The sequence below is a fragment of the Rhizobium sp. H4 genome, assembly GCF_003013335.1.
In the GTDB taxonomy this organism is placed as follows: Bacteria; Pseudomonadota; Alphaproteobacteria; order Rhizobiales; family Rhizobiaceae; genus Rhizobium; species Rhizobium sophoriradicis.
Genome location: NZ_PSOW01000022.1, coordinates 1 through 56,493 on the forward strand (window position 1 = coordinate 1; position 56,493 = coordinate 56,493).

A 56,493-nucleotide genomic window follows, 5' to 3' on the forward strand; every position below is an offset into this window, starting at 1 on the left:
CAGGTTGATGTGTATTTGACGGAGAGACCGGCGAACAAAACGTTCCAATCACGACAAACCTGACAAAAGTGGCGGATGCCCGACATTTGCGAGAAATGTCGACGGTTGCGCTGGGGACAAGGGAATTCACGTGGACTTCAAATCGCGCCAAGGATCATGTGCCTGTTCGTGGCTAAGGGGCGTTACCCGGAAAATCAAAACTCGCGGAGCTCTCCGCTATTCCATATCGCGCCGCGATATCTTCGAGCGCTTCCTGAAAGACGGCCGCGTCGAAGTGGACTCCACATGTTGAGCGGGCAATCAAGCCCCAGGCGTTAAGAAAAAATAGCCTGTTTGCTGAAGGTGACGAGGGCGCGACATACTCCTCATCTGATGATGTCTATAAAAGAGGATTTTGAACCGGATCCTGAGATATCGGACGCCGGGATCGCCTGGCATCGGCTTCGCGGCGCACGGTTTCGTGTTGAAGGTCGGAAAGCTGGATGATCCACGGCGCTCCGGTGCATAACTGGCGAGCGGGAAGGACACCGCTGCTGACCATCCGGTAGGCGGTAGCTCGACTCACCTTTAGAATGTCGGCGGCCTCGTCGAGGGTTCTCTCACCGCGTTCGGCCCGTTCACCTTCTCGATAGACGGAGATGCCGTGGATGTTGCGAAGACTGCAGACGTGGCTTCGCGTCCAGCTGGCGCCATGCCCTGTCCGCTTGCCGGATCGATTCAAGATCGCTGCGATCGACAAATCGGGCAACTGCCTCGCCAAGTTGCGAACGAGATCGACAACATCAGCCTTAACTGCCCAGCGGGTCTGGCCGATCTTGTTTTTCTTCACCGTCATCCGGGTGTGATCGCCACCCTGCCAATGAATGACGAGCGCCAATGTGTCGTCAACGGTATCGACAATGATTTCTTTGATCAGCAGCCGAATGATCTTTTGGCGTGTCTCGATAGACGCGTCGGGACCTGTGCCATGCCTTACTATAGATCGCTACCGAGCATCATCAATCTTGTACGGTCGTCGGCCGATAAAGCAGGCGTGTTACGGTCGGTCGAGAGCATCTCGAACTGGACCTCGAGATCACGCAATAGGATCAGCTTCTCATTCCAGCGCCGCTCCAGTTCGCCGGCGACCAACCGATTGCCCGGATCGACAGCATCATACTGGCGGCGCGCCCTGGCAGCCTCGTATTGTGCTTGCTTGATTAAGTTCTCGAGTTGCTGTTGATTGTCGCTATGACGCTGCGTGTGCGCCTCCATTGCCCGCAAGGCCGCCTCGATTCCCGGAGGTTGCAATCGCTCGAGCACCTCCTGCGCCACGGCCCGATCGACCCGCATGCCGCCGAACCCGATACAGTTGCCGACCGCCATGGCGCCGAACGTGCCGCGACAAACATATCGCTGCGCCGCCTTTCCCGGAGTATTGAATGTGCAATCGGCGACCGCAGCGACCGCAACGGAATAGTCAGGCAACAAAGCTTGGCGCGCAGTTCAACGAGTTTGGTTGCCGAAAGGCGCGGCGCAGCTACGATCTCGATCGAACTTGCCGCAGGATCAAACATCCATGCCGGAATTTGAAATGAACCACCGTGTGCCAGAATGAGCAGATAGTGAACGCCTTCGTGCTCATGGCTGCCGGTTACCAAGACGGTTTGGTCAACCAGTGGATGGAAGGGATAGGTGACCCTTGCTTCAAACGTCGGAAATCCGGCATTATGAACCCGGCTCGGAAGGCGGCGGCAGGACTTGGGCGACGATCGCGACGCTGCTTCAAACTGCATTTTGCCGCGCGCGGCAAAAGCACGTTTATACTGACCAGCAAACTATGCCGATTAACCGACTTTGCCAACGTTTCCGGCACCATAGCAGCCGCCTAGTCGGCATAGCTTAGGGTCTCTCCGTCGCGAAGGAGAGGACACATGAACGCAACTCAGGATCGCATCGCCCTATGCAGGAAGCTAGTCTACAGTCCACATCGGGACGACGATGCACGTGGCACTCGCTAAGCCTGTTTCGGGATCTGATCGACTGGCATGTCGGCAATGGAATACTCCGCAGGATTTAAGCGAGGTTCACGTCGACCGCTTCCCTGAGCATCGTTTCAAACACTGGAGACCCGACTCGGGCGATTGATCGGCGCTCCGCCGCTCGCCTTTGGCGTTACGGGAGAATGGCTTAATACCGACCGCGCTTCCTATTCAGCGCAGTGAGCACGAGAAGATCGACGATGCTGGCCGGTCCCAAAAACGGGATGGCAGCTTCTAGAAGTCGATTGAACGGACCGGTCGGGACCGGCGTCCGCACGCGGTGCCCCACGGTCTGTGGGCCTCTGAATTCTGTTCTGCAGGTAAAGTCAGCCGACGCCGTCGCGTATCGCGACTTTGGAGCTCGTTGGGTTCGCTCGCCAGCCCCTTCCTCATGCGATGCGGCTCCGCCCCTTGCAAGAAACGCTCCGGCGTCCCAATACTTTTGGCTTTGCTCGACGGCGCTGTATCCCGCAGCTTCGATAGCCTTGCTCCGAAACGCTTCCTGCGGGGTCGTCAACTCCTGCAGTCAGGCGCCTTCCGCCGCTGCGTTATGATCCGTCGGAGCCAGACTTTCAGCGGCTGTTTCCGCCGCTGACTTTATGGCTGCGGACCCTCACGGTTGAACTCTCCAACCCGGATTAGTGCCGGTCGAGTTCGGCTTCGACCTTCTTGCGACTGTTGCCTACGTTCTTCACGGTCTTCTTCACCGCTTCCTTGGAAATGCCTTCCTTCCGGGCTTCGTACTTCACCTCGTGATCCTGACCACCTGCGACGCGAGCACGATCCTGGCTGCGGGCTTTGGATGTGGTTGCCATGGTGAGATCCTCCTAATGTCGGTCCTTACGAACGGGCGCCGATTCAATAAGTTCCGGCCTCCGTTATGGTGAGGCGCGCTTCGGCGATGTCGCGGACGCGCTGCACATGGCCTCGGGCGAGATGGTTCACTTCGACGATGAGATCGCGCAAGGCATATCTGCGACCGCAGTTAATCAGTAGCGGACAATTCTTCCCAGGCAGTTGGTACGGCTCGTCGTGTGCCTATGAGCAAACCCATGGATTGATTGTCATAGAAAGCAGGACTAGAACAACAGCGCTAATGCAGGAGCGCTCGGCATCCGAACGCAGAACAAGATCGCGGCGGAAGCCACGCAAGAGCGTCGTCTGCGAAGAGAAACCAAGCGGCTCGGCAGGTTGCGGCTAACCTCTGACCGAGTCGGCACCACGAAGGAGCCAACCCATCGGGGACAGATCCCCCTCAGCCGCTACATCAACGTGATTTGGAGTTTGGAATGGATCAATTTGCTACCGCCGACAACACCTCCGCAGCCGCTCGTCGCCGCGAAGCCAGGATTGCGAAGGGCTACAGCCTTGAGGACCTGGCCATCGCCACCGGACTTACGGTCGAGGAAATCGCAGCGGCCGAGGAACCCCTTCAGATCGTGCCTCAGCACCACCTCGAGCGCATTGAGCATGTGATCTCATAGCTTCCGTCGCCACCGGCACGCGGTCCCGGTTTAGGGGCCGCAGTCAACCACGGAGGGCGCGGAACGAAAGATCGATGCTCTATGGGACGTCCTAGGCGCATTGATGCTCCGCTTCACGCCGACAGAATGCGCAAACTACTTCAGGGCTGCTGGATATGAGCCGGATTGAACAGGATTTGCTCTAGTCGATATTGCGTCCAATTGAAGTGTCATCCGCCATTTTAAGATAACTGCAGAATCACTTAAAGAGAACATGGCACCAATGATCGCACAAACAACCGGTCCGCTTCTGCCAACCGACGCAGTTCCGATTGTCGCGATGTTCTTCTACGATATGGCGCAACTATCTGCTCGGTGGCTTAGGTAAGCCACCGCCGTTCGCGGCTTGTGGCTACTCATCCTGCCGGGCTGCGCTGTCCGTCGCGTCACGCGCCGCACCCAATCGATCGCGATGCTGATGCCAATGCGGAAGCGCTTGGACGCCGCCCGGCACCACACCCCTCCTGTATCACCGCTTCTACAACTTCTCGCGGTTATTCGAAACAGGTCTCGCCATCCAGCTCAGCCTCCTGACCGGCCAGAAGGATGAATCTGATTTGCGTCATAGGGAATCCTTCTCACGGGTCTACCTAAAATCATCCCGCTCTAAGCTTACGCGCACAACTCGCGGTTCAGCATGAACTCGCAACATCTGTTTTACGGTGCGAGGGTCATACCTCGATGCGATCGTCAAGCAGCCCGATCTGTCAAAGCCGCGACTATCTCTTCCAATGCAAATCTTAGGCTATCACTCAGCTTTCGATCTTTTTGCCAAACGACGACGTAGTGATATGTTGCCCCTGGCTGAAATTCGCGGAATGCAACGTCGAATTCAGCATATTCGCTCGCAATGATCTCGTTCGTAATCGAAACGCCGATCCCTGCCATGACATAGCCAATGTCATGGCCATTGGCGTCATATTCCACGGCGATGTCAGGAGCGGTTCCCATATATCGAAGGGCATTGACGCTCATTTGGTGAGAGGCAATTTGCGGGTCGATATCGATGATCGCCTCACTAGCAAGATCTTCGGCAGTGACAAGCTGCTGTGCCGCAAATCGATGGTTGGCCGGAAAAAGACATACGTTGGTGGCCGAGCCGACGGGCACCCAATCAAGAATGCGCTCATCAAGAGGCAATCGGGAGATGCCAAGATCCGAGCGGCCGTTTAACACATGATCTGCAATCTGCTCATAAGTTCCTGATTTCACCTGAACGGCGTAAGAGCGGCTTCTCTCCCGAATCCTTTTGACCACTTTCGGCAAGGTCGCGAAGGAGAAAGCGCTTGGCGCCGCGATGCCGATCATTCGCGTATCGTTGTTCCGCAGGAAGTCGATTGACGGTCCGATCCGATCAAGTCCGGCAAACGCCGCGTCGATTGTGCGTAGAAATTCCCATGCCTTGACGGTTGGCACCAGTCTGTTGTTTTCCCGGCGGAAGAGCGCGAAGCCGACAGTCTCCTCTAGCTGCTTGATGTTTTGGCTGACCGCCGGCTGGGTTATTCGCAACATCTGCGCTGCGAGCCTTTCCGAGCCGGCGCGCATAACCTCCCGCAATATTTGAAGGTGGCGGATCTTCACTCCGGAGTCGGTGACGTCCATGGCCGGGAATCTCAATCGTGGTCGAGCGACGCGCCTCATAAGCTGCGCTTATCAAAACTTCCTGAATCTTATAAATTGACGGCGGCAAGTCAAAGTATATTTTTGACATACGCCAAACTTAGAGCGCCGGTTAAGCTAATGAATCCAATCTACCCTCGGTTAAATCTCGGCAAGCCCTTTGTATATGTCGGGAGAATACCTTTCCTATTTCGGTGCGCTCGCAAGAATATTGGAGACTTGCATTGTACGCATTTGTAGATCAATTTTTATCTGGATTGAAGAACACACTTTTAGTGTTTGCCTTGAGCTGCGCTTTCGGGACCCTATTAGGTTTGCTTATTGCCGTTCTCCGCAACTCGACCCGTAAGTCGGTTTCATCGTGCATGCGGGCCTACACGGGCATCATCCGGGGTGTTCCGGAACTTCTGATCATCCTCCTGACGTATTTCGGCGGAACCGCCCTTTTGAGCGCGATTGCCGGTGGCTACATCGAGATTAATGCATTTGCGGCCGGTGTCGCGGCACTGACCGTCGTGTTCAGCGGGTACGCCGCGGAAATATTCCGTGGTGCGATCAACGCGGTTGCACCAGGCCAACGAGAGGCTGCAGCGGCGCTCGGGCTTTCGAACGCGCAGATTTGGTTTCTGATCATCATTCCCCAGATGATCCCGATCGCTCTGCCGGCATTCTGTAACCTTTGCATCTCCTTGATAAAGGATACATCGCTGATTTCCGTCGTCGGGCTGACGGATGTCATGCGCGTCGCCTATATAGGCGCAGGCTCACTGCGCGCTCCACTCCCCTTCTATCTCGCAGCGTCTGCAATCTACCTCGCCCTCACAAGCCTGTCCCTTCTTTCGTTCCGGTTATTGGAGCGCCGCTATTCGCTCCCGGCGATGAAAGGTTGAGGCAATGAGCATGACCATCGCGCTTGAAGCGTTTCTCACCCTTCCCCGCGGCCTTCTTCTCACTCTGGTTCTGACATTCGCATCGCTTGCCGCAGGCTTCGCCGTCTCGGTCCCGCTCGCCTTCCTACGGGCATCATCAAATCCGTGGGCTTCCGCGCCCGTGCTGGCATATACCTATGCGTTCCGCGGCACGCCACTTCTGGTTCAGCTTTTCCTGATTTACTACGGGATTGGCCAGCTTCCCCTCGTCCGCCAAAGCTTTCTATGGGCCGTGATGCGAGAGCCGTTCTGGTGCGCCTTCATTGCTTTCACCCTGAACAGCGCCGCCCATACGACAGAAGTTCTGCGCGGCGGGATCCAGGCGGTCCCGCGTGGGCAGATTGAAGCGGCCAAAGCCTTGGGCCTTTCCCGTTTCCACACTGCCCGTCTTATCGTGTTCCCTTTGACCCTCAGGATCGCTCTTCCCGCCTATGCAAATGAGGTGGTTGGAATGCTGAAGGCAAGCTCCCTTGCAAGCACCATCACGCTGCTTGAGGTGACCGGGCTCGCCCGACAGCTGGTGTCGGAGACATTCGCCCCATACGAGGTCTTCATTGCCGCGGGGGCTTTCTATCTGCTGCTTACCCTCTTGATCACGCAAGGTTTCCAGATGCTGGAGACGCGTTGGACGCCGACGGCAAACCGTCCACCGCCGGCGCAACCTGTACCTCGAAGAGCGAACGGAAAGCCGCCTCTCGCCTCGGCTGAAACTTGACGCCAGCCCACATCCCGGACGCCAACAATCAAACTCAGCAATGAAAGGAACATCGTCGTGAAACGAACACTTCTGCTTGCCCTGTCTCTTGTCGTCTGCGCCAACAACGCGGGAGCAATGGACAGGAAGACACTGACAATCGCCTCTGAAGGTGCTTCGCCGCCCTGGAATGCCATCACCCCCCAAGGGGAGCTCGCCGGCTTTGACATCGACGTCGGCCGCGATCTTTGCCGGAGGATGAAGTTCGAGTGCACTTTCGTGCCTCAGGACTGGGACGGAATCATACCGGCGCTCACCGTTGGAAAGTTCGATGCCATCATGTCGGGGATGGCGATAACTGAGAAGCGGAAGAAATCTATCGCTTTTTCCAAGCCCTACGCCGGAGGTTTCAACCAAGTTGTCATACGCAAAGATCTCAATCTTCCGCCCACGGATACGTTGGCCGAGCTCGACCTCACAACTATCGACCCTGAAAAGCAGGCAAAGATCGAGGAGCTTCGAGCCGCTCTCAACGGCAGAACTTTGGGCGTATTGCGATCATCGAATTCGGAAGCGGTGCTCAATGAACTGTTCGGAAAGGTCGCGACGATCAGGAGCTACGATTCCCAGGACAACATGCATCTCGATCTCGTGGCTGAGCGCATCGATGGCGGTCTTGCCGACTATTTCACCTGGAAAGCCTTCCTCGACAGCACGGATGGCGGGATTGCGACGCTCTACGGCCCGCGGCTCTCCGGTGGCCTGTGGGGCCCGGGTGTCGGCGTCGGGCTCCGGCAAGATGACGGCGAACTGGTTGCGGCATTCGATAGCGCCATCGAGGCCGCCACGAGCGACGGAACCCTGAAGCGGCTGAGCGAGCAATGGTTCAAGATCGATGTTTCGCCGCAGACATCGAACTAGACACTGGCTTTCCGACACGCATTTCCCCCGAAGCCATAGTGCGTGAGCAGTCGGCAGTCCCAAAGATCGAAGGTAGACCATATGTCCGCACCCTTTTCCATTGCTGTCACCGGCCAGTCGCTCATCCGTCATGATCTTCGAACGATCGGCGATCCACGGCTCGCTGAGATCGCCGAGATCCTCAAAGCAAGCGATGTTGCCTTCACCAATCTCGAGACGACTATCTATGGTCGTCATGGTGGATGGCCGCTCAAAGGCAGCTATTTCGGCGCTGCAGCGCCGGATGTCTTGGCGGCGTTGAAGGAGCTCGGTTTCAATAGCCTGGCTCTGGCGAACAACCATGCTTTCGATCTTGGACCGCCGGGGATCCTCTCGACGCTGGAGGAGGTTGCGGCACACAATTTCCTGCATGCCGGCATCGGCCACAACAAGCATCATGCTTCCACGGCACAGAAAATGACGTTCGGATCCCGAAATGTCGCGCTGATTGCCATGGATGCCGGGCCAGGCCCGTCTTTCATGTACGCCGAGGACGCAACTGAGGGCAGGATAGCAAGGCCCGGCATCAATAGTCTGAAAGTCTCCAGGGTATTCGACCTGGAAGCGGGAACATTCAACTTGCTTCGCTCCATTCAGGAGCGTCTTCTAAGTTCGCCCTTGGAGCGCGCGAATTATGCCCAGCCAGAGGATCCGCCTGATCTTCATGGCCAAGACGAAATTGATTTCTATGGAACCGTGTTTCGCAGATCAGATGAGACCGCTCGCCGCATCGTCATGGACCGGCACAGCGCCAGGGCTCACCTTTCGGCGATCGCGGAAGAAGCGGGCCGCGACACGCTCGTCATCGTGTATTTGCATCATCACCATTGGGAGCCGAACTGGCAGCAAGTCCCCGTCTGGGTCCGCGAATTTGCGCACGATTGCGTTAACGCGGGCGCAGGCCTCTTTGTCAGCCATGGCGCTCCGGTCCTTCAAGGGGTTGAGATATATCGGAATACGCCAATTTTCTACGGCCTTGGCAACTTCCTCTTCCATACGGAAAAGGACGAACAGGAATGGAGCCCGCCGGAAGTGTGGAGGAGCGTCATCGCGACCTGCAATTTTGGATCTAGCGGACAGCTGGAAAATGTACGCTTGCGTCCGATTGTGATCGGTGGAACCGAGGCATTATCGAATCCTGCACGCGATCGCCTCCCCTTCCCTGTGCTCGCCGATGGCAGAATGGCGGCAGACATCCTTGACGATCTTGCCGACCGCAGTGCCGGTTTTGGCACTGTGCTTGACCGAGAGAAGAACGTTGGCCAGATCGCTTTTTAGAACCTGCAGTATGCGGCGATAACTCTACGAACCGCTGACCAATTTTTGCGGCCGCGCTCTTGTTGGTCTTTTTATGGGGAAACGTCCTTGTGTTCTTCCATCTCTTCATCGACAATCGAGCTGACGAGGGCAACGACCCGGCTGCGCACACGCGGAGAAAGGAGCAAAACGTCGTCTATCAGACGCCGTCCCTCCGCCGTGGATATGTAGGCAATCTTCCCATCGATCTCTGTTATGAATTGCTGGCCCTGAGTGGTTTCGGGATCTGGAAGGCCTTCGAAAAACCTCGAAACCGGGATCTTGAGGCAATTGGCAAGCTCGTAGAGCATCGAAGCGCTGACGCGGTTCTTACCGCTTTCATATTTTTGTACCTGCTGCAAACTCACCCCGATGCCGGCGCCGAGATCCCCTAGGGAGACATTCGACTGCATTCGGCGGATACGGATTTGCTGTCCGACATGCCGATCGACTGGATGTACCGACTCGCGTGCAACATCCGACTGTTTGGCTTGCGCAGGTCTCGAAGTCCGAACCTGGGCTGCTACATAGCGCTTCATGGTGGTCACCCCGATGGAGAGTTTCACGCGGTGCGCCCCCGCTGAAAACTCGCTCAACCCACTGATCGGGGAGTTAGAGCGCTTCCGTTTTTAGCTGAATCGGAAGGGATTCCGTTTTTGGCTGTTTTGTGATTCAAGATGCTGGCTGGAGTGGAGGCCAGCATCGGATGACTCGACCTCTTTCAAATGATCTTCGCAAGCGTGTTGTTGATGCCATCGAAGCGGGCGAGAGCTGCCGGTCGGTGGCGGTGCGGTTTGGTATTGCAGTGTCTTCAGCGGTGAAGTGGTCTCAGCGCTACCGTTCGAGCGGATCTGTCGCGCCTGGGAAGATGGGCGGTCACCGCAAGCGTGTTCTTGAGCCGTACCGGGCGTTTATCGCCGAGCGAATTAACCAGACGCCGCATCTATCACTGCACGGATTGAAGGCAGAATTGGCAGCACGAGGGGTGAAGGTATCCCACGACACCGTATGGCAATTCCTGCGGCGCGAGGGGCTGCGGTTCAAAAAAAACACTGTTCGCCCTTGAACAGGCACGTGCCGACATCGCGCGGCGACGACAACGCTGGCGGTCCTGGCAGACCGGTCTCGATCCTAGGCGGCTGGTCTTCATCGACGAAACCTGGATCAAGACCAACATGGCGCCACTTCGGGGCTGGGGGCCGAAGGGCAAACGCCTGCGCGGCTTCGCCCCGCATGGCCATTGGCGCACCCTGACTTTCCTGGGCGCGTTGCGCTACGATCGGCTTGCCGCACCTTGTGTCTTCGATGGACCCATCAATGGCGAATGCTTCCGAGCCTATGTCGAACAGCAACTCCTATCGGTGCTCGAACCGGGCGACATCGTCGTGATGGATAATCTCGGCTCCCACAAGTCGGTCGCCATCCGTCAGATGATCCGCAACGCTGGTGCCCGACTCTGGTACCTGCCGCCATACTCTCCCGACCTCAATCCGATCGAACAGGCCTTCGCCAAAATCAAGCACTGGATGCGCCTGGCTCAGAAGCGAACGATCGATGACACTTGGCGCCACATCGGACACCTCGTCACAACCATCGAGCCCAGCGAATGCAGCAACTACTTCGCCAATGCCGGATATGCTTCCGTGAAAACCTGAAACGCTCTAGAACACCGTGCTAGACGGCCCTGTGGCCTTTAGTTCCGAGGAACCTGGACATACGCCACAGGCTCCTCGACCGAAGGTCAAGGAGTGTGGTGCCGAATCGGCCGACACCAACCGCTAACAGGGGGTTCTAATCCCCAAGGCAGCGCGTACTGCCTCGCTGCGAAACCTAGTTGAAATCCGCCCGCCGCGCAACCGAATTCTTTACAAGATTCAATAGCTTCGCTTTACGCGCGGACACTTGTCTCAAAAGCGAGAGGTCACGCTTCGGGCGGTAAAGTGGACAGAAAACCAAAGGAGGTGCGATCAGCGGAACGCCCATTGCGAGGAGTGTCTGCCCACCCTCCGGGAGGAGTATGCCACCGCAAGCTCCGCCCATAGGGGGTCCTGGGTGAAGCTGGAAAAGGGCCCGCAAGCGTCGATAATGCTCATCTTGCCGAACTGCTCGAGAAGCGTTGCAATACCCCCGCGGCTAACTGCATTCAGCAGCGAAAACGGCTCGCACGGCGAGGAGATGATGCGATGGCCCCAAACCCCCGGCCGTTCGTCCTTTGACAGTGCGTTGAGAAGCTGTGTGTCACGATGGTTGTTCCTCAACGCCTCGCAGAATGCCCAGCGCATCAACGGATAATAGATCGTATGCCGACTTCCACCCAGGACACGCACGCCAGGCAGGATCGACGTTACGATGAACATCAGCAGAAGGTTCGGAACGATCCGGCCAGTTCTCAGGGCCTCCACAAGACTTGGCGGCGAGAATTCAACACAGACATCATCTGTCTCCTTCGACCGGAGGACCCTGCCATCCAGCCAAAGTGGAAAAAGCCGCCCTTCAATGCAGCCCCAGAAAAAATGCGTCGAGTTTTTCAGCCAGCCTCGCCAAGCCGTGTCAGCGAGTTGATCGATGCAATGGATGAGGCGCATCGCGAATGCTCGGTCCTCGATCAACGAGGCTCGCAGCCAGGACCGGCCATCGGAAAGGTGGTCCGCGACCAGATCGGCAACGTCGCTATCGTCAAGCTGAAGAAAGTCCACCTGGCTGTCAGAATACCGCTTCCAGAGGCAAAGATTTGCCGCTTTGATCGCCTCTGCCGCCGACTGGAATTCGCCAAGAGGCAAAAGGTCTCGCAAGCAGGAAATTGCCTCCGAGTCATGACCGGGCCTGTCGACGTTTTGAAGATGGAATCTGTAGCAGCCGTTTCTGCCAAGAATGCTGTAGGGGATCATTTTGCTGCGCGACAGGCCGAAGACATTGACTGCATCGCCATCGACGTGGAGCCAGGCCGGACCCTTGCGACCGCGTTCCACGAACTTCACTGTCGAGCAAGCGTAGGAGATATAGGATGTCCTGCCATGCGCGCGAAGTCCCATCAGGGAGAACAGATGGGTGTAAAAGGCGTCAGGCTCGATCAACAGGTGGAGGTGGGGGCCACACTGCAGCACCGGAGCGACTTCGATTTCGGTTTGAAAGCGCGTCACGGCCCCTGCTGAATAACCCTGACGTTGCGCGACGGCCGCCACGCGTGACCGCAATAGAGACATTGCCTGGCTTCGCGCGACGCAGCCCGATTGATCCGATCCAACCGAGAAAGCCGCCTTTGCGTAGTCGTTCAGCGATGCCTGCTCAAACTGACGCAACCAAGGGAATAATTCAAAAATGAGGGTCAACACCTCACCTTTTGAAACCAGGTCGCTATTGGGCGACGTCTCCATCCTCAGACGCACCGGCTTTCCACCGGCGCTCCCCGATCCATGTTAAAGTGAAAGAAGAGCGCGACGGTCACCATCAGCGCCCCGAAGAGGCCGAAAATCCCCGAAGGTGGAATTGCGTCTCCGATCGTCCCGATGATGCCATACGCAAGAAGCCCTATCGAAACACAGATCGTGTGGATCTGGCTTCGCGCCCGCCCCAACATGTCAATCGAAACAGTCGATTGAACCCGTACATCGATCAGGATCCGCGTGACATTGTAGCAGAAGCCAAGCAACACCAGTTGAACGAGCGCGGACAAAAAGCTCTGGAAAACAGGAAAGCCCAACAGAACAATGCCAGCAAGCGCCGCCTGGAAGAGGATGCTTTGTCGTCGCGAACGCGCCCTTCTGAGAAGAAGGGTTGAACAGCCCGCAATCGAACCGAGGGCCCAACCTGCCTCGAGATAACCGAACTCTAGCGCCGACCCCTTGAGTTCGCGAGTGACATATGCGGCGCCCAATACACTCACAAGCATGCCCATCGCATAGGTCAACGCATACATGACGGCGATGGTCTTCAGTGGGTGAACGACGAAGGTCGTCGGCAACAGATCCATCCGACGAATGCTCTTTGCCTGCAAATCCGATCGAGAACGAGAAGGCGGCTGTCGGCCGAGCAGTGCCAGCAGCCCCAACAGTGATAGGCCGAAAAAGGCGCCAGGCAAGATCGACGTCAGATTCATCCCGATGGCGGTTAAGCTGTACCCGGTGACGATAGCGGCGATGAGATTGCCCGCCTGCATCGCAATATAAGACGCCGAATTGAATGAAGTGAGGTTCTTAGGACGCACGATGTCTGGAATGATGGCCTGCAGCGCAGTCGAATAGGTTCTGTCGATGAACGCGAAGATGGTCCACGATAGGCAAAGAACACTAAGTGGGTCACCGAACATGAGACCAATACCCGTTGAAAATATGAGGATCAACCTTGATAAATCGCAAGCGATACAGACGAAGCGACGATCAAATCGATCAACTAGAACGCCGCCAACGTTGCTGGTGAGCAACTCGGCGGCACTGCCGAGCGCCAAAAGGATGGCGAGAGCGCTCGCGCTCTTGCTGACATCTGTCGCAACCCATGCCGCCAGCACGAAGTAGACATTCCGGCCAGTGGCCGACGCCAGAACACAGAAGAGATAGATGCCGCGAGAGGCATAACACCCTATGCCGCTGCTTTTTGTTGCGCCCACTTCATCCACACTCCCTACTGGCAGGTTCATGGGGACATGCTATTCTTCTGAAGAGCTGGCGGCTTTCACGAATTTGATATTATCTCTAGTTCAGAACCAGGCTACTCCTTCCAGAGCGCCCGGTACTCGGCAGGGGAAAATCCCGTCTCTCGGCGAAATCTGGTCGAGAGGTGGCTCCCGCTGGAGTAGCCACAGGCGATGGCGATCTCGGTCACGCTGATCGCAGTCGTGCGGAGAAGGTCGGTCACGCGTTCAAGACGGCGTTGGTTATAGAAGCCATAGGGCGTCGAGCCTTGCGACTGCTTGAAAGCGCGGGAAAAATGCTCGTAGGTCAATCCCGCCTCTTCAGCCAGAGCGCGCACGCTTGGAGGTCGATCGATGTGAGCTTCAATCCGCCCTATCACGCGCTTGAGAACGGTAGGCGACAATCCTCCTCGAGACAATCTGCCAGATGTGCCGGAGCGGCGCTGCAGAAGTCCGAAGATAGCCGCGAGATGCCCTTCCACGATCACACTCCCCATGGAATCGTCGTGTGAAAGTTCTCCGGCAATCTGCCGCGCCAAGCATTGGATCGGCAGATCTCTAAATCCAAGCTCCGGACGCAAGGTGCCGACGCGCGGCAGCTTAGTCGTGAGGTTTGAAAAAAAATCCTGCGTCACGGTTATCATAAGATAACAACCCTCAGCATCCCCTTCATCCCAACCGCTCCAGTGGCAACCGGGCGGAATGTAAACAAGCGAGCCGTCTGGACGCGGACTGAACTCGACTCTTCGTCCGTCCAGAAAGTTTTCGCCGGATGCCGCCGTACCCCTTATGTTGAGGAAGATCAGGTGGTCATCCGCGACAACGTCGATAACCTGTCGCCCGAGACTGCGCCGGCGAACGACATCTGCGCGGGCATGGCTCCAATGGCCTTGCTGGTGAAGGATGATCTCCCCTTGTGACTTCTTCATCCTCTCGGGGTGAATTGATGGAATGATCCCCACTCGACAGCTGCTCCCTTGAAAAACCGGTGTGTTAGCGACCCTACCTCACCCCAAGTTGTCAACAAGCCAGGCTTTAACCTCAGGTCGAATTTCATGTCAATTTCATGAAAACCAATCAAAATCGTGGATGCGAAAACATGACGTTCGCGATCATCTTCTGCCGACATCATCGCTGACGGCACAATCTTTTCGGGATGCGCGATTTCCCTCCTGAATCCCAACAACGCGATGGTGCGAGAGAAAGGCAGGCTTTCGCATGCGTGAATTTGCCGACTTCATTGAGGAGTGCGACTGCGCCCCGCGCCTTAACGAGCTTTCTGAGTTTTTTTCGACCACCGCATCCGGTGAGGCCGGAATGCCTATCCGTCCGCCTGAGCTCGATCGCCGCTTGTTCCCAGTGGACATGACGTTCAGGCGCTTTTCAGCCCTTCATCCGCTGCGCCAAGGTCCATTCGATAAGCACTACTTGAGCAGCATACCCTACCGCCTCGAAGAGGAGTGCCGCATAGGCGGCGCGATCCTCAAATACGCGCGGGCCAGAAAGGGTCAACTGCAACTCTACACGCTAGGTACAGCCGAGGGGACGATGGCTCGTGTGATCGGCGAACTTGGCAAGGGCAGGATAGAAACACTGTCATGCAGTCCCAACGTCGAGAACCTTAGAAGCTTCTATGCCTATGGCGTTCCTCCTCATGCCATGTTTTTTCACGGACCATTTCATCATCTGACATCGCAAAGGGTCCAAGAAGACGTGGAGCTCCGAAAGTTTGGCAGCGGTTTCGATATCATCCTCGAGGACACGACTTTCCAGATGTATTCGCCAAATCGCTTCGATCAGATCCGTTTCGTCTCGCAGCATCTCAAGACCAACGGGCTCTTCATGTTCGTCGAGAAGTTCAGGCATGAAGACGACGAGGAATATCGCCGGCGGGAACGCCAGAAGGACCATAGCTTCAAAGCTCGCTTCTTCAGCGCGTCAGATATTCGCGCGAAGGAAGAGACGGTGCTGACGCGAATGGATCGAAACGAAGTCACCCTTTCGGAGATGAGCGAAACACTACGCCGGTTCTTTGGACACTCATTCGTCACCTGGAACAGCGGCAATTTCTACACGCTTGTCTCCAGCAACAGTCAGCAGAATCTCGACCTGTTCCTATCGAAGCTGTCCCCACCCGCGATTCCGGCAGAATATGTCTATGCGGACCTTCCTTACCGCCTTTACCCGGAATCCGAAGCAAGGCGGCTATCGGGGCGATCCTGGACCCTTTAGCGGCTCCTCATCTTCACCGTCGCGTGAGCGCAACTGCGTCACGTCTTCACGAGCCTCAACTGGAACAACGTTCGCGTCAGCAGAAAGCGCTCCATCACGTTGAGCAGCCCTCAGCGCTTTGCCATCTCGAAAAGCCCTTTTTCTCCAAACAGGCAGGAACAGCATGAAGAAATCGATTGGCGAAGTCCATCACTTCGTTGAGCTGAGCCCGCCGGGCAACGCGCATCTGGTCCTGCCACGAGCGCCATCATTCGCGGATGAGGAAGATGTTCCAAAGTGCGTACACGTCGCCGAAGCGTGTGTCGCTATCTCGCGCACGCAGCACGTTGCCGACAAGATCTGCACGCAAATCGAGGACTTCTACCAATCCCTCGTCTCCGTGGGACCTGACAGGTTTCTAGCTTTCGAAGGTGGAGGCGCGATCATAAGGCCGACAAGTGAAAGCTTGTTCTTCAGGGTCTCAGCGCGAGACCACGTCACCTTCTGTGGCATCCGCGCGCTGCTGGAAGCAGGCTTGTTTCTGGCCACGTCCGTGTCCGAGGGGGCTATAGAGTGGCGTCACGCAGACGACACGCGATCTGGTGAGACCTGCAATCGCCTCCACAACGACCGCTGCGGAAGCGACGAACAATAGCTTCGTCCAACTTCGCCACCCAAAGGAAAATCGATCTCGGGACAATCAGGTCGTAGTGCTTTTCCAATCTACCAACCATTTCGTCACCCCGCTTTTCTTCGAGTCTCAGAGGTTGATGCCGCGAGCGCGGCTAGCAGCCCTTTGGCGCCGCTCCGCTATGATCTGCTCACTGCTCTGCAGACGGACAGTCTGCTGCAGAACCTTCAACCGCTCCTGCATCGCCGCGAAAGCTCGGCGCTGCGGTGGCGGCACGCGGTTGACAAGATCCTTGTCACCTCGGACGAGGGCATTGCGACCAAAGCGCTCGTCGAGCGCCCGGCTGACGGCCGCAAACTCCCGGCCAATGCCCGGATCGAGGAACGCGGCGGAGACGCCGAGCCTTCTGCTGTCCTTCCTCGCCTCGGCCGTCAGGCGCACCAGCGCCTCTTCCGCAGCTTTCGAAAGAGCTGGAATGGCAACCGCCATGCGCCGCCGTTCGTCCGTGATAGCCTGGCGTTCTGAGTTGAGCGCATTGGTGTAGGCCGCACCGAGCGCGCGCAGACGCGCTGCAGCTTCCGGCACGGTCCGCGTCGCCTCTTTCCGCTCTCGGCCAGAGGCCAGCATCCGGTCCATCAGGCGATCCGAACCACGCAAGGCACCATAGGCGGCAGGATTGTTGGTCACCGCGGCTCCAATGCGCTCGGCGGCAAAACCTTTCTGGAGAAGTTCCTCGATCTTGCCGACGACTTCAGCCGGATCGCGCCAGATTGTCGTTGCCGCGTTCGCCAGTGCCACACGCTGCTGACGATAGAGAGGCGAAGCAAGAGCCCGAGATCGCGCCTCGTCGTCAACGGGGATCTTGAACTCGGTGACGGCGGCGAGCATCGGGGGAATGGGAAGGTTCTCCTTCCCCACCCCCTTCTCCGTCTCTGTCCTCAGATCGACACTGGCGCCGGCAACGATCTTTGAGCGATCCCGACGTTCGGCGAGGTGCTGCTCGTCGGCAAAGCGCCGCACGGCTTCGAACAGCCGCATCAGCTTTCCGCGCCGTTCATCCGTGAGATCCTCCGGCACGCGCTCGACTATGTTGCGTTCAGCGATCACATCCGCCTTCGCGCTAAATGCGCTCCAGCCAAAGCGGGCCGTCAAAGCTTCGCTCACCGCCTTGATCTCCTGCACCACCGATCGATCTTTGGCGGTAAGCGCAAAGGCCGTCTTGTAGGCATCGTCCCCGCCCTGGCTGCGCACCGCCTCGATTTCCACAAGACGCGCCATGGCGCGTTCGGAGAGCGTCGGGATCGACAATGACATATGCGCGCGGCGCGTCTGCTCGCGCAGTTCGAACCGTACGGCGTTCCTGCGGAACTCGGTCGCATGGGCACGGGCCATCGGAAGCAGTTCCTTCACGGCCGCGACAGCGAGATTGCGCTCTTCACGCGCCACGCGTCCGTCGACGATCAGCTCGGAGCCACGCAGCCGGCCAAGCCGACCAGGGGCTGCCGCAAGGTCGTCGGCGAGCCTGCTGGGTGCGACTCCGATATCCGACGCCAGTGCATTCAGCGAGACGAGCGCTGCATCCGGATCCCGGTAGATCTTCTCCAGCAGCGGCCGCAGGATCACCTCCCGCTCTGTCCAGGCCGGCGACGCAAGCTGCGCCAACCGCGCATCCTCCTCGACGCTGCTGACAAAGGACGTGGCCGGCGGGATCAGATAGCGTGTTTCAGCAGCACTTGCGCCCGAGACGGAGTGGGATGCAGTTCGCGCGTCACTGGATGTCGCTTCGACCATCGTCTGGCTCCGTTCTTCATTGTAGGCGACCCGCCGTTCCCGCTCGATGGCAAAGCCGAGCGCCACGCTTGCCCTCTCCCAGAGCTTGGCCACCTGCTCCCTCTTCTCGGCAATCCAGGCCCAGCGCCGGGTAAGGCTTTCCTCCATCTCGGCTGCGGCAAGCGAGAGATGATCGAGCCCGCGGCGCCGGGCGAAGTCGTTCGCGTGTGCGCGGTAACTGGCCTCGCTCTCAAAATCGAGCGTCGTCGTCTTGGCACCGGAGCGCGACAAGCGTTCGACGAGCGGATTGAAGAGTTCCGGCCGATGACTTTCCCGCTCGATGCGCTCCTGTCGTGCGCTAGCGGTCTCGACCTGGCTGGCCGTCCAGACGTTGCGATCGACCTCTCTCTCCTCGTAATGCTTGTGACCTGTCTCCTCGTCGACAACGGCAATCTGGACCTTGACCCGCTCGACACCATCCTTTCTGAGCGTCACGGTGTCGCCTTCCTGGATGCCGGCCTCCTCGAGTGCCTTCGGCAGGCTGACGCCCCAGAGCCGATGGGCGGTTCCGTCGTCCGTCCTGACATCGGCATAGGGGCTGTCGTCGGCATCCTCGTCCTCGGGCCGGAATTTGGCTTCGCCGGTTTCGACAAGCTCGCCGGTGACACCGGCGGCATGATCGACACGCGGTTTGCGTCCCCATTCCGGTCTCGGCTCAAAATCCTCTTTCGCCGCATAAAGATCGACGCGGTCGCGATGCCGGGTCATCGACACATAGGTCAGATGCCGGTCCATCATGCCGGTGGCGAGCACGAAGGTGCGGTCGACGGTCGACCCTTGAGATTTGTGGATCGTTGCGGCATAGCCGTGGTCGACATTGTCATAACTGTCCTCGCCGAAGACGACTTTATTGCCATTGTCGAGCAGAACCGACAGCAGCGGATCGCCGCGTTTGTCGCCGGTCGCGGTGACCGTGCCGAGCATGCCGTTCTTGACATATTGCGGCCCGGAGTGCTTGGCCCGCGGCTCGAGGAAGCGGGCGTTCTCCAGGAAGATGATGCGGTCGCCGGCGGCAAATTTTCGCGCCCCGCGCTCGGTCCGGAAGCTGCGGCTTTCGCCGAGGGCATTATCGCCGGCCATCACCTCACGCAGCGCCTCGTTGAGCTTGCGGACATCGTCGTTGGTGTGGGCGAGCACCAGCAGTTCATCACCGCGAAGACGGCCATCCCTGCCCTCAGACGTTGATCGCTCGATTGCCTCTCTGCGCGCAGCAGCCCAGTCGGAGACGATGCGATCGATCGTTTCCTCGCGTGACCCTGCCTCGACCAGATGGCCATGGCGGGCATAGGCGTCTAGGCCCTTCTCGACTTCGCCGCGGGCAAACAGACGCGAGGCATCGCGCGCCCAGGCCTCACGCTGGCGGCGCACGCCGGCAAGCTCAGCAAAGCCGATGCGTTCGGTAATTGCCCGGAAGGCAGCACCGGCCTGGATCGGCTGCAGCTGCATCGCGTCGCCGACCAGCACGACCTTTACCTCAGCCTCCTCGGCAATCTTCAGCACACGGGCCATCTGCTGCGAGGCCACCATGCCGGCCTCGTCGATCACCAGCACATCACCGCGATGGAGCGTATCGCGGCCATTGGCCCAGGCCAGTTCCCAGGAGGCAAGTGTCCGCGACTTGATGCCGGAACTGTCTTGCAGCCCTTCCGCCGCCTTGCCGGCAAGGGCTGCACCGATCACCCGGCGTCCCTCGCCCTCCCAGGCAAGACGTGCGGCAGCAAGCAGCGTCGATTTGCCGGCGCCGGCAAGGCCTACAATAGCGGCAATGCCACCATCACCGGTGACATGACGGACAGCATCGACCTGCTCTGCATCGAGCCGGAACGGAGTTTTGGGATCGCCGCTCTCGATGCTCTCCACGCGTTCGATCGCCACCGTCACATTCCGCTCGGAAACGCCGAAGCCGCGACGCTCCGACAAAACCCGCGCCGACTGCGCCATGTCGTATTCGATGCGCAGCATCTCCCGCGTGGTAAACATCGCGGGCTCCGACACCTTTCCTGTCTCTGCCTCGATCTCCTGCGGCTTCAGTATGACCAATTGGTCCGACGCCATCAGCCTGGCGCGGATGTTGGCAAAATCGGTGGGATCGTCGACATAACGGTGCAGCGCCTTAGCGATTTCCCTCTCGTCGAAGGTAGAGCGTTCATTGCCGAGCTGCTTCAGCAAAAGCTCCGGCTCTGAAAGCAGCCGATCGGCCATCTCCTGGCGGCGGGCGAGATCGGCCGGCGCGAAGTGGAGCTCCCTGCCCTTCCTCGCCAGCGCCGCCTTCTCCGGCCCGAGATGTTTTTGCGCGATGCCGTCGAGGCCCTGTTCGGCATAGGAGCGACCGTCGAGGCGGATGTCATGTCCGGCCAGCGCCAGATGCCGGTTGGCCGTTTCCGCCCAGGCGATCTTCCACGCCTTCATCGTTTCCTTGTCGCCCGCCCAGACTTTGTAGACGATCTTGCCGTTCGGGCGGTCCGGCGTGACGACGCGCAGCGGCTTACCATCCTCACCAAGCACTGGAACCTTCTTTGCCCCGAACCCCTCCTCCGTCAGCGGCCGGAGCGTCGTCATCAGGTGGATGTGCGGGTTGCCGTCCTTGTCGTGATAGACCCAGTCGGCGATCATTCCTTTCGAGGTGAGATTGTCGCGGACGAATTCGCGCACCAGCGTGATATTCTCGGCCCGCGTCAGCTCCTCCGGCAGCGCGATGATCAGTTCGCGGGCGAGCTGCGCATCTGCCCGCGTCTCGAAGGCGTCAACGGCATTCCAAAACACTTCGCTGGCCTTGCTGACGGACTGACCTGATATCGCCGACCGCAGCCAATCCGGGATCTCATCCGGCAGCGCCAGTTCCTCATACATCAGTTCGCCCGCCCCACCGCGATAGCTGAACGACGTTCCCGCCTGCTCGTCCATCATCCGGGCGCGGTGGCGATAGGCGGCAGCCGAGACGATGCTGCGTCCCGATCCCCTACTGATCACCTGCGCTCTGACGAACATGATCGCCACTGGCGTCTCCAGACTGGCCCAAGCACGTCGCGACAGCGACGTATATTGCGCCCTCAAACAGATCGGACCGAAGGGCCGATGCCGCTTTTCTGGTTGCACGGTAGCGCATTTTACTATTTTATTCTAGTTAGTATAATCGCTTCGTTTCGATTACCTGAACCCGAAAAGGAACCAGGGATGGCTGCAAAATCATCGATTTCCGATCTCGACGCCCAGATCGAGAAGCTGCGTGAACGCAAACGCCTGCTGATAGTTAAATCGGCCGAGCGTTTTGCCCGAGCCGCGACCAGAACCGGGCTGGCGGAGATGGAGATTGCCGACGAGGAGGTCGATCGGATCATCGAGGAAATCGCCGCGCGATTTCGAAAGGGGGAAAGGAAAATCGCCGCTGGCCCCGCTCCTCAAGCGCGTCGATCAGGAGATAGCGGCGCTGGAGCGCAGGGGCAGGCTCCAAATGACGGCTGAGCGGAAGCGCGACGCGCGCGAGAAGTTCCTGCTCGGCGGAATCGTCGTCAGAGCAGGGCTGTCGAAAGCCGATCGGGCATTCCTGCTCGGCGGCCTCATAGAACTGGCAAAGCTCGCCCCAGGCTCCATTGAGCATCGGCGGCTGCGCGATATCGGCGAAGAGGCTTTCAAGGCTCCGTCGCTGGCCGACGTTTCATCGCATCTCAAGGAGACGGCGGAATGGGCCTAAGAGGGAAACCGCATCCGAGCCTGCTGCTCGTTTTGGCGCCGATCGCCGTCACCACGATCACAATCTACATTGTTGGCTGGCGGTGGCCAGGGCTCGCCGTCGGCATGTCGGGAAGGATGGAATATTGGTTCCTGCGGGCAGCACCTGTACTGCCTCTAATGTTCGGACCTCTTGCCGGACTTCTGACAGTTTGGGCCCTGCCGCTGCATCGGCGAAGGCCGGTCGCCATGGCAAGTCTTTTGTGTTTTCTCGGCATTGCCGCCTACTATGCGCTACGCGAATTCGGCCGGCTTGCACCGACTGTGCAGGCCCGGGTCGTTCCGTGGGATCGAGCGCTGTCCTATCTTGATATGGTCGCAGTCATTGCTGCCGTCGCCGGCTTCATGGCAGTGGCGGTGTCAGCCCGCATCTCCGTCGTCGTGCCAGATGAAATCAAGCGTGCCCGGCGTGGAATATTTGGAGATGCCGATTGGCTGCCGATGGCGGCAGCAGGAAAGCTGTTCCCGCCGGATGGGGAAATCGTGGTCGGCGAGCGTTATCGGGTCGACAAGGAAATCATCCATGCGCTTCCCTTCGATGTAAACGATCGCAGCACATGGGGACAGGGCGGGAAGGCGCCATTGCTCACCTACAGACAGGACTTCGATTCCACCCATATGCTGTTTTTCGCGGGATCGGGCGGATACAAAACGACCAGCAACGTCGTGCCGACGGCGCTCATATATACCGGACCCATGATCTGCCTCGATCCTTCCACTGAGGTCGCACCCATGGTCGTCGAGCACCGCACCAATGCGCTCGGGCGCGAGGTCATGGTGCTCGATCCGACGAACCCGATCATGGGCTTCAACGTGCTCGACGGGATCGAAGCATCCAAGCAAAAGGAAGAGGACATCGTCGGCATTGCCCATATGCTGCTGTCGGAAAGCCTTCGCTTCGAAAGCTCGACGGGATCCTACTTCCAGAACCAGGCGCACAACCTCCTGACCGGTCTGCTCGCCCATGTGATGCTCTCGCCCGAATATGAGGGCCGGCGAAGCTTGCGCAGTCTCCGCCAGATCGTTTCCGAACCGGAGCCCTCGGTGCTCGCTATGCTGCGCGACATTCAGGAGCATTCCGGTTCGGCCTTCATCCGCGAAACGCTCGGCGTCTTCACCAACATGACCGAGCAGACGTTTTCGGGCGTCTATTCCACAGCATCGAAGGATACCCAGTGGCTGTCGCTCGACAGCTATGCCGCGCTCGTCTGCGGCAATGCCTTCAAATCGAGTGATATCGTTTCGGGCAAGAAGGACGTCTTCCTCAACATCTCCGCATCGATCTTGCGCTCCTATCCGGGCATCGCTCGTGTGATCATCGGCTCGCTCATCAACGCCATGGTGCAGGCCGACGGCGCCTTCCAGCGCCGGGCGCTGTTCATGCTCGATGAGGTCGATCTGCTCGGCTACATGAGGGTGCTCGAGGAGGCGCGCGACCGCGGCCGCAAGTACGGCATCTCGATGATGTTGATGTACCAGTCGGTCGGGCAGTTGGAGCGGCATTTCGGGAAGGATGGCGCGACGTCATGGATCGATGGCTGCGCTTTCGCCTCTTACGCAGCGATCAAGGCGCTCGACACGGCGCGCAACCTCTCTGCGCAATGTGGCGAGATGACGGTGGAGGTGAAGGGCAGTTCCCGCAACATCGGCTGGGACACGAAGAACAATGCATCCAGGAGATCCGAGAACGTCAACTTCCAGCGCCGGCCGCTGATCATGCCGCACGAGATCACCCAGTCGATGAGGAAGGACGAGCAGATCATCATCGTCCAGGGGCATAGTCCGATCCGCTGCGGCCGGGCGATCTACTTCCGGCGAAAGGAGATGGATCAGGCAGCGAAGGTCAATCGTTTCGTCAAACCGGTGCTATGATCGTGGTTTTATGAGCGGCCCACCTCGTCCTCGCCGGCATAGGCGTCGACGGCGTTTTCGAGTTCGGCAAAAAGCTCATCGGGCATCGTTTCGATAGTGCCGACGGTGCGTCGGTCTGCCTGCCTGATCAGTTGCTGATAATCTTCGATATTGAGGAGAACCAGCCGGGGTTTGTTCCGCTGGGTGATCGTCACCGGATGACGCAGCGCCTCGGCGATGATGTCGCCGGATTTACGTGAGAGGTCACTGGTTGAATACGTCCCGCTTGGCTTCGGCATTGGGCTTCCTTGCTATCGCTGGAATTTACAGCATTTACAACATTACTGCGATTGTTGTGAAACTTCGCAGCCGTCCTTCCTCGGCTCACTTGAGGGCCATCGGCAACTGAGAGGCAACCTCGTCTGTCGCCTCTCAGTATGTGAGATGGTGCTGCTACCACCATGACCAAACGACGCGCCCCGCATAGACCGGGATGCGAGTTGCCAACGTGATATCCTTGATGATCGGCGCCAGCGAGCCGAGTTCGTCCGCAATCAGCGCAACGAGCTCAGGATAGTTGATATCGACGCCAGTGTCGTCGGCAGCCCAAGCGCTCATCCAATCGCCGCCGTTGACGCGGAATTCATGCGTGTCGTAATCAATTTCGAGTTCGTCCAGCAGATTGATAGTGAAGCGCCCGAAAATCTCGATCTCGCCCTCCAGCTGATATTCGGCGAATTCATCCTCCCCGATGAGAACACTTCGTTCCAATTCCATGATGACGCTGATCCGATCGATTGCCGCGTCGAGCCCCTCAACCAGGCGATCGTGAAGCTCTCGCGAAAAATCGCTGTCGCAGCCGAAGCGGTTTGCCAGGACGACGAGCCGGAAGCCGGCAAACTTGGTGTAGAGTATGAGGTTCTGATCGGTTGTCATAATGTGATCTCCTTCGTTGATGACGGAGATCGGCCACTCTCTTGCAAAGAGGGGTCAAGGACCGCGGGACGCGGCTCGCAAGCGGGGGAACCGATTTTTCCAGAGCGCAGTGAAACGCAGCAGCGGAAAAATTGGGGGAGACGCGCCGTCCTTGACGCCGGATTTGCTGGAGTAAAATTGGACGTCAGAGAGAGAAGAGACCCGCGGACCCGAAGGGGACGCGACCGTTTCCGGCGTGAGCCGGCAGGAGGTGTCGAGGATAGAACCGCCGCCCTGCGGCTGGGCAATTCGCTCACGTCATTCCGCGAGAGGGGGCGTGACCGGAGGCGGAGACGGTGTTCGGGCTCCGTGAGCGGAGCGAATAGCACCCGGCCGCCGATTGGCCGGCTCGCCCAAATCCATGATCTTCGGCTTCAACGATCATCACAAAAATGAATCGGTGTGGGCCGACCGATTCATAAGTGTCGTTAGACGCAAAAGCTGGAAGAGGCGACTCTCCGTCATGCTCACTCAACCCTATCAGCTCTACATCGAACGCAGGGACGCGACGAAAAACATGGCGCGCTTCTACGCGCTCGCAATCGAACCGACGTTGTTCGGCACACCATGCCTGACGCGGCGATGGGGACGCATCGGAACGATCGGACAAGCCATGGTGCATCACTTCGACAGAGAGGAGGATGCAGTCCGTATGTTCCTCGAACTTCTCCGATCAAAACGGGCGCGCGGCTATAGGCCGAACACAAATGTCGGACGGGAACCCATGGTCCGGGCTGTCCGCGGAAGTCTTCCTGGTCCTTGCCGGTAATTATCGGCGTGAAGCGCAGCTTCGGGTCGACGCGCCGGTCGATCCGGCGTGCCGGCCCAGGCGAGGAGGCAAACGCCGCCTCAGAAGGGTGGCGCGGCGTCGATGGCGCCCTCCTGCTCGGCGATCGCTACCCTCAGTTCGGCCCGAGCGATCTCCAGCTCCGCTTCGATCTGGCGGCGCTCAGCCGGATCGGCGTTTCTGAGCTCGGCCCGCAGTTCCTCAACCTGAATTTCGAGTGCAATCGTCATCGTCGTCGTCTCCTGAAATGTGAAAGATGACGCCCGGGGTCGTGAGGATCGGGCCGGGTCAAGGATCGCGTCAGCGACCGGCGGAGCCGGCGAGCGGAGGAACCGATTTTCTGACGGTGCCCTTCAGGGCGCCGGCTGAAAATAGGAGGGGCCGCGAAGTCCTTGAGGCGGCACGAGCCTCACGGCAGACTTCAAGTATCTGAGCAGACAGGGTCCTTGGTCTCGTGTGGCACGACAGGAGGATTGAAGGCGGGCTCGATGCCCGCTTTCAATCCCGCTATTGCGCGCAAAACCTGAGATACGGCGAAGCCGGCCCCGATTGCTCGGGGCCGCTCGCTTTGTTCTTCAGTTCGGGCTGTTCCAGAGGATCACCTTCTTGCTAGGATCGCCGCCGGGTGCCGGTGCGAGATTGCCGAAGATCACACCGATCTCGGGAGCCTCAAGCTTCACTGAGAGGTATTCCTCGCCGGTCTGCCGCGCGATGCGGTTCCAGGCGGCGCCGATCTCGAAGCCCGTCTTGCGGTGAATGACGCGGTAGTCGGGCGCTTCTTCGCTTGCCTTGCTGGCATTTGGGACGATGGCGATCGGGGCGTTGACCCGGATCGTGGCGAAGACGCCTTCGAGGATGCCGTCGGTCTTCTGCGTGAGCGTTGCGATCGTGGTGGCCATGGTTGTTGTCTCCTTCGGTTGCTCGGGACCATTCCCGATGGCGCACGAAGAGACGGCCGACCTGCTGCGGTCAGCTCGCCTGAAAATTTTGCAAAATTCTATTTTCCACCAGGATAAACGAACCGAAATCGAATTTTGCAAAAATTTCGGGCGAGTCTTACCCCTTCAGGGGTTGGCCGCCAAAGCAGGCGGTCGTCTATACGAGCGATATAAAACGGGAATGGTTCGGGGCAATCGAAGGAGACAACAAACCATGGCCTCCCGGTCCAAGCACTGGGGGATATTGGCCGCACACTCCACGGACGCTTCGCCCGCATGTCGATCAACACAATACCCTCGCCCGCTCCCGGCTGCGGCAGGCTGTGAGCACCTCGATAACATTTCTGCTGATCGGCGAGGTCGCCGCGGCACCGCATTGCCGTCTGCACACCGTGCTCCAATCCCGGGTGAAGCTGTTCACGCGGGCGTCGAATGAGTGATCTTCCCCAAACGTGCCCGCTCCCAAGCACCTGAGCCGCCGATGGGTCGCCAGGTACATCGCCATTGGCAAACACGCAACCGGAACGATCTGAGCCGGCTTCATCCGCGGAGCCAAGCTCGGTGAGATCACAAGGCAACAGGATCGGAGCAAGTCACAAACGGAATGCCATAAAGCGCGACATTTTGATCGTCCGAAACCAAATACGCTCCCTCCGCCACGGCTTGCGCCATGAGCAGATGATCGAAAGGATCGCGGTGATGAAGTGGAAGAGCAGCGAGAGCGATAAGATGCGCGTCCGAGATATCCAGCCGGTCGAAACCTTGATCCGGCAAAATCGCAACAATCTCTTCGATATCGGCATCAAGTTTGCCGATGCGCAGCTTCACAGTGATTTCCCAAAGGGAGACAGCACTGACGAGGACATCATTCTCGGGATCGCCAATAAGGCGACGCGCATGGTTCCCTAGCTTCTCGTCGTCGTTCAGCCACCACAGCAAGGCATGTGTATCGAGCAGCAGCCTCACGTCCCGTCTTCCATGGACTTCAGAACATCCGCCGGCAGACCATCGAAGTCATCGGCAACTTTGATCTTTCCGCGCAACGCGCCTGGTTTCCGCATGACGACGCCGGCTGACGGCGGGCCGATTTCGGCGACAACCTTGTGATGCGACGTCAGGACGAACCGCTGGCCGTCTTCGACCTGCTTGAGGAAAGACGTCAGGTTGCCGCGAAATTCCCGCACGCCGACACGGCGGGGAGATGGTATCTGCTGCCGAGATTGGGTCATGGCGAAGCTCCGTTTCAGCGGCAAATGTGTACACAATTTTTGCGAAATGCAAGCATCTCCTTCAGCCGTATGGACAGATGGCGCTTACGCGCCATCTCCCGCCGCTTGCCAAAACGGAGATGCCAAGTCGGCGGGCCTTGTCGGCAAGATTGCCGGTAATGCCGGAGCCGGGGAAGATGACGACGCCAGCCGGCATGACCGAGAGCATGTCGTCATTGCGGCGGAACGGTGCGGCCTTGGCGTGCTTCGTCCATTCGGTTTGAAGGCGATCTGTATCACCTTGCGCGCTTCTGCCCAGCAGGCAGCGATACGTTCGGCGCCCTTCGGCGAGCCGCCGTGCAGCAGCACCATGTCGGGATATTTGGCGAGGGCTTGATCGAGTTTCGCCCAGATTCGTTCGTGATCATTGTAGTCGATGCCGCCGCCGAAGGCGATCTTGGTGCCTGCCGGGATCAGCACTTCGGTCTCGGCGCGCCGGCGGGCGGATGGAAAGTCTCTGGAGTCGATCATCGCCGCGGTCATGTTGGCGTGGCTGACCTTGGAGCCCGTCCGCGGCCGCCATGCCGAGCCGCATTGGCTTCGAAGTGGTCGCCCGCATAGGCGCGCATGAACTCGAAGGCATTGCGGCGCTCAAGCAGCGTGATGCCTTCGGCAACGAGGCGCTCCAACTCGACACTCTTGACCTCCGAGCCGTCCTGCTCGCGCTGACCGTTGCGTTGGCTATCCTCATTACGCTGAAGCTCCCGCTGGATGCGCTCGCCGGCGCGGTGGAAGAGATTGACCGTCGACCACAGGAGGTCTTCGAGATCGGGCTCCAGGCGGGTATCGCCGAGCATTTCGAATAGAGCATCGAACATGGCGGTCAGCGCCGACTGGACGACCGGCTCCTCCGGCAGCGGACGCGGGTCCGGTTCATCCTGGAAGGGGCGATGGCCGTAGATCTGCATCTCGTAGATGAAACGGTCGGTTGGGGACGAGGCGGGGCGGGGCTCGAAGGCGTCGTCGATGGGAAGACTTAGGTTCAGATGGTCTCCGTCGGATTTGGGCCGCGCCTCTCGCGGCCTGACGGCGATCCCTGTCCACGCGGCAGACGGGCCGGAACCGCGGCGCCTGACGCCGCGGCGAAGCGCCGGGCGGCGGAAGGGAGGTTTCTTGCTGTGCCAGGAATGGCGGGCCGCACGCGGCCCAAGCCAGGGGAAGAAACCTGAGCGACCCGCTGAAGGCCCGCCCGCCGCATGGTAAGGGTCGCCTCTCGGCAGGCCCGCGGGCGGGCGCCTACCCGTGCGGCGACCGGCAGAGACCTGCCATCCTGTAGGCCCTCACGCCCTCACCTTCCCCGTCCGGCTCGATCATGCGGGCAGAAAGGCCAGAGCGTTTCAGAACGAGCTGCGCCCTGAGATTAGCGATGAGCCGTTCCGGACTGAGCCGGCGCAGATCCTCGTTGAAGTCGCCGAACTCCGGGGCAAGCACTAGCGGCAGGATCCCCAGCGCCTGGGCGCGGTAGCTCAATCCCTCGATACGTGCCGGCCGGCCGCATCGGCGTCAGCTGCGATGTAGAGACGCCGGCAGCCATCGGGCAGTCGGAAGGCGGCAAGGTGATCGGCGGTTCAGTGCCGGCCGGCTCGAAGGGCTGGGTAGCACGCGATTAGAACTCACTTCATGCTGGCGCAGCCTCTACATTTTGACCGGCTGACTTCTAATCAACGCACCGTTGACTTCTAATTATCATGATCGTTAATTTTAATTTTTGGAGGCTGGAATGCACGTATCTTCTTTCCTGCCTTGGCGTTGAAATCGGCCCCAGCGGCCGTAACATTTACATACTAACTATTTTGCGCTAGTAAAGTCCGCGAAGCTCATGCTACGCCTTCCTTTTACGGCTCGATCAGCCTTTGGCCAGGCAAGGGAGGAACGACGTGCGACAGTTTTTGATCGGCAACCAGGCGTTCGACGACAGTTCTCCAGAGTTTCTGCCGCAGCTCGAACGCGCTTACGAACAGAAGCTCAGGCCACTTTGCCCGTGTCGGCAACCGCCGGTGCCGATGTACATTGCCCGGATGGATGGCCAATTCCTGATCAAACGCATGCCGCTCTCAGGCCGGCAGCATGATCCCGGCTGCTCGTCTTACGACCCGCCGTATGAGCTATCCGGCCTCGGGCCGTTGATCGGCAACGCCATCCAAATCGACGCGGCGACCGGTGCGGCAACGCTGAAACTCAATTTTTCGCTGTCGAAACGAGGGGGCCGATCGACGTCGACATCGCCTTCGGAGCCGTCGGAGACTGTGCGAAGCGAGCCCAAGAAGCTCTCGCTCAGGGCGATGCTCCATTATCTCTGGGACATGGGGGAGCTGACGGAATGGACCTCGCTATGGGCCGGGAAACGCGGCTGGGGGCGCGTGCGCAGCAGTCTGGTGAACGCGGCAAAGCAGATGATCGTCCGCGGCGGCCCTCTCAGCGATATCTTGTTTGTCCCGGAAGTGTTTCATCAGGACGACAAAGAGGGGATTTCAGCGCGGCGTGCGGCTATGTTGGCCGGCGCCCAGTTAACCGGTCCCGGTCCGCGGAAACTGATGATGACCGTCGGAGAGGTAAAGGAATTTTCCTCAGCGCGCGATGGCCAGAAGATGCTGGTGCGCCACCTGCCTTTCCCCTTCATGCTCGATGAGGGGGCGTGGAAACGGTTGAATGCCCGATATGAAACCGAACTGGAACTGTGGCGATCCAACGAGGGGTTTCATCTCATCGTCATCGCCACGTTCGGCATTTCGGGAGCGGGGATAGCTTCGGTCGAGGAAGTGGCGCTGATGGTGGTCAACGAGAACTGGATCCCGTTCGAAACCATCCATGAACAGCGTCTCCTGGAGCGGCTCTCCAGCCTGAAGCGAAGGAGCGTGAAAGGACTCCGGTTCGATCTTTCGCGCGACCAGCCGATTGCCTCCGTGACCTTACCGGAGGCAAGGCCAGCGCCGATCGCCATGTTCATCGTTCCGACGAAGGCCGACGAAGACTACGACGTTGCATTGAATGAGATGATCGCCGCGAGAGCCGAGATGACGCCGTGGATCTGGCGTGTAGCCGACGGCGAAATGCCGCGGCTGCCATAATCCACACCAGCCTCCTTGGTCAGCGACGTAGACGCCCTAAAAGGAAGCCATCGAGCGGGCGATCTCGACTGCGTGAAGCTATATCCCGGTCAAATCGGCCCAGAGAACTCTCTGCCATTTCTGCATAGCTGCACTGCACAAAAAATGTTTACCAAGCGGTCAAAATATGAGCATATTGCCTCCAGTTGATGCAATCGATGGTTTTCCTCCCAGTGCCATCGTATCAGCTGTTCCCCTCTGGAGGTTATTGACCTTCACACCTTAAAGGGCCCTGGTTTTCCAGCGGCCCTATTTTTCTGCATAGTTGGTGAGGCGGCCCCCTTTGCATTGCATGACCACATCGAAAGCGGAGCGCTTGCGGTTGGCGGGTAACCCACGCTTCAAGTTGGCGGGTCGAGCTTGTTCGCCGCGCGCTCCTATGGCACCCAGAAATCGGAGATGGAAAGCGGAGCATATTTCAGTTATTGCAGTTATAAGCGACTTGCCCTATATACATGGTCAGAGGTGTTCGCCATGACCAGCCATGTTCTTCAATTTACCAAATTGTCGGATCGCGACCGCAAGGCCGTCGCGCCTATGCCAAATCTGGCGGAGGGCGACCAACTGGAACTACGGATTCGCCGTGAAGGTGGACAACTTCAAACCCTTTCTCTCCCAGCCTCGGCTCTCGCACCTGTCGAAGCACTCCTCGATCATCTGTTGCGCGGCAAGCGTGTTGCCGTGCTCACGGAAGATCAGGAATTGAGCCCGACCGACGCCTCCACCATCCTCGGCATCTCACGTCCTCTCGTGGTGCTGCGCATGGATCGCGGCGATCTGCCCTTCCGCTATGTCGGCAAGCACCGCCGAGCCAAGTTGAAGGATGTTCTCGCGCTCAAGGACAAGCTCGATGCTCGCCAGAAAAGCCTCGACGCGCTGGCCGAGGACACAGAGGATCTGATCGTCAATCATGGCCTCTAAGCCGCCTGTCGCGGTCTATGATGCCTGCGTCCTCTACCCTTTCCATTTGCGTAATGTCTTGGTCCAGTGTGCTTTCGACGGTCTCGTCGACGCACGCTGGACCGACGACATCCACGCCGAGTGGATTCGCAATCTGGCCATCGGCTCACCCGATATACCCTTCGCCCGTCTGAAAGCGACCCGTGATCGGATCAAGGAAGTTTTGCCCGATGCCGATGTCGGCAACCACCGAATTCTCATCCCCGACCTCTCGCTACCGGATCCGGATGATCGTCATGTTTTAGCTGCAGCCATCGCCGGAAAGGCTTCTCTGATTGTCACGTGGAATCTCAAGGATTTCCCAGCCGCGGACCTTCGGCCTCATGGGGTGGCCTGCGTGTCGCCAGACAATTTCCTCGTGGGCCTCCATTCCACGTTTTCGAGCGCATTGATCGACAGCATCAGGCGCGGCCGGTTGAATTTACGGAAGACGGTGCCGGCGGTTCACGAATTCATTGATGCACTGGACCATCAGGGGCTCCGCGCGTTTTCAGTGGTCCTGCGTGAGAAGGCCGCACAATTGGACTGACGGTCGAGACCGACAGAATTGTTTGAGGCCCGGACGCAACCCGTTAAGCTCGATCCGACGAAGAGCGGCCGAGGTCAGTCGCGGCGTCTCGATAGTAGATCTCGCTCACCCGAAACCGGCCGTCGATCCGCTTGCATTGGATGATGATGTCGACCGCGATCGTCAACATCTCGCGGATGTCGTGCCGTTCGAGGTCCCCACCACCCTCCGACTCCTTGACCAGCAAAGTCAGCTGCTCAAAGGCGAGGCGGGCCGAGTCGGCATGGACCGTGGTGATGGAGCCAGGATGGCCGGAGTTGACATTGCGGATGTAGTAGAATGCCGTCCCGTCCCGCAGCTCCTGCAGCAAAATGCGGTCGGGCCGCATGCGCAGGCAGGATTCGAGCAGGTCCTTCGCGCCGACCTTGGCGAGCCCCTGCCCGCCTTTGGAGTAAAGGAGCCGAACATGGTTGGGCTGCGGGACCACCAGCTCGGGAGTGTCTTCGATCGAAATAATCCGCTCGCTTTGCGGAATGTGGCGGATCAGCGCTTTCGATAGAGTTGTTTTTCCCGACCCGGTGGCGCCGGAGATGATGATGTTCTTTCTTGCAAACACCGCCTCCCGGAGAAACGCTTTGTAGGCGCCAATGCGATAGTATTCCAACAGCCTTTGGTCCGATCGGCTCGCGTCGCCGTCGACCCGCAAAACGTCGGCGAACAATCCTCCATGATCGAGATCCTCAAGGGTCAGCGACACGGAGGACGGCTTGCGGATGGTGATGCTGACGGTTCCCTTCGTCGTTGCCGGCGGGATGACGATCTGGATCCGCTCATCATCCGGCAGGGTCGCCGACAGGATCGGCCGCGTCTCGTCGATCGATTGATCGGAGAAGCTCGCGACGGCGCGAGCGAGACGCATCAGCCGGTCGAACGAAAGTTCGGGCATCTCATAGGTCTGCCATCCGTCCCTACCCTCCGTGACGACCTGTCCCGGCAGGTTGACGACGACCTCATAGAGCGTCTTGTCGCGTAGGAAGCGTGATAGTGGCGAAAGCAGTTCGCGCACGACGCCGGAGTCGGCAGCTTCAGTCATTGCCGAACCTATTTTGTCACGAGCTTCGAGGAGGGGCTGAAATCCCCAAGGACAGCACGGTCGTAGACGCGATTGCGGGGCTCGGTCACGCGAAGCCGATAAACGCTTGAGAAGTCGAGGTCGCGTGCGACGAAGATCGAAACCAACTCGCCCTGATGTTTCATGAGCGTCGGCGGAATGTTGATCGACTGCTCGACGGCGATCGCCGCGGCCTGCTGACCGGCGCTGGTGGTATTTTGCGCTTCGACGTCGCTGTCCTGCAGCCGGCTGCTGGCATAGGAACTGGCATCACCGACGATCGACAGGAGCATTGCGCTGCCGAACCGCTCCCACCAATGGGTGTCCACATAACCATCGATGCCGGCCCGGCCAAGCGCATCGGTCGCCGGCGAAGCCAAAGTGATGATCACGCCTTTCGGCGTCTTCGCCCGGTTCCAGAGAACGAACAGGCGCTTTTGGCCACGGCGAAGACCGCCGCGATATTCTCCGACGATCTGCGTGCCTTTTTCCATCAGCACCACACGGCCATTATCTGAGAGAACGTCCCGGTTGATGACGCAGCTCGTGAACCCTGGCTGATCGGAGGAGAGCGCGGTCTCGAGAACGCAAGGAATGGATGTCCCCATTGCGACAATGAAATCGCGGTTGCCCAACGTGCCGGCGCGCGATCCCTGCAACTGCGTCGGCGTCAGCAAGCGGTTGAAGCGCTGGTCTTCGTTTTCACCCTGCGAGGCGAAGCCGCCGGGATTGGCGCCGAGCGGCACGTAATTCGAGGCCTGATCCGACGCCTCGCCCTGATCCTGCCGCCGCGTGGCCGGCGATTTCTCGCCGCCATAGGCGATGACCGGCGCACGGCGGGCAGCGTCGAGCAGCTTGTCATCCTCGGTCGGCGCCTGCTCGGCGGCGACAGGCGTCGGGAGCTGAAATTGCGGCGGTGTCGCCACCGGCTGTGGCTCCTTCGCCGGTTCGAAATCCGATGTCTGCCGGATGACAACGCGCTCCGGCTGGGCACCGTCTGACGGTTTGTCCTGCCCTCGCATCGACCAGAGAGCGAAGGCGACAAAGACGACGATCGCCAACGCGACAGTGCCGCGTTTGAGGGTGGGGTTATTGTCGAGCCGGCCACCGGCCGCCGTCTCGGCCCGCTCGCCCGGAATCTGGGCAATCTCTTCCTCGGCCATGTCACCTCCTATTGCGCCGCGCCGGGCGGCACTTTGACGACGCGCTCGACCGACGGTGACGTCGTGTTGGTCTCGGAATTGATGCCGACGCGATCGTAGGCTTCGTTGAAGACGCAAAGCACGTCGCCGCCCCGGCGCAGGATGAACTTGCGGCTGATCGCGTGAACAAGGACGAGATTGCCGTCGACCGACTTCGAGACCAGGCTTTCGCTGCCGTCGGAATTTTCCATATAGATCGCCGGCATTTCCTGGTTGCCGGCGAAGGCGAAGGTCGTGACCTTGCCGTTGTCATAGACCGCTTGCGGTTCGAGCGCTTGGGATCCTTGCGCCGAATAACGCCAGTTGCGCGGTCCATAGGCTTCGTGAAGGGCAAGCACGCGATCGGCCTCACCGGCCTGCGCCGCCTGCGCGCGCGCAGCTGCTTCCTGGCGGTGCCGCTCCGCTTCATCAGCGGGATAGCGATATTTCACATAGAAAAAGGTGTTCTGACCGGCTTCAACGCTTCCGTCGCGGACAGTGAGTTCCATCTGGTAGCTGCGGGTCGAGCCGTCCCGTCGTGTCGTCACGACCGAGATATTCGTCACCGGCTGATTTTCCCTGGGCTTCAGGAACAGGATGTTGCCGGCCGGCGCCACTTCCCAAGCAACGCTGTTGCCAAGCGCCACATGAGCGATTTCCTCGTCGGCGGCGAATTCGATTTGCACCGAAGACCGCAGCGTGCCGACGACTTTGGTGATGTTATAGGGCTGGTAGTCGACGAAACGGATGCGGTTGTCCTGCGCGGCGCCGCGCGGCGTCTCGAGGGCGAGCGCTGCAGACGAAAACCCGGTGGTCAGAATGAGCGGAAGGAGAAAGTGCAGTCTCAATTGATGGCCTCCGGATCGGCGCGATATTCGCTGACGACGAAGCCGAGCGGATTGGTCAGCCGGTCGGTCGAGGACATCGGAGCGTTGGCATAGGAGAAGGTCAGGGTCGTAACCCAGTGCGTGGTGCGCACCTCGTCACCGCGGGTCACGGTCCTCATATAGCGGACGGATGCCACATTGGCGTTGATCAGCGAGATGGAAACAATGTTGATCCGCGACGTGGCGCTGCGGCCATAAATGTTCTGCGGGGAATCGGGATTGCTGCCGCGGTAGACTGCGGCAAATCGAGTCTGTTCCGGCTGCGTCGACAGCAAGGCGACGGTGCGGAAATTCTCCTCGCCCTCGCTCCAGACGTAGCCCTCGCGGGCGCGGACATATTTGGCCGCGAAATATTTGGTGACGGCCTCGTCGTAGGTGCCGGCGGCCGACGTCAGCGCCGAGACTACGTCAACGATGCCTGTGGAATTATCGACCCGCACGACGAAAGGCTCGACGGTTTTCAAAGGAGTGAGGCCGGCAACGGCAAAGACGGAAACGGCAGCAAGCGTGCCGGCGCAAGCAGCGACGAACCAAGCGATGCGGGCGGAACGCTCGACCTGGATCATCCGGTCCTGATCGAACCGGCGGGCTTTGTCGAAGTAACTTTTGAGGTTATTCGTGGTCACCATGTCATTCGCCCTCGCATGGACGGTAGGAGCCCGCGACATCGAAATGCGCGAAAGCGGCCGGTGTGGCTGAAGATGGTTCCGGCACATAGGCGGCGGCGTGACTGGTCGGCTCAGCGGGAACGGCCCGGGTCGCCGGCTGCTCGCCTCCACTGTCCTGCCATTGCCACATGGCGCGGTTCAGCGGCCGGCGGGAATAACCATCACATTTGGGCAACGGGTGGGAAATCGAACCGCAGCCTACGAGACCGGCGGTCAGCAAAAACGATAAAACGATACGGAGCATCCCAAAAAAACCTGTTCAATTGTCTGAAGCGTTGGTGGCCGTCATTCGGTCCGGCCTGGAGTCAGGCGGCGGCCAACGGAACGCGCGCCTCGGCCGACCGCTCTGACTGTGTGGGATGTCGCCCAGGCGAGCGTGCTTTCATGCGCATCGCGGGCGGCGCCGTAGCCGTAGGTGAGCGACGCCCCGCCCGCCGCGAGAGCTGAAGCGATGCCGGGCAGTTGGTAGAAGACGTAGAGTGCGGCAACGCAAATGGCGCAGAGCGCGATCGGCCGCATAAGCACGTCACTATAGCTTTCGATCGCCGTAAACGTCGTGTCGATGCAGGTGATCAGCAGCGAGCCGATCGCCACCACCAGCACCTGCAGGATGACGAAGTTGGCGAGTTGGCCGATCCAGGATTCCGTGAATCGGCGGGTCGACTGGAACATGGCGAGCGCGATGAAGATCGGACCTATTGCCAGCACGATGGCAAGCGCCAGCCGGGCATAGAGCGAAACTATATAACCGATCGCCGCGACAAGAAAACTTGCGCCGATAACCAGCAGGCCGCCCACGCCGGTGACGATATCGATAGGCCACGAACCCCGCGACCATATCTCTTTGGCGCACCTCTGGCCCTTATCCAGCAGGCTGTCGAATGTGGAGGCGCTCGGCGCCGCGCCGGAGTTCAGCGCCTGCGAGATTTCGTGCGGCAGCGCATCGAAAAAGATATTGGTGACGTAGGTTTGATACTCGCCGGCATTCCTCACCAGCATGACGATGATGGCGAGCTTCATCGCTCGGAAAGCGAATTCGAGGATCGGTTCCTGCACGGAGCCGCGCAGAACGAGATAACCGTAGAGCACGACATAAAGTGTAAGTGCGGCCGTCAGCGGGCCGCTGACCCAGCTGGCGATATTGGAGGTGCCCGACGAAATGAAGTTCTCGAGCGGTGCCTTGAACTGCCCGTCGACGAAGCTGAAGACCTGATACATCGTCAGCCTCCCAACGATTTGCCCATCCGCTCCAGCCGCAGCTTGCCGTCGGCCGCCTCGGCGTTGCGGCAATTGGGCGTATCACGGAGTTCTCCGGGATTGTTACGGCATTCGCCGATGATTTTCGCGAGCAGAGCATCGTCCGCCATGAACTCATCGACCGTGTAAATCTTCTCCGCCTGCGGGGAGCAGGCCGCCAGAAAAAGCATTGCCGCGCTAAAAAGAAGCCACTTCATTTGAGCGCCGCTCCCATCGTGTCCATGCGCTTGCGCCAGTCCTCGGCCTTGCGTTGGTCATCGACCTGCACCTGGGCCTGCTGGACCATCTGCAGGCCCTGCATGCGCAAGACGTCGGTTTGCAAGAAGGCGGTTTCGGCCTGGAGGCGGGCCTGCAGATCGGCGATGTCCTTGGCGTCGGCAGCACCGGAGATTTTCTGGCGAAGCTCATCGATGCCGCCGATGCGCTTGGTCGCCGCATCGTAGATCTGCCGGCCGAGGCTCATCTGCCCGGCGTTCTGGTTCTGGATGCGCGACAGTTCCTGCGCATAGAAATCGTCGGCATCGGTGCGGTAGGTGGAATTGTCTTGAAGGAATTTGGAAGCGGAACTACCGAAGACGCCGCTGCCGGAACCTTTGAACAGCCCCTCGATCGCGTTGAAGTCCTGCGGAAGCGCCTTGCGGATCGACGGATCGTTCAGCAGGTTGGCGACGTCGGCCATGTTGGTGATCTTGTTCAGCGAGCCGTAGAGCTGCTGGGCTTGTTGGAGTTGCTGGTTCAAGGCGTCGAGCTGGGACTTCAGCTGCGCGATGCTCTCGATTTGCTTGGCGATCGATGTCTGATCGATGACGGGGATGCCCTGCGCCGATGCTAGCATCGCCGACGCCAAAAGAGCGGCCGATACAAACAATGGCCGCATCGTTCCTGTTCGGATCATGCTGTCTTCCTCCTCTGATGAAACACGGCAAGCCAGTCCTCCCGTCCCTCGCCGATCTCCAAACGGATAGCATCGGCAAGCTCGACATTGGCGGTCCGGCCGGAGAGGATGGCAAGTTCGTCGTCGAAGCCGTTGAGGTTCAGCTCGGCGACAACGCTGTTGTGCCCCTGCTTGACGATGAACCGGCGGCTCTCGACGGAGAGTTCGCGCGAGACGAGCTCGAATTCGCGCTCCGTCAGCTTGAAGCCGTCGACATAGTCGGCGCGGTCGCCGCGCGGGTTCGGAAGAAAGATCTGTGTCGGGCACTGCTCGATGATCGTGTGGGCGATCGGCGAGACGATGGCATCGCGCGGGCTCTGGGTCGCAAACAGCATGAGACCGTTCTGCTTGCGGATCGTCTTGAGTTTGTTCTGGGCGAGATCACGAAAGCCTTCGTCCTGCAGCGCCTTCCAGAACTCGTCGATGACGATGATGATGCGACGCCCGTCGATCAGTTGCTCGATGCGATAGAACAGGTAGGCCATCAACGGCGTGCGGATTTCCTCATTGTCGAGGAAATCGGTCATGTCGTAGCCGATGAACCTGGCGCCAATGCCGATATCGTCGGCTTCGTTGTCGAAGACCCAACCAAGCGGCCCGCCCCTCTCCCAGCGTCGGAGACGCGCGGCAATGCCCTCGGGATCGGTGTTGTTGAGGAAGGTGCGCAGGGCGCCGATGGAGCGACGCTCCACCGGCAGGTCCGCCACCCCGTCGACCGCCGAGGCGATGTCGCGCAACTCGGTGATCGATAGTTCTCCAGATGCGGGTCGCACCAGCTTGGCGATCCAGCCGGTGAGGAATACTTTGTTTTCCGCAGTGAATTCCGGTGCTTTCAACGGCGCGCAGCCGGTGGCGGCACCGTTTCTGAGCGGCAGATAGGTGCCACCGGCCGCGCGTACGAAGAGATCGGCGCCGCGGTCCTTGTCGAAGAAGACCATATGCGGATCATGCTTTTCGAGCTGGGACAGCATGAAATTCAAGAGCACCGTCTTGCCGGCACCCGACGGACCGCAGACGAAACTGTTGCCGAGATCGCCGTGATGAAAGTTGAAATAGAAGGGCGAGCCGGACGCGGTCTTGAGCATGGCGACCGCCGGTCCCCACTCGTTGCCGTCCTTCTTGCCCGCCGGATAGGAATGATAGGGAGCAAGGGCTGCGAAGTTGCGCGACGTGATCGCTCCCGAGCGCGCCCGGTAGCGGAAATTGCCCGGCGCTTGCGCCCACCAGGCAGCCTCGAGCCCAAGATCCTCGCGGGCGACGACCGCGCCGCCGCTGGTGAGATAGGCCCGCGCTTTCGCCATGTGATCAGTCAGTTCCTTGACCGAGGGCGCGAAGACGGCAAGCGCAAGATGATGTTCCCCGAGAACGAAGCGATTGGATTCGAGATCGTCCATCGCCTCGCCGAGTTCCTCGATCTGTGAGGCCGCCTTGTCGCCGGCGCTGACCATCTGGTTCTGCTTGCGGCCCATGATCGTGCGGGCATCGGCCTTTGAGGTGAAAGCGAAGGACTGCGTCAGGATAAGCTCGAAAGGTGCGGTCAAGATAGCGTCGAGCATGCCGCTGCGCGTCGTCGCCGGATATTCCTTGAAGCCGAACATGCCGGCATAGCGGCTGTCGGCCTCGTGACGGATCTCGACGGTCTCGCGCCCGAAAATGACCCGGTCGGAATAGATTGCCGAGGAAATTCGTCCCTCCGTCAATGGGATCGGCTCCCGCCGGCCGCCGACGATCTGGTGGAGCACTTCGCTCGGCTCGGAGAACAGGATCCCGTCCTGTTCGTGGAGGGTGAGCAGCCGCGGCTCGAAGCGCTTCAGGCCGGCGACGACATCCGCCACGCGGTCACGCAGATGCTTCAGGGCCTGCCCGTCGAGCTCGGTATCGGATCGGCGGGCCTTGCGCAGCCGGGAGAGAAGCTTGGCCGCCTTTTCGGCAGGATCCCGGCCGGGATGCCAGACAAGGGTGAGGTAGAGATCGTTGCGAAACAGGTCTTCATTCACCATCCGCTCCCGATATCGCGCGTTCAGACCGTCGGAAAAGGGATTGGCGAAGCGTCCCTCGGGATAGGCATTGTCGCGGCGGCGCACCACATGCGTCCAGAGCGCCAGTCGCTCGTCGGCGATATTGCGATAGAGCGTGTTCAGGCTGCGGTGCAGGCCGTTGAGATCCCTGACGTCTGATGTCTCGAAGGAAACGCCGTCGAGAGCGATCATTGTCATCAACGCTCGGGATTCGAGCGCAATCGTCGTCTCGTCGACATGCCTGACATAGGGAATGAAGGTCTCCGGCCCTAGCTCGCGCGACCGGAGCGTCGCAATGTTAGACAAAGCTGAGATCCCTTTCGTCATAACGCCGGGTGAGCGTCAGAGGCGAGAGCGTGGCGCCGCCCCAATACGCGGTATTGCGGGAGCGGCCACGGGTTTCGATCCACGCAATCAGGATCCGAAACATATTGTGGTCGTGCTTGACGAGCGCGCGAAACAGGACATGGAAAACGATACCGACCAGCGCGTAGGCGATTGATCCCGCAGTGATATAAAGGATGGTCGTCAGCATGATGTTGACGCCCATCGCCTCCATCGTCACGCCAGCGATCATTGCCGGGCGCGTGCAGGCGAGAAACAACGTGTCGTCTTCGAGACTCGGAATGCTCGCCATAGCGCTCAATTCCCGACGATGGTATTGACCAGCTCGGTGGCGCCGAAAATGCCGCCGATCCCGATGATCCAGAAGCCGGCCCGCCTCAAATCCATGTAGCCAAACATCCAGGCGATGCAGATAATGATGACGGCGATGACGGCCAGTAGGCGGGCGATATTGCCGGTCAGCATGTCGACGATGTTCTGCAAAACGGTTTCGATACCGGCGGCCTGGGCGAAGGCTGGCTCGACCAGGCAGATGACAATGGCGGCCGCCATCAGCGTGGATGCGGCAAGGGGGCGAAGAGGGGCTTTGGAGATCATTCACTTTGCTCCGATCGATCATTCTGGAAAACGAGAACCGAGGATTGCCGCCCTGAGCTGAACACGTCCCAGGATGGGGCCTCGACGGTTTGGGAGGGTTGTAAAGGCGGTTCGGGACGTGCTGGTACCACCTCATCCTGTGGCTGCCCGCCCGACCCGGCCTGGTCACCGCGTTCGCCAATGGTGAGCGAGGCAAGCGTTGGCGATAACTGCTTTGCTTCCTGGCGTACCTGCTCGTCATATTTGGCCATGGCGCCGAGGGATGGATCATCGCGGCCATAATAGGACTGGAGCATCACCCTTTCGGCCTGAGCCGGATCCCCCGCGCGTAATGCGGCGCGGTAGTATCCGTCGAGAAGCGTGGCCGTGGCCTTGAGGTTCCGGCAGGGATCGAAGGCGTCGGCGACGGATAGCTTTAGTTTCTGAAGGTGCTCGATGCCAAGGCCGCCAAGGCCGATCTGGATATCCTGGCGATCGGCAATCAGGGACGTGGCAACCTCGATCGCCTCCGCCTTCGATGCGGGTTGAGCAGCGAGTGGTGGGCCGCTGTTGATGCGGATGGCGAAGGGCTGAAACCGGCTCTCGAGGCTAACAACGCCGGCCAGCGTCTGCACCTGAACCATCGGCGCACAGGTTTGCGCGATTTCGACGAATGCAGCACCCATCGGTCAGTACCAAACGCGCTGTTTACCGGCGCCGTCGATGGTGACATCGACATAGTGCGGCTGCGATCGCACATTCGGACGACTTATCGGATAGCCCATGCACTGGCGGTGCCCGTCCACGCGCTGCCAATGTGGCGACAGGACAGAATTGTCGCGGGAAGTATAGTCGTTCCCATCCCAGCAGAGGCTGTTGCTCACCGGCTGCGGCGATGTCGACACACAGGTTGCTTGCCGACCGCCGCGACCGCTATCAGTCGTGAGCTTGTACCCCGCATCGCAATAATAGGGTTCATAGCCCGGCCGCGAACTCTGAAAACCGACGCCGCTACAGGTCGGGAATGAGTGCCCCTCGGCAAGCTCCCGCCACAGCTTCTGGATCGGCGGCCGGCATTCTGCATATTGCGTCGGCCCGCCGGGATTGGAAAGGCATAGGATAACCTGGCATCCCCAGTCCTCGGCCCGCGCTTTGCTGCCGAAAATAAGATAGGGTGGCGCAACGAAGCAGATCGTAAGCAGTGAATTCAGGAGAAGGCTTTTCATGAACAGGATCCTTCGAGACGATGGCGCCCTATTGCGTTTCGGGAGACCCAATCTGCCTGCCCGCATTCATACTGCCGTATATAACACAGTTAAATGACATGACAAGCGCGATTAAAACGCAATGGCACAACCTTGCCTTCTCCGGACTCATTCTCCATGAGATCCTCGACCATCCGCTGGAGGACGAGACCCCCCAGGCGAGGCTGAAGCAGATCGGCATGATGACGATCCTCTACACGATGACTCAGGCCCACCAGAAGCTAACACTCTCTAATATCATTGAGATTACCGAGCTAACACGCAGCGGCGTGAAGGAGACGGTCGACCTTTTGGTAAAGCGAGGAATGCTTTTGGAGACGATGGGGAAGAACGCCATGGGCCGGGGGACGGCGCGGCAATTCGAGATCTCTCAGGACCTCCTGAGCAAGCTGAGCTCTTTCCGCGCCAGCCAGGAGGCGGGGTTAAACTGACTGATTTTCGGCCTTTAGTGAGGCGAGATAGCGAATCATCCGCCAGCCCGATCGCATGGCTGCCGGTAGTCATCAGGGACGATCAGGCAACCCGTCCGCAGGCGGGTTTCAATCAAACAATGAAGAGTATCGGAGAAATCAGCATAGCGGCGCCGTGAGGCGGATTTCGGGAATTCTCGCCCCGCTAAGGGCGGAACAAGGGCAGCCGCAGGAGCCTCAGCATAGCGGCCGTCAAGGGAGGCGGGACCGACTGCCCCCGCCCGTGCGTTCCCTATCTCCGTCGCCGCTCAGCATATGGAGCGCGTTGCGCACCGGCGAACTCGGCTGGAACATGACCTACCGGTGAGGGCGCCAAAGCAATATTTTTTGCTAGTTCCAAATAAATCATCCGACGACCCGCTGTCATCAACGCTTCTCTCGATGCTACGCACGACGACTCCTTCGCGCGGGACATCGTTCTCGTTCGCCCTCGGCGGACGATGGCTTCCGCCATCGCGATGCTAAGGGAGGATCTGCCGGAGGAGGTTACAAGCCTGGACAGTCGCGTGATTTTCAGCATCGACGGTCGAGGGGATGCGCTGGTTCTCACCACGGGGCCGCATGACGACGCCGTCGGAATACTTCGCGCGTCACTTCAATATGCCGGTGAATACGCCCCACTAGCTGCGCGAGGTCAATGCGTGACGATTTTAGACGCCGGTTCGCGGGATAGGAGCTTGCGGCCGTCGGGTCGCGGCAGTGGGCGGCGTCCGGGTGGCTGATAAGGAGGCGGCTCAAGCCGCCTCCTCCTTGTTGAGATCCGGCTGCAGGTCATGCAGGTAGTCGACGGCCCGTTGCGCATGAGCTGCCGCTGAAAAGATGGCGCGCTTGTCGTTGCCGAGAACCTTGAGCCAGCTGTCGAGATAGCTTGCGTGGTCGGGGCGCGGTTCGAGCTCTGGAACGACACCAAGATCGGCGCAGAGAAAGCAGCTACCAAGTTCGGCAATGAGCTCTTCGCGGGCGCGTTCGCTCCTGTCTTTCGCATAGCGGCTCAGATCCCGATCGAGTCTTCGCGGTGCAGCCGTCCAGTGCGTCATCTCGTGACTGAGTACGGCGACGTAGGAGGCATCGTCCCGGAAGGCGTCGACGCATGGCATCTGGATGTAGTCCCGAGCAGCAGCATAATAGGCCGCCGATCCACCGTGGCGGATCAGGGCGCCGGTATTGGCAAAGAAGCGGCCGGCAGCACCGATGCGGCTCATCCAATCCTGGTCACGGGCGATGGAATGGGCAAGGCCATTGAGCCCGGTGATCTGATCGGTGTTGAACACGGTGTAGGTTTTGAGAAAGGGGATATCCCGCTCGATTTCGGCGCCTGTCTCCGTCGTCTCGGCGCGGATGAAAGAGCTGGCAAAGACGACGGTTGTGCCGGTTTCGCCCCTGCGGACGGCGCCGCCAAGCTCGATTGCCTGACGAAACGTCATCCACCTTGGCGATGCAAAGCCGCGGGCGATGGCTTCAGACCAGAGGAGCAGAACATTGATGCCGGTGTATGGTTGGCCGTTGTGGCGCAGTGGCCGGCTGACCTCGGCCGTCCCGCCTCCCGCCGTCCACGGCTTGGTCCATGGACGGACGCCCTGTTTGAGATCGGCGATGATCTTGGTGGTGATGCGGCTGTAGATATCGGATCGTTGATTGGATTGCTGCCTGTTCATGTCTGAACCTCCGTTCGAGGTCGCGGCCATCGCGACCTGCTACGGCGGTCCAAAAGCCGGGCTGCAAGCGCGGCCCGCACCCGCAGGGCCGCAACGAAGTGGAGGACGGCAAAGCCGTTGTGGGCGGCGCGAGCCTGGCAGGACCAAAAGCCGGGGCAGGACGGGATGCAGCAACACCACGGCGAGACTGGTTTGAAACCCAGGCAGAAATGAAAAATCCAGTCTATTACGCAAGGCGGGAGCGTCCGGGATGAATCGATGGACCCGAAGCGTGGCATCGACCTTGCGCGGCCGTTCCTCGTCGACGCAATGGAGAAGGTTAGCAACGAGAGTGCCATTTCGTCGAGGAAGCCAAGACCGCCGAGACCAAACTCGTGGTCTTCGCGCGCATGCAATTCGACCGCGTACCTCAGCCCCTACTTCGTCGCCAACCAGGACAAGATGCGGGTAGAGTTCGAGGATCCGTATATCCTCATCCACGAAAAGAAGCTATCGAACCTGCAGTCCTTGCTGCCGGTAAGTTGAGGTCTGATGGAGCATTCCAATCGGCCGACCGCCTTCAGCAAATAGGCAGAACCATTACGAAATCACGGCGCAATCGCTGGCGTTTTTTTCCGCCACCCGTTCAAATGGCCGAAAGTTTCGAGTTGATCGAATTGAAGCTCCCGTCTTCGGGAAGTGGTAGGATCCGGGAACGTTTGGCAAGATTCAACGAACCACTGGCCGCCACGCCCAGAGAGGGTCATAGGGAATACGATGACAAGCGCGGACGCTCAGTCGTTCAGTCAGGTTGCGAGCACGTATCAACTTGGGATCGGTATGACTCACATAGCGCCTCCAACTGATTTACGGCACTAGCCAAATCGTGAAGTTCCGACTTCAGCGATTGGATGATGTCGAAATGTCCGGAGCCATTCGAATTCGCAGTTGAACTTTTCAAATCCGCAGAATTTCTATTCGGATGGGGAAATGGGATGAGCTTTTGCACAGTTATGCTTTTGCCGATATTGACTCAGAATAGTAGATTGTACTGGGCAAGTCTTTGCAATGGCAATCGAAAGCGAAAACACGTCAACGTATGTTTCGTCGCGCAATTCGGTACAGGGCCTGCATATTTCGGAACATCAAAGCACCTGAAGTTTTCAGTAGTTCCTGTTGGTCCGCGTTTTATCCAATCGCCCAGAGTAGTTTGGGCTTCCGTTGGATGAGTGCGGTATAAACAGCGCCGCAGGTGGCGTGGATCCTGCGCGCTGTTAGCCGTAGGCTTCACGCGGTTCGGGTCCCAACAGATGCGGGAGGCAAGCGCATGAGTGCCACCCCTTCCTCTGCGGGCATCGGCGTAAGATGGGAATCACCGCGAGAGAACTCGGGCACTGCGTTTGCAGCGAGAAGTTCGGACTTCGGGATGGGCTTGCTATAGTAGAACCCCTGTGCCACAGCGCAGCCGCTTTCAGCCAAGAATTTTTCTTGATCGACCGTCTCCACGCCCTCAGCGACTACATTTTGCCCTAGGCAGCGCGCAATTGAGAGAATTGCCTTGACCAGTTCTCTACTTCGCTTGTCGGATCGATTGATGAATGACCGGTCAATTTTGAGGGTATCAATGGGAAAGTTAGCCAAATAGCTCAGAGATGAGTAGCCGGTGCCGAAATCATCGATCGCTATGGAAATTCCGCTCGCATGCAATTGAGAGAGTGTCGTCGAAACGACCTCGCAGTTATGGAGCAGGAGACTCTCAGTTATTTCAACCTCGATCCACTCCGCACGACAACCGGTTTCCTGCAATACGTCCGCCACCGTTTGCGACAAACGCGGGCATTGAAACTGCTTAGGAGACAAATTTATCGCAATCTTGTGCGGGGGCAGTCCATCTGCATTCATGACGGCAGCCGTGCAACACGCCTCATGCAGCACCCATCGTCCAAGATCGATGATCAATCCCGTTTCCTCGGCGACACCTATGAATTCTCCCGGAGGGATCAATCCCATCTTCGGATGATGCCATCGTAGCAGTGCTTCTGAACCGATCACCTTTCCGTTGTCCAATAGGACCTTTGGCTGATAATGGAGTTCAAGTTGCTCATGTTTCAAAGCTAGGCGTAGGTCTGATTCTAGCGCTAGGCGCTTTTCAGCCCCAATCGTGAGATCCTTTGAGTAGAAGCGGAAGTTGCTACGCCCCGAGCGCTTCGCCAAATACATCGCAGAATCCGCATATTTCACCAAATCGTCGGGAGCGTCGCCGTCATTTGGAAATACCGATATCCCGATGCTGCAGGATACAAAGATCTCCCTGTCGGAAAGCATGAAGCGTTCGCCGAATGCGGCAAGCATTCTGCTGGCAATTTGAGCCAAATCGTCATTGTCCTGAACATTGGGCAGCAAGACTGCAAATTCATCTCCACCGAGTCTCGCCACGGTGTCGCTGGCACGGACGCCTTTTTTCATGCGTGTCGCCACCTGCCGCAGCAACTCGTCACCGACGGGATGTCCCATAGTGTCATTGATCGCTTTGAAATGGTCCATGTCGATCAGCATCACCCCGGCTCGCTGGCCCGCCGAAGCCGCGTCCCCGATCATCTCGCGTAGCCGTTCATTGAAAAGTGTCCGGTTAGGCAGGCCGGTCAGAGAATCGTAGAATGCCATCTGATGGATTTTCTTACGGGACGTGTCCAGTTCGGTGATATCGCGGGCGACGCCGAGGATCCCCATCAGCTTTCCCCCCGTGAATACCGGAACCTTACGAGTCTCCAAAAGCGTTGATCGACCGTCCTCGTGAGCGGTAAACCGTTCCTCATTGATGAGAATACGGCCGGCTTGCATGGCCTCCTCATCCTTGTCACGAAAAAACTGGGCGAGTTCGGGAGTAAACAGGTCATAATCCGTTTTCCCGACGATTTCCGCTTCTGCCTTGCCGACCAATTCTTCGAAGGCATGATTGCACAACAGATATTTGCCTGTTACGTCTTTCAGCCATACCATATCCGGAATGGTCTGCAGGACACTTAGGAGGCGAGCCCGAGCTTCAATAGTCGTGCCCTCGGCGTGCTTTCGTTCGGTAATATCGCGAGATAACACCAGAAAAGTGACGGTTGAGTGATTGCTGCTTGGTCGCCTTGCGACCGACAGTTCAAACCAACGGGATTCGCCGTTTGGTAGGGCTATACGGACACAACGACCGTAGGAGGCGCCGGTTTCATCGGCTTCTTCAAGAGCCAGCATAGCGATGTCGGCCTGATCTGGAGGGAGCACATCGCGGACAAGCTTGCCGAGCAGCACTTCTTTTCGCTGCGCCAGGATCTCCTGATTCCTTGCCCAGACCTGCAGGTAGCGACCGTCGGCATTTACCTCGAACAGAACGTCAGGAATGGCGGCAATAATTCCCTCTGCGAATTCAAGAGCCTCTTTAAGATCATGCTCCGCACGTTTTCGCTCTGTGATATCCAACATCGCGCCAACCAAGCCGATCCTGTTACCAGCGATATCAGTGATTGCGGTCTTGCTGAGTAAAAGATCAACGACACCACCATTCTCGGTGGTGGCCTTTGCTTCATATTGCTGAACACCGCCATTTGCAAAAAGCGCCTCGTCCAACGCGGCATACGTCTCGGCTATGGGTGCGGGCACCAAATCGAAAACGGTTTTTCCGATAATATCTCCCTTTGAGCGGCCGGAGAAGCTTTCGAAGGCCCTGTTGCAACCAAGGTGTATCCCATCTCTGTTTTTGAAGAAGACGGGTAACGGGATCGCGTCGAGTACGACGGCACTGGACATCTCTTCGGCGTTGAATGGCAAGTCGAGGTTTGTCGCAGGATGCCGGGGATTCGCCCGGAAAGCCTTCTCAAACGGTTGCTTCAGACTTGCGACATCTGCGTCGTGACCGTGCGATGGCCGGACAACGGAGGCTTCCGAAAATGGCGGGGCCGTGCCCGTGGCAAGCGGAGGGCTGGCATTGACCGCGTTGCGGAAGGCTCCACGCCCCTGGTCGATTTGAGCATCAGTCGCCATCTGCACTTCCACAGGCTGTTCGGGGCGGGATGTGCGTTCCGATTGACGTACGTGTTTCATGTGCCTGTCCTGCTTTGTCACGTGGCTGAGCAATCATGCGTCAAGCCAGCATTTTGTTAGGACCGCACAATTCATTTGGCGGAGTACCATGCCGCTACCCCACCGGGATATCGCTCTCATTCAGAATCATCAAAGACGTGTATTTGCATGTGGTCGGCGACGCCGCCCATATCATTTAGAACGCTTGCCAATCATCATTCGAAGGCGCGAGCACCAGGTTACCACGGCGCATCGGATAGTCTCCGCGGTCAACCATTGTCTGACCGGGCGGGAAGCTCTTCCCAAGTTCGCCCGTGACCTTCTGTGGCTTCCCGCTCTCGTCTTTGAAGTGGAAATGTTTCAACAGTGCGGCTAGGCTTTGGCTCTCTTGAGCGAGGTGCGATCCTGCAGTATTCATCTCCGCGACCATGCTCGCATTTTCTTGAGTAGCATGGTCCATATGGTTAACCGCGCCGTTAATCTCGCGCAGGCCCGACGATTGTTCCTGGGAGGCCGTTGCGATTGCGTCCATATGAAGATTTACATCCTGCACAAGCTCTTCAATCGTTCTCAGGCCCGATCCGGTTTCACTCACGAGCCTTACGCCTTCGTCGACGGCAAGAGCTGAATTGCCGATGAGATCCTTGATTTCTTTTGCCGCTGTCGCTGAGCGCTGTGCAAGCTCCCTGACCTCCTGGGCAACAACCGCAAAGCCTTTTCCCGCGTCGCCAGCACGCGCTGCTTCGACGCCGGCGTTGAGCGCCAGGAGGTTCGTTTGGAAGGCGATCGCGTCGATGACGCTGATGATCTGGGAAATCTGCTTGGAGGAGTTTTCAATGCGATTCATGGCGCCGATAGCATCGCGTACAACCCGACCGGACATTTCCGCATGATCTCGCATCTGTTGGACGGCTCCGCGCGCCTCAGCCGTCCTCTTCGTGGTCGATGCAACGTTGACGGTTATCTCCTCCAACGCCGCTGCAGTTTCCTCGAGCGAAGCCGCCTGCTGCTCCGTGCGTCTTGAAAGATTTTCAGATGCGGCCGAGACGCCCGAGCTGCCATTCGTGACCGTTTCGACTGAATGGCCGACGGTAACAAGCACGTCCCGGAGCTGACGAATGGAAGCGTTGAAATCCCTGCGCAAACTTTCAAACTGTGGCGCTAACGGCTCCTCAATCTCATAAATCAAGTCTCCATCCGCCATCCGCTTCAACCCGGTTGCCAATGCCGTCGTCGCTCGGATGAGGCGCTCTTCTGCTTCTTTTTCCGCCCTTACCTGAATATCCAGCTTCTCTTGGTCAGAACGAATGCGCTCAGCTTCCGCGGATGTCTCCAGGTTACTTTTCTGTATGGCCGCGCCGCGGAAAAACTCAAGGCAACGCGCCATGTCCCCGATCTCGTCGCGTCGGATCGTCAAGGGCACCGGCGCCGACGTATCGCCTTCTGCGAGTGCCTTCATTCGGCTTGTCAGAGTCCGAATGGAGCTTGAAATTCTCCGAACGACCGAAATGCACAAAATGAGTACCGTAGACATGATCAGAAGCGTGGCGCCGGAGTAGCCGATAAAGGCATTGCGAAGATCGGCGTAACGCTGAAATGCCATCTCGTCCAACTCGTCGCCGGTGCGCATAATGAGTGCGGTCAACAAAGCAGCCCGCTGTTGGGTGATTTCATTCCATCGATCCAACGTCTCGGGGGGGAAGGAAACGCCCGGCTGGTTTGCATACATCTGATCGCGAACGCCCGCGATGAACTTGCCTGCGGCGCTGGCCTCGAAGTCGTCATAAGATTTGACGAGATCGGCGGGGAGAAATTCCTGCATCGCAGGCACATAAAGCTGCTTTAGATTTTTTGACTGTAAGAGGGACGAAAATAGATCGACGGACATGGCTGAATTTTTGACGTAGGCTCGGCCGGGCCTGATCTCCAGCAAACTAGCTTCCGTGATCTGCATGAGCGCGTGAAAACCGGTAATTTGGCGTGCTAAATCCAAATCATTGACAGTCGCCCCAGTGCGACGGACGAGCTCCAAGCCCGCAAGGGCAGCTGGGCGCAAAGCAACAGCTCCCTCCGCCTCGCTAGCCGTTCCGTCATCGACGCGCCGGCGGAAGCTATCGATATTGTCCCGCCTTTCACGAATGATCTGTACCGCCCGTTCTATGGCCGGATCGTCGAATGCCTTTTTCCAAGAGTCGTAAGCGGAAAAGACCGCTGTAAAAGCCCTGTCCGATGCAGCTTGCTTTGCCCGACGCACGTCGGCGCCTGCAAACGCTTCCGCCGCTATAGCTTGGGCGAGGAATCCGCCTTCCCGCCCAAGTCGCTGCGTTGTTTGTGCGCTGCGGAAGGTAGAGTATTCTCGGTAATATCCCAGTGATGTTGATACTCCGATGATTACGAACGCCGTCAACGGGATAATTGCCAAAATCATTAAAAGTAGAGATAGCGGCAGTCTCGACATATGTTCCTCATAGACGACTATAAATTACACCGGCTTCCATTAGCGACGCGGTCCAGAACATTGCGACATTGACCGCTATGTGTGAGATGACCTCGGCATAATTACTATAAGATTAACCCCTGTAGTGGTCTTGAACTGCGTTGCGCAGATCGGAACATCGTCGCGTTCAGGGGATCATCTGCAAGACAGATCTTGGGCCGAGGCAGTCGGATTTTCTGGAGAGTGCTGTTGCTGCAAGCCTTGAGGACGGTCGAGCGTGCCGGCTGATCGTAGCTCGGTCGGCGCAATCTGCTTATGATATACGCAATGTTTCCGAGGGAAGTACCCCATAGCGCTTGCGATAGTCCGCAGAAAATCTGCCTCTATGCACGAAGCCCCATTTCAGAGCGACCTGCGTGACCGAGAGGCCAGGTTCGCCTGTCATCAGTTCCTGATGCACTAATTCCAACCGTAGGTGCTGCAGGAATGCCAGAGGGGTCGTATTCCGAAAGTTGCGAAAACCGCTTTGAAGAGTGCGTCGGCTTACGCCACAAGCCGTTGCGATTTCCTCAAGAGATAGCGGCCGAGTAATATTGGCACGCATATAGTCGACCGCCCGCTTAACGGCCTTGGGTAAGGGTGATTCAGCAACGCGGCATAACTCAGATGAGTAGCGATGCTGCGCAGCTTCGATCAAAAGCTCCATCGTCGTTTCAGTGAGGTGATGAAGTGCTATCGGTGATTGAAGGAGGGTTCCGTCTCGTAATCCAGCATACAGCACTGGTACCAGTTGAACCAAAAGGGAGCCGAACCCGACCGATAGGTCGATTTCTGGCGAAAAATCGAGGCTGCCTCTTATTGGCGTATTGAGCCGACATCCCAAACGGCGCGTCAGCTCATCATGGGCGATCCTAAGCCCCAAATGTTTCCTGGGCCCAATGAATTGGGTCGTACTCGCCGACATACTGTTCACGAAAACGCCCCGCGTTCCCTCTGACGGGATTTGTCTGCCGTCAACGGTAACGACCGATCGCCCATGTAGTGGAAGCATGATGATGTTTGCCTCCGCCGGTCCCCGGTGCTGGACCGTTAGGTCGCCCTCGTAGTGCGCGGCAATAACTGCAATCGGACCATTGGTAATCGCATGTACATCGTAGGCGATCGTCTTATCGCCATGTACATGCGCTTCAGATTGCGGGGAAAGCCTCGAAAGCGCTGCCGCGAGTTCCTCGCTGCAGGTACCTTTGAGCGAGAAATGGTCAATCTTAGAGGGGGACACTCTCAACTCTCCACATCATCACTTCTTCCCGAAACGGTATTCAAGCATGAGGCCCGCCTATCGCTAACGACAGGCGGACAGGGCAATTGACTTGTCGCGGCCAGTCCTCGCCGTGAATTCGACGCAGTCGAAGTCGCCTAAGTTGATAGTGCGAAGATCAATCATTGTTATATATGGAACTCCGACAGAATTGTTACCTGCTGCCAACCATCGCTTCGCAACCGATTCCCAAATGTCTGGCCTTTGATGGTCTCCATTCACGGCCCAGCAGACTCGGGCGTGCTCGCGCTAGCGACTAAACCTCATCCTTTAAGGTTTCTTTTTGCGTGATCAAACGTGCGGAGTGATGGCCGGAAACAAAGATCCATAGCCAGCTTAGTCCCACTGCCAATCTGCTCCTCGTACCTATCAGGAAGTAGATATGGGCAAGCCCCCAAATCCACCATGCAATTCCGCCCTTGAGCCGGATTTTCCCGAAGTCGATAACAGCCGAATTCGGCCCGATGGTAGCCAGGTTTCCCAGATGCCTATATCTGAACGCACTTGGAGTGGGTGTACCCAGACGTCGTGCTTCAATTACCGAAGCGACATATTTGCCTTGCTGTTTGGCGGCGGGAGCCACTCCGGGGACGGGTGTTCCATCAGCGGCCTTCACGGAGGCAGTATCTCCAATAATAAAAATCTCGGGCTTACCGCCAACAGTCAGATCTGGCTGCACGACCGCCCTACCCGCCCTGTCCTTTTCAGCACCGACCCAGGCGGCGGCGTTCGACGCTTGCACCCCCGCAGCCCAGATGACGGTCCGGCTTGAAACGAACTCATCTCCGATCGCGATGCCGTTCTCGTTGCATGCCGTCACGGGAATGCCTGTTCTCACTTCGACGCCCATCTTGATTAGCGACTGCTCGGCATATCTCGAAAGTGCTTCCGGGAACACGGGTAGGACACGTGGACCTGCCTCGATGAGAAGGATGCGCGCCGATCTGGTGTCGATGCTACGGAACTCCTCAACAAGGGTTCGTTGGGCCAGTTGCGCTATAATCCCAGCCATCTCCACGCCTGTCGGGCCTGCTCCGATTATGCTGAACGTGAGCATTGCCTTCCGCCGTTCGGGATCAGCCTCCAATTCGGCCTTCTCAAACGCGAGAAGAAGCCGCCGCCGGATGGTCGTCGCGTCTTCGAGTGCCTTTAGCCCGGGCGCAAACGGCTCCCACTCGTCCCGGCCAAAATAGGCGTGCCTTGCACCTGTCGCGAGAACGAGCGTGTCATAGGGAATAGCATTCCCATCCTTGAGCGATACTACGCGTGCCTCGGTATCAACGCCAACAACCTCGCCCAGCAGCGTCGATACATCCTTTCGTCCTCTGAACAATGCTCTGATGGGCCAGGCTATCTCCGAGGTTGCCAATACAGTCGTGGCAACTTGGTAGAGGAGCGGTTGAAAGAGGTGATGGTTGCGCCTGTCGACGATCGTTATGGAAGTGTCGGGACACTTGAGGTCCTTCGCTAACTGGAGTCCGGCAAAGCCACCGCCGACTACGACAACTCGATGCGTATCCATTTCGTCTCCCTCAAACCTGCGCGCTCGGGGCGCGCGCCTCGTAGAAATGGCCATTGCGCCCGATCAGTCGCTGATACGGGTATTTACATTAATCGACGGTGGACTCACCAACAGTGGAAGAAGAGGCTCCAGCACCCGCTTGACATTAGGATGTTCGCCATGGCCAACGACAGCCGCCTCATTCTGCCAGCCGTCTAAGATGATGAAAGTGTTCGGATCGTCCGACCGCTGGTAGAGGTCGTAGTAGAGACAACCAGACTCTTCGCGGGCGGGTCCAATGAATTCCTGAAGGAGTTCTTTTACGCGATTTCGATTTTGGGACGTGGTTTTGAATTCCACGACAAGGTGCTGTTCCTCTGACTTCGTCGATGTCATTTGCGCTGGCTCCTAATTGAAAACGACGACCGGCTTGATCACTCGCCCGGCTTCGGCGTCCGCGATCGCTTCGTTGATCTTCTCGAAGGGATACTTGGTGATCAATTTTTGGAAGGGGAAAAGCCCAGCCTGATTAAGATCCATCATCTGCGGAATGAACAGCTGTGGAATCTGATCACCAAGGATCGCACCCTGGATCTTGCGATTGAACACCATTAGATCGAGGGGGATGGGAATGTCGTTCCCGAGCGCGTCGAGGCCGAGCAAGACAACGTGCCCGCCGGCACGGGTGCACTTGATCGAGTTCAGAATAACCGGAATGATGCCAACTGCGTCGATCGCGAAGTCGGCACCGCCGCCCGTCAGCGCATGGATCTGGTTGACTACGTCGGGATCTTTGCCGTTGATCGCATGTGTGGCACCAAGCCCCATGGCCATGTCTAGCCTCTGCTGATTCAGATCTATGATGATAATCTTGCTGCACCGACGAACTTTGGCGGCCATCACGGCGGCCATGCCGACAGCACCTGCGCCGAAAACGGCTATCGTCGACCCTATTTCCGGCTTCATCGCGTTTATCACTGTTCCTGCACCCGTTGCCATGCCGCACCCGAGTGGCGCAGCGTCGGTAAGGTCGAGGTCTGTTTTCGGCAAAAGCGCTGCATTGTTTTCAGTCGCAAGGATATGCGTCGCAAAGGACGACTGGCCCACGAAATTGCTGCCAATGCCAACTTCATCGCAGAGCAATGCCTTCTTACCATTCGGACGAAGCCCCGTAAGATTGTACTGGGTATAGTTTTGGCAGTTCATTGGGTGAGAACGGCGGCAGTCGGCGCAGAATCCGCATGAGCTCTGGCTCAGTGCGACGTGATCACCCACTTTGAGGCTCTGAACTTCTGGTCCGACCGCCTCGACGACGCCGACGCCTTCGTGCCCCGGGATCACCGGTGCCGGCGGGCCAAAAATACCGTCGCGAAGCAGCAAGTCCGTGTGGCAGATCCCGCTCGCAACCGTGCGAACCAGGATCTCGTTGCCTTCGGGGTCAGCCAGTTCGAGTTCACGGAATTCCAGCGGGCTCTTTGGCTTCACGGCGACAGCCGCAGTGATTTTCACCATTATATTCTCCTGCGTTCTCCCGCAATTGCTACGGGAATGACTTGATCGGCCCGACGGACTAGACGCGACCCGCGCGCGCACCGTAGATGATTGCGGCAAATGCAATGATCACGCCCTGGACGATAAGCTTGCCCGGCTCCTGGATGCCGAAGACGGTCAGCATCGCGAACAGGAAGCTGAAGGCAACGACGGCAACGAACGGCCCGGCGACGCCGCCCCGGTCGACGCCGAACGTCACACCGCCGAGGATCGTGGCGGCGAGCGCATTCATGAAGGTGTCGAAGCCTGGCTTGATGGTGCCGACCGCCAACGCGGATACCTGGACCAGGGCCGCGATGCCTGTCAGGGCGCCCGCGAGCGTGTGCGAGACAAAAATCGTACGTGCCAACGGAATTCCTGTAGTTTCCGCCGCCCTCGGATTGTCGCCGACGGCCCTGAAGTAACGCCCGACGATGAGAAAGCGAAATGCGATAGAAATCAGGGCGGCGATGACGATCCACAGGACCACGGAATAGGAAAGGCCGTGGATATTGCCGCTCGTAAGTATTCGAAGCCAGCTTGGCGTTGAACCGGGCGCGCGGCCGGCGCTCATGTATTGGACGATCCCAATCAGAATGGCCGAAACACTTAGTGTGGAGATAACGGCAGAAGCGCGCACGTATGCTACGAGTATTCCGTTTAAACCCCCCACAGCTAGCCCAATCACAACAGGCATGAGGACGGTCATTAGCGGTGGATAGTTGTTGAGCTGGCCCGAGCTGGCCAGATAAATCGCGAACGCGAAAATACCGCTGACAGAGAGATCGATGGATCGCACCCGCATGACAAGCGACTGGGCGAGCACCGCGA

52 protein-coding genes and 7 pseudogenes (1 of these 59 only partly in view) are annotated in these 56,493 nt (G+C 58.6%); 19 read left to right on the forward strand and 40 right to left on the reverse strand.

What is annotated here, in order from left to right; all coding sequences use genetic code 11:
* Window positions 1-208: 208 nt before the first annotated feature.
* Window positions 209-398: pseudogene (locus tag C4N04_RS31660) on the forward strand (transposase); the annotation flags it as partial.
* On the opposite strand, the gene C4N04_RS27335 reads toward C4N04_RS31660, so the two are convergent.
* From C4N04_RS27335 to C4N04_RS27365, 4 genes and pseudogenes are all read right to left on the reverse strand, one after another.
* The gene (locus tag C4N04_RS27335) at window positions 380-877 is read right to left on the reverse strand and encodes a helix-turn-helix domain-containing protein (protein WP_010005427.1); all 498 of its coding nucleotides are present in this window, start codon (window positions 875-877) and stop codon (window positions 380-382) included. The pseudogene C4N04_RS31660 and the gene C4N04_RS27335 sit on opposite strands and share 19 nt — an antisense overlap.
* Window positions 878-975: 98 nt before the next feature.
* Complete coding sequence (locus C4N04_RS27340) at window positions 976-1,467, reverse strand: ATP-binding protein (protein ID WP_225882825.1); 492 nt, start codon at window positions 1,465-1,467, stop codon at window positions 976-978.
* Between the two features lie 74 nt (window positions 1,468-1,541).
* Window positions 1,542-1,775, reverse strand: a pseudogene (locus C4N04_RS32310) (DUF5372 family protein); the annotation flags it as partial.
* A gap of 884 nt (window positions 1,776-2,659) precedes the next feature.
* Window positions 2,660-2,836, reverse strand: coding sequence for a DUF3606 domain-containing protein (locus C4N04_RS27365; protein ID WP_004668584.1), 177 nt, complete (start codon window positions 2,834-2,836; stop codon window positions 2,660-2,662).
* Between the two features lie 474 nt (window positions 2,837-3,310).
* Here C4N04_RS27365 and C4N04_RS27370 point away from each other — a divergent pair, with 474 nt between their 5' ends.
* Both C4N04_RS27370 and C4N04_RS27375 read left to right on the forward strand, forming a co-directional pair.
* Entirely contained in the window at window positions 3,311-3,505 is a 195-nt protein-coding gene (locus C4N04_RS27370) for a hypothetical protein (protein ID WP_010068053.1), read from the forward strand.
* A 58-nt stretch (window positions 3,506-3,563) separates the two neighbouring features.
* Window positions 3,564-3,674, forward strand: a pseudogene (locus C4N04_RS27375) (IS630 family transposase); the annotation flags it as partial.
* Between the two features lie 209 nt (window positions 3,675-3,883).
* Here C4N04_RS27375 and C4N04_RS32315 read toward each other — a convergent pair.
* Both C4N04_RS32315 and C4N04_RS27380 read right to left on the reverse strand, forming a co-directional pair.
* A pseudogene (locus C4N04_RS32315) lies at window positions 3,884-4,061 on the reverse strand (IS630 family transposase); the annotation flags it as partial.
* A 173-nt stretch (window positions 4,062-4,234) separates the two neighbouring features.
* Window positions 4,235-5,146 (reverse strand): LysR family transcriptional regulator, encoded by a 912-nt coding sequence (locus C4N04_RS27380; protein WP_042120104.1) that lies wholly within the window; start codon window positions 5,144-5,146, stop codon window positions 4,235-4,237.
* A gap of 242 nt (window positions 5,147-5,388) precedes the next feature.
* Here C4N04_RS27380 and C4N04_RS27385 point away from each other — a divergent pair, with 242 nt between their 5' ends.
* The 4 genes from C4N04_RS27385 to C4N04_RS27400 all read left to right on the forward strand — a co-directional run bounded on the left by C4N04_RS27385 (window position 5,389) and on the right by C4N04_RS27400 (window position 9,025).
* Window positions 5,389-6,054: an ABC transporter permease subunit gene (locus C4N04_RS27385; protein WP_016737469.1), complete on the forward strand. Its 666-nt coding sequence runs from the start codon at window positions 5,389-5,391 to the stop codon at window positions 6,052-6,054.
* Between the two features lie 4 nt (window positions 6,055-6,058).
* Window positions 6,059-6,808, forward strand: coding sequence for an ABC transporter permease (locus tag C4N04_RS27390; RefSeq protein ID WP_016737468.1), 750 nt, complete (start codon window positions 6,059-6,061; stop codon window positions 6,806-6,808).
* 57 nt (window positions 6,809-6,865) lie between these two features.
* Window positions 6,866-7,708 carry a transporter substrate-binding domain-containing protein gene (locus C4N04_RS27395; RefSeq protein WP_011053397.1) on the forward strand — a complete coding sequence of 281 codons (843 nt, stop codon included), beginning with the start codon at window positions 6,866-6,868 and terminating at the stop codon, window positions 7,706-7,708.
* 81 nt (window positions 7,709-7,789) lie between these two features.
* Window positions 7,790-9,025 (forward strand): CapA family protein, encoded by a 1,236-nt coding sequence (locus C4N04_RS27400; RefSeq protein WP_004668595.1) that lies wholly within the window; start codon window positions 7,790-7,792, stop codon window positions 9,023-9,025.
* A gap of 71 nt (window positions 9,026-9,096) precedes the next feature.
* Here C4N04_RS27400 and C4N04_RS27405 read toward each other — a convergent pair whose 3' ends face one another.
* Complete coding sequence (locus C4N04_RS27405; protein WP_018247165.1) at window positions 9,097-9,582, reverse strand: helix-turn-helix transcriptional regulator; 486 nt, start codon at window positions 9,580-9,582, stop codon at window positions 9,097-9,099.
* Window positions 9,583-9,749: 167 nt separating this feature from the next.
* Between C4N04_RS27405 and C4N04_RS27410 the strand changes: the two genes are divergently transcribed.
* Window positions 9,750-10,698, forward strand: a protein-coding gene (locus C4N04_RS27410) for an IS630 family transposase (protein WP_106797502.1) whose coding sequence is annotated in 2 segments (ribosomal slippage) — window positions 9,750-10,085 and window positions 10,087-10,698 — 948 coding nt in all. Because the reading frame shifts where the segments join, the coding sequence is not laid out codon by codon here.
* A gap of 312 nt (window positions 10,699-11,010) precedes the next feature.
* Here the strand turns inward: C4N04_RS27410 and C4N04_RS27420 are convergent.
* The 3 genes from C4N04_RS27420 to C4N04_RS27430 form a co-directional block, all read right to left on the reverse strand.
* Window positions 11,011-12,417 carry a hypothetical protein gene (locus C4N04_RS27420; RefSeq protein ID WP_016737467.1) on the reverse strand — a complete coding sequence of 469 codons (1,407 nt, stop codon included), beginning with the start codon at window positions 12,415-12,417 and terminating at the stop codon, window positions 11,011-11,013.
* A 2-nt stretch (window positions 12,418-12,419) separates the two neighbouring features.
* Window positions 12,420-13,676 (reverse strand): MFS transporter, encoded by a 1,257-nt coding sequence (locus C4N04_RS27425; RefSeq protein WP_097592254.1) that lies wholly within the window; start codon window positions 13,674-13,676, stop codon window positions 12,420-12,422.
* Between the two features lie 71 nt (window positions 13,677-13,747).
* Window positions 13,748-14,599, reverse strand: a complete 852-nt coding sequence (locus tag C4N04_RS27430; protein WP_210293994.1) for an AraC family transcriptional regulator — start codon at window positions 14,597-14,599, stop codon at window positions 13,748-13,750.
* A gap of 289 nt (window positions 14,600-14,888) precedes the next feature.
* On the opposite strand from C4N04_RS27430, the gene C4N04_RS27440 reads away from it, so the two are divergent.
* Complete coding sequence (locus C4N04_RS27440) at window positions 14,889-15,902, forward strand: class I SAM-dependent methyltransferase (RefSeq protein WP_097603305.1); 1,014 nt, start codon at window positions 14,889-14,891, stop codon at window positions 15,900-15,902.
* 163 nt (window positions 15,903-16,065) lie between these two features.
* Window positions 16,066-16,536, forward strand: a complete 471-nt coding sequence (locus C4N04_RS27445; protein ID WP_097592257.1) for a hypothetical protein — start codon at window positions 16,066-16,068, stop codon at window positions 16,534-16,536.
* 105 nt (window positions 16,537-16,641) lie between these two features.
* On the opposite strand, the gene traA is transcribed toward C4N04_RS27445, so the two are convergent.
* Window positions 16,642-21,339 carry a Ti-type conjugative transfer relaxase TraA gene (gene traA / locus C4N04_RS27450; protein WP_097603306.1) on the reverse strand — a complete coding sequence of 1,566 codons (4,698 nt, stop codon included), beginning with the start codon at window positions 21,337-21,339 and terminating at the stop codon, window positions 16,642-16,644.
* Between the two features lie 177 nt (window positions 21,340-21,516).
* Here traA and C4N04_RS27455 point away from each other — a divergent pair, with 177 nt between their 5' ends.
* From C4N04_RS27455 to traG, 3 genes are read left to right on the forward strand one after another with little or no spacing between them, the layout of a single operon-like run.
* Window positions 21,517-21,804, forward strand: coding sequence for a TraC family protein (locus C4N04_RS27455; RefSeq protein ID WP_097592259.1), 288 nt, complete (start codon window positions 21,517-21,519; stop codon window positions 21,802-21,804).
* On the forward strand, window positions 21,794-22,033 hold the full coding sequence (locus C4N04_RS27460; RefSeq protein WP_011053389.1) for a conjugal transfer protein TraD: 240 nt from the start codon (window positions 21,794-21,796) through the stop codon (window positions 22,031-22,033). The genes C4N04_RS27455 and C4N04_RS27460 overlap by 11 nt, the downstream gene beginning before the upstream one ends.
* Window positions 22,024-23,943, forward strand: a complete 1,920-nt coding sequence (gene traG / locus C4N04_RS27465) for a Ti-type conjugative transfer system protein TraG (protein WP_046977192.1) — start codon at window positions 22,024-22,026, stop codon at window positions 23,941-23,943. The genes C4N04_RS27460 and traG overlap by 10 nt, the downstream gene beginning before the upstream one ends.
* Before the next feature lie 8 nt (window positions 23,944-23,951).
* Here traG and C4N04_RS27470 read toward each other — a convergent pair whose 3' ends face one another.
* Together C4N04_RS27470 and C4N04_RS27475 are read right to left on the reverse strand one after the other, a co-directional pair.
* Entirely contained in the window at window positions 23,952-24,221 is a 270-nt protein-coding gene (locus C4N04_RS27470; RefSeq protein ID WP_008536018.1) for a type II toxin-antitoxin system prevent-host-death family antitoxin, read from the reverse strand.
* A gap of 154 nt (window positions 24,222-24,375) precedes the next feature.
* On the reverse strand, window positions 24,376-24,858 hold the full coding sequence (locus C4N04_RS27475; RefSeq protein ID WP_004676098.1) for a hypothetical protein: 483 nt from the start codon (window positions 24,856-24,858) through the stop codon (window positions 24,376-24,378).
* Window positions 24,859-25,360: 502 nt separating this feature from the next.
* Here C4N04_RS27475 and C4N04_RS27485 point away from each other — a divergent pair.
* Window positions 25,361-25,666, forward strand: a complete 306-nt coding sequence (locus tag C4N04_RS27485) for a WGR domain-containing protein (protein WP_004676097.1) — start codon at window positions 25,361-25,363, stop codon at window positions 25,664-25,666.
* Between the two features lie 80 nt (window positions 25,667-25,746).
* Here C4N04_RS27485 and C4N04_RS31940 read toward each other — a convergent pair whose 3' ends face one another.
* From C4N04_RS31940 to C4N04_RS32320, 6 genes and pseudogenes are all read right to left on the reverse strand, one after another.
* Window positions 25,747-25,914, reverse strand: coding sequence for a hypothetical protein (locus C4N04_RS31940; protein WP_004676096.1), 168 nt, complete (start codon window positions 25,912-25,914; stop codon window positions 25,747-25,749).
* Window positions 25,915-26,259: 345 nt separating this feature from the next.
* Window positions 26,260-26,583 carry a DUF736 family protein gene (locus C4N04_RS27490; RefSeq protein WP_004676095.1) on the reverse strand — a complete coding sequence of 108 codons (324 nt, stop codon included), beginning with the start codon at window positions 26,581-26,583 and terminating at the stop codon, window positions 26,260-26,262.
* 606 nt (window positions 26,584-27,189) lie between these two features.
* The gene (locus tag C4N04_RS27500) at window positions 27,190-27,588 is read right to left on the reverse strand and encodes a type II toxin-antitoxin system VapC family toxin (protein WP_008536014.1); all 399 of its coding nucleotides are present in this window, start codon (window positions 27,586-27,588) and stop codon (window positions 27,190-27,192) included.
* Window positions 27,585-27,851 carry a hypothetical protein gene (locus tag C4N04_RS27505; protein ID WP_004676093.1) on the reverse strand — a complete coding sequence of 89 codons (267 nt, stop codon included), beginning with the start codon at window positions 27,849-27,851 and terminating at the stop codon, window positions 27,585-27,587. Before C4N04_RS27505 ends, C4N04_RS27500 begins: the two co-directional genes overlap by 4 nt.
* A gap of 84 nt (window positions 27,852-27,935) precedes the next feature.
* Window positions 27,936-28,876, reverse strand: a pseudogene (locus C4N04_RS27510) (DUF2493 domain-containing protein).
* 324 nt (window positions 28,877-29,200) lie between these two features.
* Window positions 29,201-29,458 (reverse strand): annotated as a pseudogene (locus tag C4N04_RS32320) (toprim domain-containing protein); the annotation flags it as partial.
* Window positions 29,459-29,767: 309 nt separating this feature from the next.
* On the opposite strand from C4N04_RS32320, the gene C4N04_RS27520 reads away from it, so the two are divergent.
* From C4N04_RS27520 to C4N04_RS27530, 3 genes are all read left to right on the forward strand, one after another.
* Entirely contained in the window at window positions 29,768-30,958 is a 1,191-nt protein-coding gene (locus tag C4N04_RS27520; protein ID WP_064820021.1) for a DUF1173 domain-containing protein, read from the forward strand.
* A gap of 513 nt (window positions 30,959-31,471) precedes the next feature.
* Window positions 31,472-31,918 carry a DNA-binding protein gene (locus C4N04_RS27525; RefSeq protein ID WP_225882822.1) on the forward strand — a complete coding sequence of 149 codons (447 nt, stop codon included), beginning with the start codon at window positions 31,472-31,474 and terminating at the stop codon, window positions 31,916-31,918.
* A complete protein-coding gene (locus C4N04_RS27530) occupies window positions 31,908-32,486 on the forward strand; it encodes a PIN domain-containing protein (protein WP_097592260.1) in 579 nt (192 codons plus the stop codon). Before C4N04_RS27525 ends, C4N04_RS27530 begins: the two co-directional genes overlap by 11 nt.
* A 43-nt stretch (window positions 32,487-32,529) precedes the next feature.
* Here the strand turns inward: C4N04_RS27530 and virB11 are convergent, their stop codons facing one another.
* From virB11 to C4N04_RS27595, 13 genes are read right to left on the reverse strand one after another with little or no spacing between them, the layout of a single operon-like run.
* Window positions 32,530-33,558, reverse strand: coding sequence for a P-type DNA transfer ATPase VirB11 (virB11, locus tag C4N04_RS27535; RefSeq protein ID WP_097592261.1), 1,029 nt, complete (start codon window positions 33,556-33,558; stop codon window positions 32,530-32,532).
* Window positions 33,559-33,566: 8 nt separating this feature from the next.
* On the reverse strand, window positions 33,567-34,739 hold the full coding sequence (virB10, locus tag C4N04_RS27540; RefSeq protein ID WP_064820018.1) for a type IV secretion system protein VirB10: 1,173 nt from the start codon (window positions 34,737-34,739) through the stop codon (window positions 33,567-33,569).
* A gap of 8 nt (window positions 34,740-34,747) precedes the next feature.
* On the reverse strand, window positions 34,748-35,605 hold the full coding sequence (gene virB9 / locus C4N04_RS27545) for a P-type conjugative transfer protein VirB9 (RefSeq protein ID WP_064820017.1): 858 nt from the start codon (window positions 35,603-35,605) through the stop codon (window positions 34,748-34,750).
* The gene (locus C4N04_RS27550) at window positions 35,602-36,273 is read right to left on the reverse strand and encodes a virB8 family protein (protein WP_064820016.1); all 672 of its coding nucleotides are present in this window, start codon (window positions 36,271-36,273) and stop codon (window positions 35,602-35,604) included. Before C4N04_RS27550 ends, virB9 begins: the two co-directional genes overlap by 4 nt.
* Window position 36,274: 1 nt before the next feature.
* Window positions 36,275-36,556 carry a hypothetical protein gene (locus C4N04_RS32325; RefSeq protein ID WP_081278376.1) on the reverse strand — a complete coding sequence of 94 codons (282 nt, stop codon included), beginning with the start codon at window positions 36,554-36,556 and terminating at the stop codon, window positions 36,275-36,277.
* Window positions 36,557-36,597: 41 nt separating this feature from the next.
* Window positions 36,598-37,530 (reverse strand): type IV secretion system protein, encoded by a 933-nt coding sequence (locus C4N04_RS27560; protein ID WP_011053372.1) that lies wholly within the window; start codon window positions 37,528-37,530, stop codon window positions 36,598-36,600.
* Between the two features lie 2 nt (window positions 37,531-37,532).
* Window positions 37,533-37,766 (reverse strand): EexN family lipoprotein, encoded by a 234-nt coding sequence (locus C4N04_RS27565; protein ID WP_008537008.1) that lies wholly within the window; start codon window positions 37,764-37,766, stop codon window positions 37,533-37,535.
* Complete coding sequence (virB5, locus tag C4N04_RS27570) at window positions 37,763-38,464, reverse strand: P-type DNA transfer protein VirB5 (protein ID WP_011053371.1); 702 nt, start codon at window positions 38,462-38,464, stop codon at window positions 37,763-37,765. Before virB5 ends, C4N04_RS27565 begins: the two co-directional genes overlap by 4 nt.
* Window positions 38,461-40,827, reverse strand: a complete 2,367-nt coding sequence (locus tag C4N04_RS27575) for a VirB4 family type IV secretion system protein (RefSeq protein WP_064820014.1) — start codon at window positions 40,825-40,827, stop codon at window positions 38,461-38,463. Before C4N04_RS27575 ends, virB5 begins: the two co-directional genes overlap by 4 nt.
* On the reverse strand, window positions 40,820-41,158 hold the full coding sequence (locus C4N04_RS27580) for a type IV secretion system protein VirB3 (protein ID WP_011053369.1): 339 nt from the start codon (window positions 41,156-41,158) through the stop codon (window positions 40,820-40,822). Before C4N04_RS27580 ends, C4N04_RS27575 begins: the two co-directional genes overlap by 8 nt.
* A gap of 5 nt (window positions 41,159-41,163) precedes the next feature.
* Window positions 41,164-41,463 (reverse strand): TrbC/VirB2 family protein, encoded by a 300-nt coding sequence (locus C4N04_RS27585; protein ID WP_007636189.1) that lies wholly within the window; start codon window positions 41,461-41,463, stop codon window positions 41,164-41,166.
* On the reverse strand, window positions 41,460-42,128 hold the full coding sequence (locus C4N04_RS27590; protein ID WP_064820013.1) for a lytic transglycosylase domain-containing protein: 669 nt from the start codon (window positions 42,126-42,128) through the stop codon (window positions 41,460-41,462). Before C4N04_RS27590 ends, C4N04_RS27585 begins: the two co-directional genes overlap by 4 nt.
* 3 nt (window positions 42,129-42,131) lie before the next feature.
* Complete coding sequence (locus C4N04_RS27595; RefSeq protein ID WP_011053366.1) at window positions 42,132-42,668, reverse strand: hypothetical protein; 537 nt, start codon at window positions 42,666-42,668, stop codon at window positions 42,132-42,134.
* A gap of 98 nt (window positions 42,669-42,766) precedes the next feature.
* Between C4N04_RS27595 and C4N04_RS27600 the strand changes: the two genes are divergently transcribed.
* Window positions 42,767-43,138: a hypothetical protein gene (locus C4N04_RS27600; protein ID WP_042120136.1), complete on the forward strand. Its 372-nt coding sequence runs from the start codon at window positions 42,767-42,769 to the stop codon at window positions 43,136-43,138.
* Window positions 43,139-43,911: 773 nt separating this feature from the next.
* Here the strand turns inward: C4N04_RS27600 and C4N04_RS27610 are convergent.
* On the reverse strand, window positions 43,912-44,832 hold the full coding sequence (locus C4N04_RS27610) for a zincin-like metallopeptidase domain-containing protein (protein ID WP_037145473.1): 921 nt from the start codon (window positions 44,830-44,832) through the stop codon (window positions 43,912-43,914).
* Between the two features lie 294 nt (window positions 44,833-45,126).
* Between C4N04_RS27610 and groEL the strand changes: the two are divergent.
* Window positions 45,127-45,354: pseudogene (gene groEL, locus C4N04_RS27615) on the forward strand (chaperonin GroEL); the annotation flags it as partial.
* Between the two features lie 744 nt (window positions 45,355-46,098).
* Here groEL and C4N04_RS27620 read toward each other — a convergent pair.
* The 7 genes from C4N04_RS27620 to C4N04_RS27650 all read right to left on the reverse strand — a co-directional run.
* The gene (locus C4N04_RS27620; protein WP_106797503.1) at window positions 46,099-48,897 is read right to left on the reverse strand and encodes a bifunctional diguanylate cyclase/phosphodiesterase; all 2,799 of its coding nucleotides are present in this window, start codon (window positions 48,895-48,897) and stop codon (window positions 46,099-46,101) included.
* A 175-nt stretch (window positions 48,898-49,072) separates the two neighbouring features.
* Entirely contained in the window at window positions 49,073-51,334 is a 2,262-nt protein-coding gene (locus C4N04_RS27625) for a methyl-accepting chemotaxis protein (RefSeq protein ID WP_008534399.1), read from the reverse strand.
* A 292-nt stretch (window positions 51,335-51,626) separates the two neighbouring features.
* Window positions 51,627-52,592: an AraC family transcriptional regulator gene (locus tag C4N04_RS27630; RefSeq protein WP_008534397.1), complete on the reverse strand. Its 966-nt coding sequence runs from the start codon at window positions 52,590-52,592 to the stop codon at window positions 51,627-51,629.
* Between the two features lie 295 nt (window positions 52,593-52,887).
* Window positions 52,888-54,153: an NAD(P)/FAD-dependent oxidoreductase gene (locus tag C4N04_RS27635; RefSeq protein ID WP_004671504.1), complete on the reverse strand. Its 1,266-nt coding sequence runs from the start codon at window positions 54,151-54,153 to the stop codon at window positions 52,888-52,890.
* Window positions 54,154-54,216: 63 nt separating this feature from the next.
* Window positions 54,217-54,528: an antibiotic biosynthesis monooxygenase gene (locus C4N04_RS27640; protein ID WP_088938739.1), complete on the reverse strand. Its 312-nt coding sequence runs from the start codon at window positions 54,526-54,528 to the stop codon at window positions 54,217-54,219.
* Between the two features lie 12 nt (window positions 54,529-54,540).
* The gene (locus C4N04_RS27645; protein ID WP_004671507.1) at window positions 54,541-55,644 is read right to left on the reverse strand and encodes an NAD(P)-dependent alcohol dehydrogenase; all 1,104 of its coding nucleotides are present in this window, start codon (window positions 55,642-55,644) and stop codon (window positions 54,541-54,543) included.
* A 58-nt stretch (window positions 55,645-55,702) separates the two neighbouring features.
* Window positions 55,703-56,493 carry the 3' portion of an ABC transporter permease gene (locus tag C4N04_RS27650; RefSeq protein ID WP_106797504.1) on the reverse strand. 208 nt of this gene lie beyond the right edge of the window, so only the last 791 of its 999 coding nucleotides appear in the window; its start codon lies beyond the right edge, outside the window; its stop codon occupies window positions 55,703-55,705.

Excerpts from the sequence above, each read along its gene's own strand:
- C4N04_RS27365 (WP_004668584.1), bottom strand. The coding sequence starts at position 2,836 with ATGGCAACCACATCCAAAGCCCGCAGCCAGGATCGTGCTCGCGTCGCA.
- C4N04_RS27370 (WP_010068053.1), top strand. The coding sequence starts at position 3,311 with ATGGATCAATTTGCTACCGCCGACAACACCTCCGCAGCCGCTCGTCGC.
- C4N04_RS27380 (WP_042120104.1), bottom strand. The coding sequence starts at position 5,146 with ATGGACGTCACCGACTCCGGAGTGAAGATCCGCCACCTTCAAATATTG.
- C4N04_RS27390 (WP_016737468.1), top strand. The coding sequence starts at position 6,059 with ATGAGCATGACCATCGCGCTTGAAGCGTTTCTCACCCTTCCCCGCGGC.
- C4N04_RS27400 (WP_004668595.1), top strand. The coding sequence starts at position 7,790 with ATGTCCGCACCCTTTTCCATTGCTGTCACCGGCCAGTCGCTCATCCGT.
- C4N04_RS27405 (WP_018247165.1), bottom strand. The coding sequence starts at position 9,582 with ATGAAGCGCTATGTAGCAGCCCAGGTTCGGACTTCGAGACCTGCGCAA.
- C4N04_RS27420 (WP_016737467.1), bottom strand. The coding sequence starts at position 12,417 with ATGGAGACGTCGCCCAATAGCGACCTGGTTTCAAAAGGTGAGGTGTTG.
- C4N04_RS27425 (WP_097592254.1), bottom strand. The coding sequence starts at position 13,676 with ATGAACCTGCCAGTAGGGAGTGTGGATGAAGTGGGCGCAACAAAAAGC.
- C4N04_RS27430 (WP_210293994.1), bottom strand. The coding sequence starts at position 14,599 with ATGAAGAAGTCACAAGGGGAGATCATCCTTCACCAGCAAGGCCATTGG.
- C4N04_RS27440 (WP_097603305.1), top strand. The coding sequence starts at position 14,889 with ATGCGTGAATTTGCCGACTTCATTGAGGAGTGCGACTGCGCCCCGCGC.
- C4N04_RS27445 (WP_097592257.1), top strand. The coding sequence starts at position 16,066 with ATGAAGAAATCGATTGGCGAAGTCCATCACTTCGTTGAGCTGAGCCCG.
- C4N04_RS27455 (WP_097592259.1), top strand. The coding sequence starts at position 21,517 with ATGGCTGCAAAATCATCGATTTCCGATCTCGACGCCCAGATCGAGAAG.
- C4N04_RS27460 (WP_011053389.1), top strand. The coding sequence starts at position 21,794 with ATGACGGCTGAGCGGAAGCGCGACGCGCGCGAGAAGTTCCTGCTCGGC.
- traG (WP_046977192.1), top strand. The coding sequence starts at position 22,024 with ATGGGCCTAAGAGGGAAACCGCATCCGAGCCTGCTGCTCGTTTTGGCG.
- C4N04_RS27470 (WP_008536018.1), bottom strand. The coding sequence starts at position 24,221 with ATGCCGAAGCCAAGCGGGACGTATTCAACCAGTGACCTCTCACGTAAA.
- C4N04_RS27475 (WP_004676098.1), bottom strand. The coding sequence starts at position 24,858 with ATGACAACCGATCAGAACCTCATACTCTACACCAAGTTTGCCGGCTTC.
- C4N04_RS27485 (WP_004676097.1), top strand. The coding sequence starts at position 25,361 with ATGCTCACTCAACCCTATCAGCTCTACATCGAACGCAGGGACGCGACG.
- C4N04_RS31940 (WP_004676096.1), bottom strand. The coding sequence starts at position 25,914 with ATGACGATTGCACTCGAAATTCAGGTTGAGGAACTGCGGGCCGAGCTC.
- C4N04_RS27490 (WP_004676095.1), bottom strand. The coding sequence starts at position 26,583 with ATGGCCACCACGATCGCAACGCTCACGCAGAAGACCGACGGCATCCTC.
- C4N04_RS27505 (WP_004676093.1), bottom strand. The coding sequence starts at position 27,851 with ATGACCCAATCTCGGCAGCAGATACCATCTCCCCGCCGTGTCGGCGTG.
- C4N04_RS27525 (WP_225882822.1), top strand. The coding sequence starts at position 31,472 with ATGACCAGCCATGTTCTTCAATTTACCAAATTGTCGGATCGCGACCGC.
- C4N04_RS27530 (WP_097592260.1), top strand. The coding sequence starts at position 31,908 with ATGGCCTCTAAGCCGCCTGTCGCGGTCTATGATGCCTGCGTCCTCTAC.
- virB11 (WP_097592261.1), bottom strand. The coding sequence starts at position 33,558 with ATGACTGAAGCTGCCGACTCCGGCGTCGTGCGCGAACTGCTTTCGCCA.
- virB10 (WP_064820018.1), bottom strand. The coding sequence starts at position 34,739 with ATGGCCGAGGAAGAGATTGCCCAGATTCCGGGCGAGCGGGCCGAGACG.
- C4N04_RS27550 (WP_064820016.1), bottom strand. The coding sequence starts at position 36,273 with ATGGTGACCACGAATAACCTCAAAAGTTACTTCGACAAAGCCCGCCGG.
- C4N04_RS32325 (WP_081278376.1), bottom strand. The coding sequence starts at position 36,556 with ATGCTCCGTATCGTTTTATCGTTTTTGCTGACCGCCGGTCTCGTAGGC.
- C4N04_RS27560 (WP_011053372.1), bottom strand. The coding sequence starts at position 37,530 with ATGTATCAGGTCTTCAGCTTCGTCGACGGGCAGTTCAAGGCACCGCTC.
- C4N04_RS27565 (WP_008537008.1), bottom strand. The coding sequence starts at position 37,766 with ATGAAGTGGCTTCTTTTTAGCGCGGCAATGCTTTTTCTGGCGGCCTGC.
- virB5 (WP_011053371.1), bottom strand. The coding sequence starts at position 38,464 with ATGATCCGAACAGGAACGATGCGGCCATTGTTTGTATCGGCCGCTCTT.
- C4N04_RS27580 (WP_011053369.1), bottom strand. The coding sequence starts at position 41,158 with ATGGCGAGCATTCCGAGTCTCGAAGACGACACGTTGTTTCTCGCCTGC.
- C4N04_RS27585 (WP_007636189.1), bottom strand. The coding sequence starts at position 41,463 with ATGATCTCCAAAGCCCCTCTTCGCCCCCTTGCCGCATCCACGCTGATG.
- C4N04_RS27590 (WP_064820013.1), bottom strand. The coding sequence starts at position 42,128 with ATGGGTGCTGCATTCGTCGAAATCGCGCAAACCTGTGCGCCGATGGTT.
- C4N04_RS27595 (WP_011053366.1), bottom strand. The coding sequence starts at position 42,668 with ATGAAAAGCCTTCTCCTGAATTCACTGCTTACGATCTGCTTCGTTGCG.
- C4N04_RS27600 (WP_042120136.1), top strand. The coding sequence starts at position 42,767 with ATGACAAGCGCGATTAAAACGCAATGGCACAACCTTGCCTTCTCCGGA.
- C4N04_RS27610 (WP_037145473.1), bottom strand. The coding sequence starts at position 44,832 with ATGAACAGGCAGCAATCCAATCAACGATCCGATATCTACAGCCGCATC.
- C4N04_RS27620 (WP_106797503.1), bottom strand. The coding sequence starts at position 48,897 with ATGAAACACGTACGTCAATCGGAACGCACATCCCGCCCCGAACAGCCT.
- C4N04_RS27625 (WP_008534399.1), bottom strand. The coding sequence starts at position 51,334 with ATGTCGAGACTGCCGCTATCTCTACTTTTAATGATTTTGGCAATTATC.
- C4N04_RS27635 (WP_004671504.1), bottom strand. The coding sequence starts at position 54,153 with ATGGATACGCATCGAGTTGTCGTAGTCGGCGGTGGCTTTGCCGGACTC.
- C4N04_RS27640 (WP_088938739.1), bottom strand. The coding sequence starts at position 54,528 with ATGACATCGACGAAGTCAGAGGAACAGCACCTTGTCGTGGAATTCAAA.
- C4N04_RS27645 (WP_004671507.1), bottom strand. The coding sequence starts at position 55,644 with ATGGTGAAAATCACTGCGGCTGTCGCCGTGAAGCCAAAGAGCCCGCTG.